Source organism: Acinetobacter sp. Ac_5812 (genome assembly GCF_013072695.1).
In the GTDB taxonomy this organism is placed as follows: domain Bacteria; phylum Pseudomonadota; class Gammaproteobacteria; order Pseudomonadales; family Moraxellaceae; genus Acinetobacter.
In genome coordinates, this window is sequence record NZ_LXUK01000005.1 from 288357 (window position 1) to 346027 (window position 57671).

The window sequence follows — 57671 nt, forward strand, 5'->3', positions numbered from 1 at the left end:
AACTGATATGCAGCAACTGGATCAAAAAATTGCCCAGCTTGCACAGTTGTTAAAGCGTTCCAAAATGTTGAAGGATGAACAGTTAAAGCTGGTCAAGCAGATCGATACTTTTTATCAGCAACATGCCCAGCAATCGCTTAAAAAGAATAAAAAACTACAGTCAGCCAAGTTTGAATCTGATGAAAATTCTGAGCAAAGTTCAGAATTAGATCAAGATGACTTTGAACAGTACGCTGCCGAGCAACAACAGGCACGAGAACAAGCCAAGCAACTTCGACAACAGCAGAAAAGAGAACAAGCTGAGCAAATGGCAGCGCAGTCGCTGAAAACGGTCTATTTAAAAATTGCTGCGATGATTCATCCTGACCGTGAACAAGACGAAACTAAGAAAGAAGAAAAAACCGAGTTGTTTCAGCAGGCAAGTCAGGCTTATGAACAGCAGGATTTATTTTATTTGCTCAAGCTTCAATTACAGCTTGAACAGAATAATAAAGGTGTCGGGACGAAAGAGTTATCGGCAGAGCAAGTGAAGTTTTATAAACTGGCTTTGGATGCACAAAGTCAGCAGTTGGAAAGTCAAATTGAGGAGATTTTGGATTCTTTTCAGTTGGCGAAAAAGGTAAAAGCGGAGTATGTGTATATTAGTGATGTGTATAAAGCCATAGATGCAGATTGTGCTGAGTTAAAGCAGCAATTGAAGTGGGAAAAGGAGCGTTTAAAGCATATGAAGAAGGTGAGTGGAGTGGAGATGTTGTTAGGGCATGGGGTGCTTTAATTTGTAAAAATACCTCTCCCCCTTGCACAGCAGCACTGCTCATCTCCTGAAAGGTGAGGGAACTTCATTGCGTATCGAATAACTATCAAATTCATAAAGGATGCTCCCTCTCCCTTAGGGATGAGGAACACTGTTCCGCAAGGGGGTGAGGGAAATTAAAAATAGGAGAAAAAATGAAACTAGACCCACAATTATTAGAATTCGCTAAAGCCATGCGCAGTAATGCGACAGATGCAGAACATCTGATGTGGCAACTACTTCGTGCTAAACGATTTATGAATCTTAAATTTCGAAGACAGCATGTGATTGCACCCTACATTGTCGACTTTTACTGCCATGAGTTGTGTTTGGTCATTGAACTGGATGGTAGTCAGCATGGGACTGAGGATGGGCGGGCTTATGATGCTGAACGAACCAAGTTTTTAGAGGCTTTGGATTTAAAAGTAGAACGGTATTGGAATCATGAGATTTTAAAAAATACTGAGAGAGTTTTGGATGATTTATGGAATGTTTGTTCTTATTTGAAAAACAAAAGCACCTCTCCCTAACCCTCTCCTACAAGGAGAGGGAATAATGCATATCAGGTATAGAGCAACATTTCGCAACTTGAAAGGAATCTAAGAACTTGAAATTTGGATTTATTTTTAATAAAAAGGGCTGAATAATCAGCCCTTTTTATTACATCATAATTTTAAGATTACAATACTTTACAGAGCAGCAATTTGCTCCATACTTTGCTTAATTTTCACTAACTGATCAGCAAACTCAGCCAATTTCACTTTTTCACCCTCAACCACGGCTGCTGGTGCTTTCGCTACGAAACCTTCATTCGAAAGTTTATTGGCAATTTGATCATGTTGCTTTTGAACTTTATCCAAGTCCTTCTGCAAACGACCCAATTCAGCTTTAGGATCAATCAAGCCTTTCATTGGTACAAATACCGATGCATGGCTAACAACGCTAGAACAAGACAACGGTGGTTCTTGCTCATTGCTCAAGAACTCAATGCTTTCAACTTTAGCGAGTGCTTTGAATAAAGCTTCGATACGGATGATTTGCTCACGCTCAGCATCAGAAATGTTCTTGAGTAATACAGGCAATAAACGTGCATTACCTAAGCCCATTTCACCACGAATATTACGTACTGCACCAATCAGGCCTTGTAACCACTGCATATCTGCTTCAGCTTGATCATTCACTTTTGCTTGATCAGGAACAGGGTATTGCGCAGTCATAATCGTTGCACCGCCTTTGCCTAACATCGGCGCAAGCGTTTGCCAGATTTCTTCTGTCAAATACGGCATCAAAGGATGTGCCAAACGTAAAGATGCTTCCATCACCGCAAGTAACACACGACGAACTTCTGCTTTACGCTCTTCAGAGACATTGGCATCGTTCAGAACTGGTTTAGTTAACTCAACATACCAGTCACAGTATTCATTCCAGATAAAGTCATAGATCGCTTGTGCAGCAAGGTCTAAACGATAGGTCGCGAATGCTTGATGTACCGCAGCTTCTGCTTTTTGCAGACGGCTCATGATCCATTTTTCTGGAAGTTCCCACAGTTCTGGGCGCGCTTCTTGAGCAACGGTTTGACCTTCAACATTCATCAACACGAAACGGGTTGCGTTCCAGATTTTGTTGGCAAAGTTACGGTAGCCTTCAACACGTTTCATATCGAACTTAATGTCACGACCCGTGTTCGCAAGTGCACAGAACGTGAAACGAACTGCGTCAGTACCGTAAGCTTGGATACCTTCTGGGAATTCTTTACGGGTTGATTTTTCAATCTTCGCCGCTTGTTTTGGATTCATCAGACCTGTCGTACGTTTTTGTACCAAAGTCTCAAGGTCAACACCATCAATCAAGTCTAGTGGGTCAAGCACGTTACCCTTAGACTTCGACATTTTTTGACCTTCGCCATCACGAACCAGACCGTGTACATAAACCGTTTTAAACGGGACTTGTGGCGTACCATCTTCATTCTTCATGAAGTGCATCGTAAACATGATCATACGAGCAACCCAGAAGAAGATGATGTCAAAACCTGTCACCAATACATCAGTTGGGTGGAATGTATTGAGGAAATAGTTTTCCGCATCTTTCTTGGCATCGCCCGTCCAACCTAAAGTTGAGAAGGTCCACAACGCAGAAGAGAACCACGTATCCAGTACGTCTTCATCTTGGTTTAAAGTAACATCCGCAGGGATGTTGTTTTTGGCACGGACTTCAGCTTCGTCACGACCCACATAGATGTTGCCTTCAGCATCGTACCAAGCTGGGATACGGTGACCCCACCAAAGCTGACGCGAGATACACCAGTCTTGGATATTGTTCATCCATGCCATGTACATGTTGCTGTACTGTTCAGGCACAAACTTAATACGACCGTCTTGAACCGCTTCAATCGCAGGTTGAGCCAATGGAGCAATTTTTACATACCATTGATCTGTCAATAACGGCTCAACGATTACACCTGAACGGTCGCCACGAGGTGGTTTAAGCGTATAAGGTTGGATTTGATCTAACCAGCCTTCAGCTTCGGCTTGTTCAACCAGTTTTTTACGTGCTTCAAAACGCTCTAAACCGATATATTCCGCAGGGGCAGGGATGGTTTTAGAAATTTGTTCGCCTGCTTTGGCGATGTATTCAAACTCAGCCAATACTTCTGCATTTTTATTGAAGATATTGATGATTGGCAATTCGCAACGCTTACCGACTTCATAGTCGTTAAAGTCGTGCGCAGGGGTGATTTTTACACAGCCTGTACCGAATTCTTTATCTACATATTCATCTTTAACGATTGGAACAGCACGACCTGTAATTGGCAGGATAATGTTCTGACCAACAAGGTGCGTATAACGTTCGTCATCCAGTGCGACAGCAACCGCAGTATCACCTAACAAGGTTTCAGGACGTGTTGTAGCGACAACGATGTGGTCTTTACCATCATGGGTACGAAGGTTTTTATCTTCAAAGAAATATTTGAAGTGCCATAATGAACCGGCTTCTTCTTTATCTGATTCAACTTCTAAGTCGGATAGCGCCGTTTGTAGTTTTGGATCCCAGTTGACTAGGCGTTTACCACGGTAGATCAAGCCATCTTCATGCAGTTTTACGAAAACTTCTTTTACTGCATTAGATAAACCTTCATCCATAGTGAAGCGTTCGCGCGACCAGTCTACTGAAGAACCTAGGCGACGGATCTGACGGGTGATGGTATCGCCTGATTGCTCTTTCCATTCCCAGATCTTTTCGATGAATTTTTCACGACCCAAGTCATGACGGCTGACACCTTGCGCACCCAATTGACGCTCGACCACCATCTGCGTTGCAATCCCCGCATGGTCAGTCCCAGGTTGCCATAATGTATTTTTACCCATCATACGGTTGTAACGCGTCAGTGCATCCATGATGGCATTGTTAAAGCCATGTCCCATGTGCAAGCTACCAGTGACGTTCGGTGGCGGAATCATGATACAGAATGATTCACCTTGACCTGAGGGTTTGAAATAACCTTGTTGTTCCCAGATTTGATACCATTTCTTTTCGATCTCGGTTGGATCGTAAGTGGTTGCAATATTTTGAGCAGATTGAGCGTCAGTCATAGTACAGAAGATTAAAATTGAATAAAAAATTAGATCTATTGTAGCAAAAAATCCTCGCTTCTGTAGGCATTTCAGCCTGACCTGATGTGAATGATAAAAGCCGCTTAAATAATGGCTAAATTGGTGTTTCTTGAGCTTTTATAGAGGAGATGTTTAGTACATCTTCATAAAGTGGTTTTTATGAGAGCGAATCGACCACTCAAGTACGATAACATCTTTATACACTTCAAATTTTTCTAAAAAAGTCGATGAAAGGCGTTGGATTTTTATACAAATAGGATTAGATTTGTGGAGTGCATCACATAACTTAAAAATATTGATGCTTAAAACAACAATATAAAACGCAAAATTAAAAAAAGGATGTTGCTCATGGCCTATTCAATCCTGTTGAAAATTAATGATGCCACGCATGGACAATTTGAAATCATCCGCCAGCAATTGAACGAGGGTACGCATCAAAGCCAATCTAGAGTTTTAGGTGAGGTGCTTTCAGAAATTGCCTGTGAGATTGTCGAGCAAGTGTTTTCAGTACTCTTGATTCAAAATCGTCAGCCGACACAACTCACCCAAAAAAACACCGCTGAATCTGAAAAAGTGATTCAACAGATTATTGCTGCGGTACGTAAATATATGCCGTGGTCGATTGCCTTATTTGGCAATGAGCGTCTTTGTCCCTTTGCCAATTATTTTTCCAATATGATCAAGTATCACGATGAGTTGGTATATGTGTCTTATCCAATTGATCGGCAATTGGTTCAGCAGGCACATAGTTTGGTCACGCAACTCAAGAATAATGAAATCAGTGATATGGTCGAGGTGTTTCAAACTTTGATTCAGATTGTTGATTTAGGCGTGACCAGTTTGATTCGTGAACCGAAAAAATGCCTGAATTTTAACACTGTGGTCGATAAAACCTTAAATGGGGTGATTAATATGACCGCGCATCTCAGTTATAAGCGTTTAGAGAAAATGGGTAACCAAGTCGATACTGGCGCTGCAACGGATTGCGTTAATCATTTTTTAGCATTTATGCATGTCGATACAGAATAGAGTGTGCTAAATTCGGCGAGTACAACGCAAAAAAGATAGAAAAATTGATCTGATTAAAGAGCTTGTATCACAAGCTCTTTTTTATGGAAGCTAACAATTAGGGTTATGAAAATGAACACCGCCGTTTTTTTAAATATTCATGCGGATACTTATGCACGATTTGCGCATATTCGAACGCAATTGTTGCAAGGAAATAAGGAAAGTCAGGCCAGTGCGCTCGGCGATGTTTTGTCAGAAATGGCATGTGAAGTGATTGAACAAGTGTTTATGGTGCTATTACAAGGTAATCAGCATTACTCTCAAACAGGTGAGTCTGAAAAAGTCATTCAGCAAATTTTGGAAGCGATTCGTAAATATATGCCTTGGTCAATTTCTTTTTTTGGTAATGATCGTCTCATTCCTTTGGTTGAATATCTCTCCAAGACCTTACAAATTGAAGATGAAACCATCTATATGACCTATCCCGTAGAGCAACAGCTGGCACAGCAGGTTAGGACCTCAGGTCAGAAATTGGCCGAAGGGGATAGCCGCGAAATTGCCAATGCATTAAAACTATTAACCGAAGTGATTGATGTTGGGGTAACTCACTTAATCCGTGAACCGAAAAAATGTCTCAAGTTTAATTTTGTGGTGGATAAGACTTTAAACGGGGTGATCAATATGACCACACATCTCGGTTATAAGCGCTTGGAAAAATTAGGCACGCAATTAGATCAGAATGTTGCGGCAACTTATGTAGATTACTTCCTCAAATTTATGCGTCAACAGGCATAACAGCAATAGGGCATGACAATGGCAAAACTTAAAACGCTTGAGAATAAGGTGGTCTGGATTACAGGGGCTTCATCTGGTTTAGGCAAAGCTTTGGCTCGTGAATGTGCCTTGCAAGGTGCACAAGTGGTGCTGACCTCACGTCGTTATGATGAATTAGAAGCAGTACGCGTTGGATTACTCAAGCCTGAACAGCATCTTTCAATTGCTGCGGATATTACTGACGAAGCTCAAGTCCGCCATGCGCATGAACAGGTCTTGGCCTGTAAAGGACGTATTGACTGGCTGATCAATAATGCGGGTTTGAGCCAGCGTGCTCTAATTCAAGATACCACCATGCACACTGAACGTGCCATCATGGAAGTCGATTATTTCTCGCAGGTGTTCTTTACCAAAACTGTATTACCGACCTTGCTGCAACAAAAGTCGGGTCGTGTGGTCTTTGTTTCCAGCGTTGCTGGTTTATTGGGGACACAGTATCGTGCCACTTACTCAGCAGCTAAGGCAGCAATTCATATGTGGGCCAATAGCCTACGTGCCGAAGTTGCACCAGCAGGGGTTGAAGTGTCAGTGGTGTTCCCTGGTTTTGTTAAAACCAATGTATCCTTCAATGCTTTAAATGGCGAAGGTAAACCACAAGGTCATCAGGATGAAGCGATTGAAAATGGTCTGGATGCTGATGTATTTGCGGAACGGGTGGTGGAATCCTTAATGGCAGGCGAGCAATATATTGTGGTTGGTGGGAAAAAAGAACAATTGGGTGTGTTGGTCTCTCGATTGTCACCCAACTTGTTGTATAAGATGATTCGCAAAATGAAAGTGAAATAAGTGTAAATGTTATTATTTTTAAAGGACGTATAGGTGGAAGATAGTCAAAATTTATCTCAACCATCTTCAAGCCATCGAGTATCAATTACATTGATTGTAAGTTATTTGTTGCTTAGTTTACCTGCTAGTTTTTTGATGGGTGGGCTAGTAAGTCAGGTATTTACAATCATGGCGCCTCTTTTCGGAAATACAAAGAGTGATGCTTGGATTGGCGTATTTATACTGTCTGTCCCATCAATCTTATTGGCTTGCCTCATTGCATTGCCGATTATTATCAAAAAAGCATGTCACATTTTATCGACTGTTGTTTGGATATTGGGTTGCTTAACTTTATTTTTGGTTTTATATCTTACAAGCGTTTTGCACTAGACTGAAATAATTGAAAATAGAGTAGAGTTTAGATGCTCTATTGAATGGTATGGTTAAATGACAATCAATAATCGCAAGAAAGCCGTTTTTAATTGGAGCGGTGGTAAAGACTCTTCATTGGCACTGTATAAAGTTTTACAGCAAAATGAATTTGAGGTGATTGCTTTATTAACCACAGTGAATGAAGAAACCGAATTGTCCTCCATGCATGCCATTCCGCATGCATTGCTTGAAAAGCAGGCCGAAAGTATTGGTATTCCACTCTATCCAGTATTTCTACCGAAAAATCTACCTATCTATGAACAGCGTATGTTGGATGCAGCCCATCATTTTAAGGCACAGGGGGTTGAGCACTTTATCTTTGGTGATATTTACCTCAGCGATGTACGCAAATATCGTGAAGACCGTTTACATCCTTTAGGCATTGAAGTGGTTGAGCCGATATGGAATCTGAACTCGCTTGAAGTGATGCAGGATTTTTTGGATTCAGGCATTCAAACCAAGATCATCGTGACCGATGCCAGTAAATTGGATGAGTCGTTTATTGGACAGGATATCGATACGGCTTTGCTTGAGCGAATGCCAAGTGAAGTCGATGTCTGTGGTGAAAACGGGGAATATCATACTTTTGCTTATGCAGGCGGTTTATTCAAACATCCTGTTGAATTTGAAATTGCTGAAACTCGTCAGATGTCATACGAGTTTAAGTTAGAAGATGGGGAACAAAAAACCTATCACTATTGGCAAGCGATTTTTGCCGAGTCCTAAGAAAAATCCTGTGCATGGCACAGGATTTTTTTAATGTCTATGGATGATTGCCGTGCCATAGGCAAATACTTCAACCATACCACCTTGCATCCCTAATTCAGTCGTGCTGAGTCGAACACCCATAATCTGATTGGCACCCATAGCATGTGCTTCTTGCTTAAGGCGAACAACAGCTTCACGACGCGCACGTTCTACCACACTTTCATAGCTGACCAAACGCCCACCAAAAAAGTTTCGAATGGTTGCCAGTACATATTTAAAATAATCGTGGGAGATCACCACATTGCTGCTGACCATTTGTCCATAGGCCGATGTTTCGACAAAACGATTGGTATCAATACGGATATGGGAAAATTGCTTTTCTTTCTGATCTAGCTCACGCAAGTGTTTTTGCTCGATATGACGACCAAAACCCCAACCGACTGAAAACAGAATCAGAAACAGGACAATCTGAAAAATTAATCCATCCATAATTTTGCCTATGCGCCGAATGGGTCGGGAAGTTTAGGCGCAATGGGTTGTACCACGACCGCTGTACCATAGACGAATAACTCGGATGCACCTTGGGCAATATTTGAAGTGGAGAAACGAATACCGACAATGGCATTGGCACCTAAACCTTTGGCCTTATCAATCATACGTTGGGTTGCTTCTTGGCGTGATTCTTCCAGCAACTCGGTATAGCCCGTCAATTCGCCACCAACAATATTCTTTAAACCTGCCATCAAATCCCGGCCAACATGTTTACTACGAACGGTGCTGCCATACACCACATCGAGCTGGCGTAAAATTTCATGGCCTGGTACAGACTCTAAACTGCTCAATAACATTGTATTTTCTAAATCATTAATATATTCAGTTTGAAGATAAGAAATATTGGCAATGGTTGCAATAAAAAGCTCACCGAAGTGAGCTTTTTTATCCGCAAAAGATGAAATTATTTTTTTGCGTAATGTTGTTCAGAGCTAGATGGCTGATGCGTTACTGCTTCACTGGTAGACGCTTTGAGGCCACCGCCTAAGGTTTTGTACAGTTCAACTTGGTTGTTGAGGTTGGCTTGTTGTAATAACAGCAAACCTTGTTCAGCTGAATAAGCAGAACGTTGCGCATCCAATACGGTTAAATAGCTGTCAATACCAGCACGGAAGCGGGCATTTGAAAGTTTATACGTGGTATTGGTGGCATCAACCAGACGGCGTTGAGCGGTTAAACGGTCGCCAATGTTGGCACGCGTCGCCAAAGCATCATTCACTTCACGGAAAGCTGACTGAACTGATTTTTCATAGTTAGCCAGTGCAATTTTCTGATCGGTTTCAGAGATTTTGATATTAGCTTTACGTGTACCCCAGTCAAAAATTGGGATATTCAGGCTTGGACCAATAGACCATACACCATTGCCAGCTTTGAACAGATCGCTCAAGTCAGTTGATGCATAACCCGCAGAACCGGTTAAGCTAATCGTTGGGAACAGTTGAGCTTTAGCAGCCCCAATATTCGCACCTGCAGCACTTAACTGGTATTCAGATGCTTTCACATCTGGGCGGTTGTTGAGCAAGTCACTTGGCAAACCAGCACTGAACACGCTTTGTTGCGTGATACGTGCCACTTGTTGTTGAGGCAGTAGGTTTTGTGGCACTTGCTGACCAACAAGCAAGTTCAACAAGTTTTGTGCTTGAGCAACTTGAGTCTTATAGTTCGCAACATCATTACGTGCTGTTTCAACCGAAATCTGAGCTTGACGCACAGGGATTTCGCTATCAATACCCACATCAAAACGTTTCTTGTTCAAGTTAAACGAGTCTTGTTGAGCTTTTAGCGTTTGATCCGCAAGTTTCAATTGTGCATTCGCGTATGAGTAGTTCAACCAGGCTTGAGTGACTTGGCTGATCAAGCTGATCTGCGTTGCATCGCGTGAGCTTTGCGTTGCAAGATAGCTATCCAAAGCCGCATCTTTCAAGCTACGTACACGACCCCAGAAATCCAACTCATATGACGTTAAGCCTAAGCCGACTTGATAGGTTGAATATGGGTTATTTGGATCACGGCTAGGGGTGACTTGACGAACCGCACTACCACTTGCGCCAATCGTTGGTAACTGATTGTTTTCCGAGATTTGGTATTGCTGTTGTGCTTTTTGAATATTCAAAGCCGCAGTACGTAAATCACGGTTATTGGCAAGCGCCAGATCAATCACTTGCAGTAAACGTTGGTCAGCAAAGAAGTCTTTGTAACCTTGTTCCGCGATTGATGTTCCAGAAGCATTGCCGTAAGACGCGAAGCTTTCAGGAACATCTGAGCTTACCACAGGCTCTGGCCCGCGCATGCTTTGGCAGGCAGCCAAAGACAGCGCGAGGGCAGAGATTGCAATGCCACGACTGGAAATAGACCATACAGTTTGCATCACGATCAATGCTCCTGAGTATTTAAAGTTTTAGGTTTGTACTTAAAGATACTACGAATCCACACGAAGAATACAGGGATGAAGAAAATACCTAAAAGTGTTGAAGAAATTACACCACCAAGTACACCATAACCAACTGAGTGTTGGCTACCCGCGCCAGCACCGCTTGCAAGGGCAAGTGGTAAAACACCAAAACCGAATGCAAGTGTGGTCATGATAATTGGGCGTAAACGCATTTTTGCAGCATGTAATGTTGCTTCAAAGAGTTCTTCGCCTTGTTCCTGTAATTCTTTCGCAAATTCGACGATCAAGATAGCATTCTTCGCTGAAAGACCAATTACGGCAACAATCGCAACCTGGAAGTAAATGTTAAAGGATAAGTTTGGATCACCTTTAATCAGCATACCTAACCATGTCAAGGTAAATGCACCGACGATACCTAAAGGTACAACCAGTAATACAGAAACAGGGACTGACCAGCTTTCATAGAGTGCAGCAAGACACAGGAATACGATTAATAATGAAAGAACAAGAAGAGGTGCTGTTTGGCTACCAGAATCACGTTCTTCTAAAGATAAACCTGTCCATTCATAGTCGAAACCGGTTAAGCCCATAGAAGGTAACTTACCAATGATTTCTTCCATTGCCAACATTGCATCACCAGAGCTGACACCCGGTGCAGGCGTACCTTGAATGTTAACAGATGATACGCCGTTATAACGCTCTAGACGTGGTGAACCATAGGTCCATTCACCTTTGGCAAAGCCAGAGAAAGGAACCATTTCGCCTTTGTTATTACGCACATACCACTTGTTCAAGTCTTCAGGCATCATGCGTGTATCCGCTTCACCTTGGACATAAACTTTCTTCACACGACCACGGTCGACGAAGTCATTGATATATGAACCACCCCAAGCCATGCTCATGGTGCTGTTAATATCGGCAATACTGACACCCATTGCACCTGCTTGCGCTTGATCAATGGTGATCTGGTACTGTGGTGTATCTTCTTGACCATTTGGACGTACACCCGCAAGACGTTTGTCTTGTGATGCCATACCTAAAATCGCATTACGAGCAGCAATGAGTTTTTCATGCCCTTGACCGCTGGCATCTTTTAACTGGATATCGAAACCAGAAGCGACACCCAATTCAGGCATTGCGGGTAACTGCAATGGCATGATGTAAGACGCATCTTTCACAATCATGTTCAATGCCATACCACGTTGAATAATGGCACCGATTTGTGATTCTGGTGTGGTACGCTCACTCCAGTCTTTTAATTTAATAAAGGCAAGACCCGCGTTCTGACCCACCCCTGTGAATGAGAAACCAGCAACTGTAAAGATTGACTCTACATTTTCTTTTTCCTTATTCAAGAAGTAACCCGTCATGGTATCAATGACTTTATCAGTACGTTCCAAGCTCGCGCTCGGTGGTAACTGAACTAAGGTCATCACCACACCTTGGTCTTCTTCTGGTAAGAACGAAGATGGCAAAACTTTGTAGATACCAACCAATGCTGCGATGACAACAATATAAAGCACACCAGAGAATAACTTGTGGTGGGTCATACGATTGACGCCGCCTTGGTATTTCTCTGAAAGTTTTTCAAAGCTACGGTTAAACCAGCGGAAGAAACGCGCGAAAATATTGTTGCTTTCCTGCTTGTTTGGATCGTGCTGTTTTAACAAGGTTGCACACAGGGCAGGGGTAAAGGTAAGTGCTACGATCAATGACAAGATCATCGCAGTAACTAGCGTGATCGAGAATTGACGATAAATTACCCCAGTGGTTCCACTAAAGAACGCCATCGGTACGAATACTGCTGTTAATACACTGGTAATACCGACTAAGGCACCCGAAATCTGGCTCATTGACTTTTCAGTCGCAGGGACAGGTTCGAGATGCTCTTCCTGCATCACCCGTTCAACGTTCTCGACCACAACGATGGCATCATCGACCAATAGACCGATGGCTAGTACCATTGCGAACATGGTGAGGGTGTTGATTGAGAAGCCGAAGATATTAATTACAGCAAATGTACCGAGTACCACCACAGGTACAGCCAATGTTGGAATAATCGTTGCGCGCCAGTTCTGTAAGAACAAGAACATTACGATGAATACCAAGACAACGGCTTCAATGAGTGTGTGTACAACACTTTCAATGGATAGACGAATAAATGGTGTGGTGTCATACGCAAGCTTGTCTTTTAAACCGCTTGGATAGTTATGACGTAATTCAGATAAACGCTTTTCAACTGCGGCAGCGGTATCCAGTGCATTGGCACCTGTTGCAAGTTTGATTGCAACACCACCTGCAGGACTACCATTAAATTTCGAGTCGAATTGGTAGTTATCAGAACCCAATTCTACACGTGCAACATCACCTAAACGAACTTGAGCACCACCTGAAGTATTTTTCAGGAAGATATTTTTAAACTGTTCAGGGGTTTGCAACATGGTTTGTGCATTTACGGTTGCATTGAGTACTTGACCCGCAGTCGATGGCGCACCACCGAGCTGACCAACTGCAACTTGGGAGTTTTGTGCACGAATGGCTGTTGCAACATCATTTGGCGTTAGGTTAAAGCTAGTCAGTTTTGCTGGATCTAACCAGATACGCATCGCATATGAACCACCAAATACTTGGAGTTCACCTACACCTGCCACACGACTCAGTGGCTCAGAAATATTTGAGTTCACATAGTCTTTAATGTCAGAAGCAGAAAGGCTGTTATCTGGCGAATAAAATGCAATAACTTGCAAGAAGCTTGCACCAGACTTAGTCACTTTTACACCTTGACGTTGTACGTCAGCAGGTAAAAGAGCTGTTGCTGATTGCAGTTTGTTTTGAACTTGAACCTGCGCGATATCTGGATCGATACCTTGTGCAAAGTTTAAGTTAATCGATGCTTGACCATTACCCGCACTGTTCGATGAAATGTAACGTAAGCCATCCAAACCATTCATTTGTTGTTCAATGATTTGGGTTACGGTATTTTCAACAGTTTGTGCAGAAGCCCCAGGATAAGTTGCAGAAATGGTTACCGTGGGGGGGGCAATTGTCGGATATTGTGCAACTGGCATTTTTGTAAGCGTGATAATACCCGCCAACATAATGACCAGTGCAATCACCCAAGCGAAAATTGGGCGATGGATAAAAAATTGAGCCATGCAATCTACCCCTTAAGCTTCTGAAGTTGCTTTTTGTTCAGCTTTTGGTGAATTGGCTTGCTTTTGTTGTTCAGCAGCTTTTGGTGCTGCATTTTGACCTTCAGCTGCTTTTGGTTGATAAGGTTTAGCAGACACTTCTTGTCCTTCTTTTACCTTGGCAACACCATCAACAACAACTTTATCACCAGCCTGTAAGCCTTCAGTTACAATCCAGTCTTGACCTTTGACACCCACAGTTTTAACTGGGCGTGTTTCGATCGCACCTTTTGCATTTACCACTAAAGCAATTGCTTGTCCTGTTGGTAAACGAGACACAGCTGCTTGAGGGATCAGATAAGCGTTTGGCAAAACTCCTTGCGAAATTTTAGCCGTTGCATACATACCTGGTAATAACAAATGGTTTGGATTTGAGAAGACTGCACGTAAAGTCACAGTACCTGTATCTGGATTCACACTTGCATCAGAGAAAGCAAGTTGACCTTCCACTGGGTACTCAGAACCATCTTCCAGCGTGATTTTGACACGGGTATTGTTGCTGTTATTCAAGCTGCCTTTGCTGAGTTGTTGGCGTAAACGCAATAATTCAGCACTCGATTGATTGATATCAACATAGATTGGATCTAGTTGTTGAATCGTGACCAATGGATCAGCTTGGTTTGCAGTCACCAATGCACCTGGTGTCACCGAAGAACGGCTAGATTGACCAGAAATTGGTGCGCGAACAGTTGAGTAACCCAATGTAATTTCAGCATTTTTTAATGAAGCCTCAGATGCAGCTACATCAGCTTCAGCTAATTTTACTTGAGCATTGATATCATCATATTCTTGTTTAGAAACCGCATTGGTTCCGACAAGTTGACGATAACGACCTTCTTTCACGCGTAAGGCATTTAGGTTCGCTTGTTGACGCAATAACGTTGCACGTGCACTGTCTGCAGTTGCACGGTTCGTATTGGCATCAATTTGATAAAGTGCTTGACCTGCTTGAACGTAGCTTCCTTCAGCAAATAATCGTTTTAAGATTACGCCACCTGTTTGAGGGCGTACTTCCGAAACTTGATATGCAGAGGTTCGTCCTGACAGTTCGACGTTTTGTTCAACGCTTTGTGGTTGCGCAACAATGACACCAACTTCTGGAGGTGGCATTTTTTGAGCAGCAGCAGCTTGCTGTGCATCTTTAGGATCTTTGCTACAACCAACAAGCGCAATGCTTGTTGCTAATGCGCAAGCAGTTAGGGCTGGAGCCCAAAGCTTAGCCGACATCATTATTCCACCTCAATTTAGATTTTTTATCTAAAAACAAATTGTTGCTGAAAGTGCTTTGATACAGCCCAAACCAAAGCAACGAAGTCCAAATCAACCCAATTCCCCAACCGGCAAGTACGTCAGTTGGGTAGTGAACCCCTGCATAGACTCTAGATATCCCCATGAAGATAAACCATAAAGTAGATACTAAAATGACACTGGTGCGATATTTATGTTGTTGACACAACAACATAGCTAGACTCGCAAGGGTTGCAGCATAAAGGCTATGAGCACTTGGGAAGGATGCACCATAACTTTGAACCAAGTGATAAAACTCCATTGGTCTTGGCCGATCAATGCTCCATTTCAGAAGCCAACCAATCACAATGCTGCCACTGACACTTAAAGCGATAAACGTCACATTCTTATAATTTTTAATCCACGTTTGGTAAATACACAAAAATGTTGTTAAAAATAGTAAAAAAGGCATTCCACCGAGCCGAGAGAGCAGAACTGTCACATGATTAAGCGTAAATGAACGGTGTTCAAAAAAAGCTTGAACACTAAAAAGGTCTAAAGTTGATGCGTTGGAATTCATTAACCCAATCACACCGAGTCCTAAAAAAAAGCAACCAATACAAAGCAATAGGTATGGCATGCGCTACTCATTATTTGCTTAACCATTGTTCAGGGTTGTTGAGTGTTAGAAAGTGTACTCGCGAGTACACTTTTGGTCAAGTCTTGAAATTTTATGATAATTTCATTTTTGTGTTTTTTTAAGGTCTAGTAAAAAAACATAACAAAATTTGATGTATATCTCATTTTCAATTGATATCAGTATTTATTGAAAGAAGCTGTTTTTAACGTATTCGATTCATCATGAAAATCACAATATGCCATATAACATGATTCGACGAAAGTGAAAAAATAAACCACTTATTCAAAATACATCATAAAATTCTTACATAGTTAGTGATGTAGAAGCATTTTTTGATCTCTATCATTCCAAATCGAAATACGGACTCGTGTCATCGTATCTCCTTAGGGTAAAGGGGTACCATGGCTGAGAAGTGATCTATTGAATAATAGATGCTGGGAATACCAACCCATTTGAACTATTTTTGGTAGATGGATTATACGTAAAAATAGTTCAAATGTTAGACTTGTACTTCGCTGTTTTTTCTGTACAAAGTTAGTGATGTGAAGATGCGTTTTTGCTTTGCTCTTCAACTTCTACGGGTTGCTTAGGTGGCCAGAAAAAATCGCTTGGTCGGGTTAAGAAATGCGTTGTCACTAACTTAGCTAAAGGCTTCCATTGTGCAAAACGAACACGACGTGCACGTAGAGCAACAATAATGGTTAGGGTAAAGCTCACAAATAAGTTGGTTAAGCCGATTAGCATCACACCTAAAAATGACACTAAAATTAAACCAATGTCAGGACCACCAATGGTCATTAAACCTTGGATAAAGTTGGCAGAAGCAAAGGCAATATGACGGATATCTAAAGGCAAGCCTAAAATAAATCCAATCGTTCCCATACTACCCAGCATGATCCCGAACAAGAAGTTACCTGCCAATGCGCCGAGATTGGTCTCAATATAGTTGGCAAATTTATCCAACCGTTGTTGTCCCATCCAGCGTTTTAACCGTCGATGCTGCTTTAAGCGTGGACCGACTTTACGGTAAACTGCCAAGTTATCGAAATAACCAGCAATCAAGCCTGAGAAAAATAAACAAACACCTGCAATTGCAGCATGTGGGACCGCCAGCGAGGTAAAAGGGTTGAGACTATGTAGCAATGCGGCTGATTTGGCATGATTGAGTAGTGGTTCACCGAGATTGTATTGCCATAAAAAGGTAATCAGTGCTGCAGTTGGGATTGCAATCGAGATATTGCCTAGAATTGCAATGAACTGAGTTCGGATAATATTAATAATCAATGCGGCCAGTTCGGCAATTTGTGCGGTCTTGCTGCCTTTTTGCTGCTGTACGGTTGACGCCAATGCTGCTGCAGTCATGGCAGGTTGTTTGGTCGCCACGGTAAAATGCAATACATGGATCAGCATAAAACCAAGCGCATAGTTCATACTATATAAAAAGGCATGACCAAACGGGGCTAATACTAAACGTGCCGTTAAAATTTTCAGCGTTGCCATGGTGGCAATGATTGCACCTGCACCCGCAGCCGCCTTGTACATACCAAAGAAGCCAGCTTTGTCGGTACTTACATAGTGTTCGCCTGTTTTACTGGCGTTCTCAGTCACCTGTAAGGCAATCAACTCACTGGTTGAGGTTAATAAGTGACGAACACTTTTTTCATTGTAGTGTGCTTTGGTCAAATCGACGATCAGCTCACCCAATGCGGTATAACGTGCATCATTTTGACTGGCTAATAAGGTCAGCAGCAGTTCAATACGGTCAATTGCCTGTTCTAACAGCGACAATAAATAGGTCAGGCTGATGCTAACCCCAATCCGTTTGGTGGCGCGGCGAATTTTCAAGACCACTTCACGACACTGATCCAACATCACAAAGGCTTGCGAAGCATCAGGTGGCGGCAAAACGACAACAGCATCTTGATCATCAATCTGCTTTTTATATTTCTCGATGAACTCTACGATTTCTCGGTTTTGTACCAGAAAAGGTGATTCATATTCGGTAATTTCGGGTTGCGCATTAATAAATTCAGGATATAAACCGATACCACTAATTCGATAGGACAAGACCGTAATCGCTTTAATCAGCTCATTTTTCGAAATCTGTTTTTCGATGGTATTACTTTGACTTTCACCTAATAGATTAAATAGCGTAATCCAGTCCTGATTCTCAATCAGATCGAGCCATTCACTGTCATTTTCTTGGTGGAACACCTTCCCAATCAGGGTTTTCAGTTGTTGACCGTCTTCGACCAAAGGGAGGAAGTGCGCGCCTAAGCGTTGTCCCAACTGATTCCAGAAACCATCCAGCGATAAAATTCCGCTGTCAGCATATAAGCTTAACTGTTTATATTGGCTAATCAGCTTGAGTAAGAAATTTTGCAGCAGGATTGCAGAGGTTGGAGTCAGTAATAATATTTTGATCAGCGCATGAATACGCTGTTTGACTTCATCCGTATCATTTGGATTTTTGGGGCGAATCCGATTGACCAGTTCAATCAGCAGTTGTTCGTCAAGAATAGCTTGAGGTTGGTCAAGCTGTTCCTGCATTTTTAGAAAAAGATCAGATAAGGTTAAATGCATAGGCAGTCAGAAAATTATTGTAGTCGATGTAAAGCCATTAAGGTCAAATTGATCAGTGCTTGGCGATATTCATTATCTGGCAGCGCTTTTAACGCTTCTAAAGCGGCATCCGTTTCCTGTTGGGCACGTTTTTGACAGTAATCTAGGCCACCCGAGTGATGAACAATTTCAATCACTTTATCTAAATGCTCAACACCACCCGTTGCAATACTGCGACGAATGATCTCGTGATCCTCGCCAGTTGAATGGGCTAATGCCGAAATTAACGGTAAAGTTGGTTTTCCTTCCATTAAATCATCACCAATATTTTTACCTAATGTTTCAGCATCAGAGGTGTAATCTAAAATATCGTCGATAATTTGAAAGGCATTACCAAAATGACCTGCGAAGCGACGCAAAGGTTCACGGTATTCTTCTGTTCCCGCTAGAATAGCTGCACCTTCGGTGGCAAGTTCGAATAAACGAGAGGTTTTACCGTGGATAATTCTTAAATAGGTTTCTTCTGTGGTTTCTGGTTGGTGCTGCGATTGAAGTTGGAGTACTTCACCTTCTGCAATTTCACAGGTGCCGGTCGAGAAATCTTTTAATAAGGTCATATTGTTTAAGTCGACCAATAAATCAAAAGCTCGCGAGATTAGAAAGTCACCGACTAAAACCGCAGTTTGGTTATTCCAAGTGGCATTTGCTGTTGGGCGACCACGGCGCAAGTTCGATTCATCGACCACGTCATCATGAACCAAAGTTGCGGTGTGCAGCATTTCAATCACCGCAGCCAAATGCTGTGCCTGTTGCATATTGGCGAGTCCACAAGCACGCGCTGCCAATAAGCACATAATCGGACGCATGCGTTTGCCGCCTGCTTCCACCACGTGTTTGCTGACACTCATGACGAGGCCCACTTTTGAGCTAATTCCTTCATTAATCAGGCGATCCATCGCAGCAAAATCTGTCGCAACAGGGGAGAGAATGTCTTGCTTAAAATCGATAACCATATGAAGAAAAACCTCGTATAGATGGGTAGTGTTGCCAAGTGTATCAATTAATCTGTGACTAAACAGTTATACAGACTGCGTAATCTGTCATTTAAAACACGATGATGAGCTCTTTGGTCTTAAATTAGACAGAAAAAAGGGAAGTTCCCACCAAACGCCACTACTTTACTTATGGCATTGTAAAAACACAGTTTGTTATTGTCACAATTTGTTTTCAAAAATGTATTTCAAATTTTGATCAGAATCAATCAAAACAGTTCGCCATCAATCTAATTGATTTTGCTTAAAAATCCAAGCAAGTTATCGATATACATGTGTTTATGTAAAATCACTTGTCGTTTGATCAATTTTCACTTAAAATTTGTCCCCTTGTATAACCCCAGTGGCGTTCGTCTTAAGATCGGTATATCCCTTTATCGGCACGACGACACGGGCAAGTTGGAGTACATTATGTACGCAGTAATCCAAAGCGGTGGTAAACAGCACCGTGTTGTTGAGGGTGAAACCCTTAAAGTAGAATTATTGAAAGCTGAAACTGGCGCGACTATTACGTTTGATGACGTATTAATGGTTGTTAACGGTGACAACATTCAAATCGGTGCTCCAGTTGTTGCTGGCGCAAAAGTAACTGCAGAAGTAGTTGGCCATGGTCGTCACGACAAAATCCGCATCATCAAAATGCGTCGTCGTAAACACTACCGTAAGCAACAAGGTCACCGTCAATGGTTTACCGAGTTGAAAATTACTGGTATCGCAGGCTAATACGAGGAGTAAATAGACATGGCAACTAAAAAAGCCGGTGGATCGACGAAGAACGGTCGTGATTCGAATCCTAAGATGTTAGGTGTTAAAGTTTACGGTGGTCAAACTGTAACTGCTGGTAACATCATCGTTCGTCAACGTGGTACTGAGTTCCACGCTGGTGCAAATGTTGGTATGGGCCGTGACCATACTTTATTTGCTACTGCTGACGGCGTAGTAAAGTTTGAAGTGAAAGGTCAATTTGGCCGTCGCTATGTAACTGTTGAAGCTTAAGTTTTAATAGTTCGAGAAAACCCGCTTTGAGCGGGTTTTTTTATGTATATCAATTTTGAATTGTAGATTAGCTTGAAGCTTTTCCAAAGTTTCCTGTTTTTAAGTCCTCGTAGGCCTGTAAAATTTCTTCATAACTGTTCATCACAAAGAAACCATGTCCATTGATTGGTTCTTGTAAGGGCGGTGCGGATAAAAATAGCAGATCACAATCCTCTAAGGCAGTGATCACAACATCCGTATCAAAGCTCGACATCACCGCTAAGGCCTGTTCTTCCAATGTGTCTTCATGTTCAGTGAATTGAAGCTTGCCTTTACGTAAATAAATTAAAGTCGTGTCCCCATGTTGTGCAGGAAGTGTCAGTTGATGATCTTTATTTAGATGAACATCAAATACGTTCATTGGGCTAAATGTTTGGGCGATCCCCTGAATATTTTGAAACTGTCCAGCCACAATCCGGACATAGCCTGCATTCTGTTCGAGAGGCACTTTTGGGATCGTATTATTTAAGAGGCTTTGATAGCGAGGTGCTGACATTTTATTTTTTGCGGGAAGGTTGACCCACAATTGCAGCATTTCAAAGTATCCACCACGCTCACGAAAAGCAGGGCTAAAATGTTCGGTATGCTGAATGCCAGAAGCTGCTGTCATCCATTGCACATCACCTTGTCCGATGACTCCACCTTGCCCCGTAGAATCTTGGTGTTGTAATTCACCAGCAAAAACAAAGGTCACGGTTTCAAAGCCACGGTGTGGATGTTCATTGACACCTTTTTTTGTGCTTTTGGGTGACAAGCGTCCCGGTCCTAGATGATCTAACAATAAAAAGGGCGAGGTGGTATTACCCAGTTCCTGATAAGAAAAGACTGAAAGGGCTGGATAAAAATCGCCAATCGCAAATCGTGTGTCATTCCGGTGGATAAAGGCAAGACTTTTCATGAATGATGCTGGTTAAAATCATTAGCTTTAGCTTATCAAATGCTGGTGATTCGTCTAGATTCACGCTGAGCAATAATTTTCCCTGATCAGACATTGACGAATGCAGTCGGTGAATGGTCGAAATGTTAATTTTCGTTCTTACAATCTCTACATAAAGGCTGCAACTTCATACATAATGCAGAACTTTGCGACACGAATTACACAAAACCGTTGCTTTTCTTCATTTTTTTAATGATCAAAAACAGTAAGATGTCGTCATACCAGTAGAAATCTGATAGAAGGTTGTTTTTATGAATTTCGTAAAAAAAATGGCTTATGCTGCAACAATAAGTGCTATGACACTTGCTCCTGTTGTGAGTAGTCAGGTCTTCGCTGCACCCGTTGCTGCATCAGCTCAGCAAGCAACCACCAGTTTGGTTCAACAGTTATCTGGCTTGCAAAGATTCACCGCAGATTTTGAACAAACCACAAAAGTAGCAACAGGTAATAAAGCAGTACAAAAAAAAGGTTTAACTGCTCAGCACATGAATCAGGCTTTTAAAGGGACAATGAAAGTTGAACGTCCTGGGAAATTTTATTGGGAAACCACCAGCCCAGCCAAACAAACTATTGTGACCACGGGGAAAGTAGTATGGATTTATGATCCAGACTTGCAGCAAGCCGTGCGTCAAAGCTTAGATGATCAAATTGCCAATACCCCAGCATTATTGTTATCGGGCAATACCAACCAGATCATGCAGTCTTATCGTGTGACTCAACCAGACCGTACCAAACTGTATTACACCTTGTATCCAAAGCAGGAAGATGGCGCATTCCAAAGCTTAACCATTAGTTTTGGTGGCAATAAAGCACCGAATTTGATGGTATTACAAGACTCTTTAGGTCAAACCACTTATGTCCGTTTTAGTAATATTAAAGTGAATCAGGCGATTCCAGCATCAGTGTTTAATTTCACACCGCCTAAAGGCACCGATATTATTGATCAGTAACTCTCCGCTTGACTTGAAAAGCCGCACATGTTGCGGCTTTTTTGATATGAAGTTTGGATACATTTTTTAATTTCATCTTGGGGCAAGGCTTTGTATAGTGAAGAAAAACATCAGAGACTTGCATGACGATGAAACTTTCACAACTATCAAAAATTATTCCACTGCTCCCCATCCTGACGGTTGTTGCATTAGCAGGTTGCCAACCTAAAAAAGAGACTACTGCGACCACTGAAAAAGTCGATATTCCATTGATTCATGCAAAAGTGGTGGCGGTTAAAATTCCAAAGCAGAAAGTCTGTTTGGAGGATGGTTGTACCACGTATGATTTACAAACGGTTGAAACCAATCAGAAATGGATTGATGAATATTTTGTGAATCGAATGAAAAAAGCGGAGCCGAATGCATTTTCTAATATTGCGGATCAAAAAGTTAAAGTCCCTGCGGACGAACCATCTCAAAGTGAAAGCAGTACTTATGTACGTTTTATTGGGCAAAACTATAATTTAGCGACTTTTGCGATTCAGAGTTATTCTTACTCTGCAGGTGCTGCACATGGCATGTCACATCAAGAGTTTGTGAATTTTGACTTGAGCAATAAAAAACATATCACGGTCAGTGAATTGCTTAAACCTGATATGAATACCAAACTACGTGATGAGCTATATGCATCTAATCAAAACTGGCTCGAAGACCATAGTATTAAAAAAGAACAATTGCAGGTCAGTGATAACTATTACTATGGGGTAAATGGCATCGTATTTGTTTATCCACTGTATGAATTGGCATCTTATGCGGAAGGCATGAGTGAGTTGACCTTGCCGTACTATGCAGCCAAACAGTTTGTGAAGGCTGAATATTTACCAAGTTTGCCAAAAGATCCGAACTAGTTCTTCTCCAGCATCTATATCTCAGGTGTGGATGCTGAACTTTGTTGCCAATCGCTGTATTTTTTTAGGTTAAAGCCTTACACTATAGCCAGTTTTTTTCTCTATTCATGATTGATTATGATCGACCCAAAATTACTTAGAAATAATATCGAAGCAGTCAATGCTGCTTTGGCAAAACGTGGTATTCAGCTAAATGTGCAAGAGTGGGCTGACTTAGAAGCTCGCCGTAAAGATTTGCAATCCAAAGCTGAAAACTTACAAGCAGAGCGTAATGCTGGTGCGAAACAAGTCGGTCAAATCAAAAAATCGGGTGGAGATGCTTCTGAAATCATGGCGCGTATGGCGGCCATTGGTGATGAAATCAAAGCTGCGGAAGTGGCTTTGGCTGAGTTGCAAGCTGAGCTTGAGCAAAAATCATTGGCGATTCCAAACTTGCCAGATGAATCTGTTCCCTTTGGTAAAGATGAAAGCGATAACCTTGAAATCTTAAAGTGGGGTACACCACGTCAGTTTGATTTCGAGATCAAAGATCATACCGATCTTGGTGAAATGATGGGTGGTCTGGAGTTTGAAACGGCGACCAAATTAACAGGTTCACGTTTCAGCGTATTGAAAGGACCTTTGGCGCGTTTACAACGTGCTTTAGCCCAGTTCATGTTGGATACGCACACGCTTAAAAATGGCTATACCGAAGCTTATGTGCCGTATTTGGTCAATGCAGACAGCTTACGTGGTACAGGTCAACTGCCTAAGTTTGAAGAAGACTTATTCAAACTTCAGGGTGAAAAAGAGTATTACTTGATTCCAACTGCTGAAGTGCCAGTGACCAACTTCGTTCGTGACGAAATTATTGATGCGGATCGTTTACCACTGAAATATTCTGCACACACCCCATGTTTCCGTAGCGAAGCAGGTTCTTATGGTCGTGATACCCGTGGTTTGATTCGCCAACACCAATTCGACAAGGTCGAAATGGTGCAAATCGTAAAACCAGAGCACTCTATGCAGGCACTTGAAGAATTGACTGCACATGCAGAGGGCATTTTGCAGGCATTAGGCTTACCGTACCGTAAGATTTTGCTTTGTGGTGGTGACATGGGTTTTGGTGCAGTCAAAACGTATGACCTAGAAGTATGGGTACCAAGCCAAGATACTTATCGTGAAATCTCAAGCTGCTCAAATGTGGGCGATTTCCAAGCACGTCGTATGAAAGCACGCTACCGTGTCGATCAGAAGAAGATCGAATTGGTGCATACCTTGAATGGTTCAGGTTTGGCAGTTGGTCGTACCTTGCTTGCAGTGATGGAAAACTATCAACGCGCTGATGGTTCAATCGAGATTCCAGAAGTTTTACGTCCATATATGGGCGGTGTTAGCTACATCGACTAAACTGTGCATCGATTTTGTGCATAGTTTTTGCTTAAGCTCAATCAGATTGAAAATATAGAGGCGTCACGTGGAAATTTTCCCAATCTCTTTAAAGTTGCAGCAGCAACGTTGTCTGATTGTGGGTGGTGGGCATATTGCCTACCGCAAAGCAAATCTGCTCGTCAAAGCGGGTGCAATTGTTGATGTGATTGCACCTGAGATCCTTCCTGAATTACGTCAACTTGTTGAGCAATCGGCAGGGCAATATATTCAAGCCTCTTTTTCTGAAACTGTTCTGGCAACAGCTTATCGCTTGGTGATTGCTGCGACAGATCAGCCCGACGTCAATAAAGCAGTATTTGAACAGTGTGAACAGCGTAATCTGTTGGTCAACAGTGTTGATGATATTCCACACTGCCGCTTTATGGTGCCTGCGATTATTGATCGCTCACCATTGGTAATTTCGGTGGCTTCCAATGGTGCATCACCCGTTTTATCCAGACAGTTGCGTACTCAGATTGAAACCATCGTGCCGCATGGTATGGGTAAATTGGCTGAGTTTTCGGGGCAATGGCGTAAGCAAGTCAAAGCCAAAATTGCCAATCCAGATGAACGTCGTATCTTCTGGGAAAACTTGTACGCCAGTCCGCTGAAAGAACAGGTTTTCAATGACAATATTGATGTGGCCAATGATCTGATTGAGCAGGCTTTAACTGAATGGACTGCACCGAAAGGTGAGGTGTATTTGGTCGGGGCAGGTCCAGGTGATCCTGAGCTTTTGACCTTAAAAGCCTTACGTTTGATGCAGCAAGCCGATGTAGTGATTTACGATCGTCTCGTATCTGCGCCCATCTTGGAATTGTGTCGCCGTGATGCTGAAAAGATTTATGTCGGTAAAGCGCGTTCTAATCATTCGGTTCCACAAGATGGCATCAATGCTTTATTGGTTGAATATGCACAGCAAGGTAAACGTGTTTGCCGTTTAAAAGGCGGTGATCCCTTTATCTTTGGCCGTGGTGGAGAAGAGATTCAGGAATTGGTGCAAGCCAATGTGACTTTCCAAGTTGTTCCGGGTATTACCGCAGCTTCAGGTTGTTCTGCCTATGCAGGTATTCCACTGACGCATCGTGATTATGCGCAAAGTGTACGTTTCCTGACAGGTCATTTAAAAGAAGGCTCACCTGAGTTACCTTGGAATGAACTGGTCTATGAAAACCAAACTTTGGTGTTATACATGGGCTTGGTCGGTTTGGAACGCATTTGTGAGCAATTGATTACACATGGTCAGCGTCCAAACATGCCTGTGGCCTTAATTTCTAAAGGTACCACTCCTGATCAGAAAGTGGTGGTGGGTACATTGGCGGATATCGCGACCAAAGTATCTGAACATCAGATCGTAGCACCGACTTTAACCATCATTGGTGAAGTGGTCAGTCTACGTGAACAGTTAAAATGGTCTATGTAGGATCATGGCGTTCTATTTAGCTGGTTATCATCTCATTCAATTGAAATCAGCTAATCTATTTAAGGACGTGCCATCTAGAGTTTTTACATGTAGTTCTTGTATAAATGATCATCTTGCTGATCGTTGGTCATATTCTTGGGTATTAAAAACGCAAGATGAAATTCAGGAAATAAAATCCAAACTTAGTTTAACGAATGAACAATTCCATTTACTTGAAAATTGGGTAAATGACTTACATCAGAAGAACTTGCTGGGTTGGACTAATGTCTTTCAGGATATTCAGACCGCAACCAAATATAAAGAAAGATTTTTTAAAGATCATGCTGATATTTATTTGCTATCTCTTTATGTAGATGGTGATTATAGGAGTGATATTTTAGAGATTTTTGCTCCAAGCTCTGAACAAGTTAGCGAAATTGGTATCTATCAGTGTTTAAAAAAAGACATTAGAGAAAATTGCAACCCAAATGAAAAGCTTTTGGGTTATGACTATATTGGCTTGGAAGTAAGTGGTGATTTTCATAGTTTTCACTGCCATGATCTTTCTAAAAATTTAGTTGAAAGATTTGATTTAACTTTAAATGAATTTGGGTTGTTTGAAGAGCCCTCAAAAAGTGATCAAATTGAAGCATTTTTAAATGATGATTCGAATGGATTTGAGGCGATTCCGTGGGGTATTGCCAAAGTAAAATTGGTTAATTCTTGGTAAAATATTTAAGATTTATCTAGAAAAATTTAGTAGAGAAAATTTGTGATTCATGTCGTCCTATACGAGCCTGAGATTCCAGCGAATACAGGTAATATCATTCGTCTATGTGCTAATACGGGTGCGCAACTCCATTTGGTCAAACCTTTGGGTTTTGAGCTGGATGATAAAAAGTTGAAGCGTGCAGGTTTGGACTACCACGAATGGGCAAGAATGCAAATTTGGGACAATATCGAGCTTTGCCTTGCTGATTTAAAAGCCAAAGGGGTCGAGCATGTTTTTCCGCTCACTACCAAAGGCACAGCAACACCGCATACGGTTGATCTGAACCGTCCAGTTGCCTTGTTGATGGGACCTGAAACCCGTGGTCTGCCTGAGCAAGTGCGTTTAATGTTTCCGCAAGAGCAGTGGATTCGTTTACCGATGGCTGAAAATTCAAGAAGTTTAAACCTTTCCAATGCGACGGCCGTGATTGTCTATGAAGCGTGGAGACAACAGGGTTTTAAACAACTCTGATTTATCGTGCTTTAGATATCACCATATGGACTCGCCACAACCAGCGTGTAGCCATTTGGGTCTTTAAACCAAATTTCGCGATGATGCGCGTTGGGGTTATATTTAGGCCCTTCTAAAATTTCAACTTGATGGGTTTGTAGTTTTTGTACAATCTCATCAAAGCGATTGCTTTCAAACCACAATAAAACGCCATTCCCAATCACTCGTTTGGGGTCTCCGATATGTGAGTGGTCATGGGCTTGCCATTGGTGCAGTTGCAGCACCATGCGCTGTTCAAACAGCAATTGTTCATATTCTCTGCCGCCATGTCCACTTTCTAAGCCCAGTACCGTTTGATACCACTGACTGGTTTTCTCGACATCGGCCACTGCAATTAAAGGCTGTGGGTACATACACACCTCACGGAATTATTCGAATTGTTGTTCCTGTATCGTATCAAAACGTTGTTGAGCATAGATCACTTGTTCAATATTACTTTCAGCCCAATCTTTGAGTTGATACGCCATTTCTGCAACTTCCAGACCGAGTGGCGTGAGTGAATAATCCACCCGAATTGGTGCAGTATCTTGTACTTGTCTTTCAATAAAGCCATCACGTTCTAGCATTTTTAGTTTCTGTGACAATACTTTAGGTGAGATGCCTTGAATGCTCTTTTTGAGTAAATTGAAATGTTGGGTTTCTCGCGCAAGCACATTAATGATCATCAGTACCCATTTGTCTGCAATTTTTTCAAAAAATAACCGAGCAGGACAATGTTGTTGATAAATATCGTATTTTAATGCCTGATTCATAGCGACAACCCTCATTTTTTCAATTGAGTGGCAGTAGTTACCATCTGGTAACTAATTGACACCTAGTTTCTAAAATATATCATTAAATCGAACTTTTTAAAAATTTTGGATATTCTCATGACACACATTGCGGTTGTATATTTCTCTGGCTATGGCCATACCAAAGTGGTTGCTGAAACTTTTGCGGGTGCAATTGACGCAGCTTTAATTGAAATTGATCAGAATGGTGAGATCACAGAGCAAGACTGGCAGACTTTAAATGATGCACAAGGGATTGTGTTTGGCACACCAACTTACATGGCGGCAGCCCCTTGGCAATTTAAGAAATTTGCCGACGCTTCTTCAAAAGTTTGGTTTACTCGTGGTTGGCAAGATAAAGTGTTTGCGGGTTTTACCAATAGCGCGAGCCTGAATGGTGATAAGCAAGTGACCTTGATTCAGTTACAAACTTTGGCTTCACAGCATGGCGGTATTTGGGTGAGCTTAGGTTTGTTGCCTGCTAATACCAAAGCAGCGAAACGTGAAGATGTAAACAACTTGGGTGGTTCGGTTGGATTGTTGGTTCAGTCACCATCAGATGCAAGTACAGATGAGATTCCAACAGGGGATTTAGAAACAGCGAAACTTTATGCAAAACGCGTGAAAGCAACTGTTGAAAAGCTGCACGGTTAAATTTTCAAGCCATAAAAAAGGCGCATTTAGCGCCTTTTTTATGATTTCACTAGATTAATGTCTGTCATCAAATTCATTATGCTGTGGCGCATTGTATTTGAAGCCTTTAGTCTTATAAGCAAGATAACCGACACCGATTACTGCCCAAGCCAAACCAATCTGTAAAGCCAATTTATCAATTTCTAACCACATCATAAACACGCTGGCGAAACCGAGTGTAGGGATGATGATGTAACTGATAATGTCTTTTGGCGTCTTGTTCTTGCCATCTCTCAATGCATAACGAGAGATTACCGAGAAGTTAACAAAGCTAAATGCGGTTAATGCACCAAAGCTAATTAAGTTCACGATATGCTCAAGATCAAGGAAACCCGCAGATAAAGCCACAACACCCACGATCAAGATGTTGTAAGTTGGGGTATGCAAACGTGGGCTAATATGACCGAATAATTTCTTATTGATCACGCCATCACGACCCATCACATACATCAAACGCGATACACCTGCATGCGCCGAGATACCAGATGCCATCACTGCCACGACTGCAAAGTATAAAACCATGGTCTTAAATGCAAGGCTACCAATCGCAGCAACCATCACAGGTTGAGATTCATCCAGTGGATTGAAGTAGGTGCTCGGATTACTTGGGAAGTAAAGCTGAATAAAGTAGGTGCTGACAATGAAGATGATACCGGCAACCAATGCTGTGGTGAAAATTGCACGTGGCAAAGTCTTTTCAGCATCTTTGGTTTCTTCTGCAAGTGAAGATAGTGCATCAAAGCCCGTAAATGAGAAGCATAGCACCGTTGCACCTGCAATTAATGCCCCGACAGAGGTCATTTCATTCCAGAATGGCGCAAGCGACCATAACTCAGCTTTATCCGGATTCAGGGTGCCATCGGCATAGATCCCTTGTGTGAGCAGGATATAGACCTGATACACAAAGTAGAAAATAACACCGAGCTGGATCACCACAATGGTACTGTTAAAACGCGCGACAAAACGTGCCCCAAACAGGTTGATCACCGTCATCAGGACGGTTAAACCAATCACCCAAATCCAGTTATTTACTTCTGGGAAGAGTGCTCTCAAATAAATATCAGCAAGAATGATATTGACCAGAGGAGAGAGCAAATAATCTAACCACGAAGACCAACCCACCATAAAACCAACATTAGGGTGAATCGACTTTTGGGCGTAGGTATATGCAGAACCAGAAGACGGATAACGACGAATCATGTGACCATAACTGATCGACGTTAAAAGAATTGCAACTAAGGCAAATATGTAGGAAGTCGGTACATGACCACCACTTCTTTCAGATACTAAACCAAACGTATCAAATAAAGTTAATGGTTGAATATAAGCTAAGCCAATAATGATGATGTGCCAAAGCACAAGATTCTTTTGAAGCTTCGCTGTTGGTTGAGTCCCAGATAAATTTGTCAACGGCGTTATCCTCATAATCGTTGATCAAAGATCAGCCATAGTGTTAAGGATCATTTGAGACAAAAATGATCCCCCGTACAAAAAACGAAAGTGCGCCAATCTATCCTAAAACACTATAAATTGTCAGTACTTTTATGCTTTTTTTAGCAATTTTTTTGCCAATTGGGTAAAGAAATAGATGAATAAAGATTCACTTAAATATACAAAGCCCCGATATTCAATCAATATCGGGGCTTTTAAGCAGGAATACTTGATTTAACTCAATGTATTACCATGCTTTTTGCAAGATTGCACGAATGTCTTGTAAGTTTGCTTCTTTCGGGTTGTAAATGATAGAGCCGTCATTCAGTGCCTTCTCTGCCACTTCATCCAACTGAGCCTCAGTGATTTTAGCTGTTTCACGTAAAGTACGTGGTAGTTTGGTCAAGCTGAATAGACGATCACGCATCGCTAAAATCGTCTCAATCGCTTTATCTGCACGTAAGTTGGCAGGGGTTTGTGCATAAATATCTGCACCCGCAAGTGGCAGCAATAATTCACCAATCTTGTCACCATTGATTTCTTTGTTATATTCCAGCACGTATGGCAGGAATAAGTTCATGCATAAGCCGTGGGGCAGATGTGCAACTGCACCAAGCGCATGACCCAATGAGTGAACTAAGCCCACCATTGAATTCGAGAAAGCAATCCCTGCCATGGTAGATGCTTGTGCAAGCTCTAAACGGCCTTGTGCATCACTTGGATTGTCTAAAACCTTAAACAGGTTTTCACTGATCTTTTTAATCCCTGCGCTGGCATAGGCATCACTGAGCGGGTTAGCTGCTAGGCAAGTATAGGCTTCAACACAGTGTGTCAATGCATCCATGCCTGTCATGGCAGTAAGATGCGGTGGGAGTGTCTGTGTCATGCGTGGATCAAGAATTGCAGCATGCGGCATCAAGTAATAAGAGGCAAAAGCCAGTTTTACATTGCGTTGGGTATCTGAAACCACAGCAACCATGGTTGCTTCAGATCCTGTACCCGATGTAGTTGGAATTACGAAGAAAGGCTTCAGTGGTTTTGGCAGATTGTGCGCACCTGAATATTGCAACAGATCATCACCACCTTCAGACACCAAGATATTGGTCGCTTTTGAGGTATCGATGACTGAGCCACCACCAATTGCAATGATCGCATCGCATTTTTGCTTGCGATACAGTTCTGCCGCTAAGCGAACCACTTCCAAACTTGAATCAGGTGGAACATCATCAAAGATCGCACCAATCACCGCATCGGTGGTACTGAATGCTGCTTCGATTGGGCTAAGTAAACCATTGGCACGTACGCCTTTATCGGTAATGATCATTGGGCGTTTTGCACCCAGTGTCGCAAGTTCAAACGGGATATGCTCTAAGGCAGCGTTACCAGCAATGACTTTTACAGGACAGAAAAACTCGTAATAAGGCTTAGCCATGTTATGCGCTCCGTTTCAGATATGATTTTGCGACTTTAAGATAAATATTTTTTGCACCCGTGAATTTTTCTTTTAATGTTAATTCAGCAGGGTAGCGCTTGACTGCAAGTGAAGCGATTAGCTTTGGTAAGATAAGGGCTTCCATTTTGTTCAAGCAACGCACCAGACGGATGGCGCTTGAGACATCACCATCGGCAATCATGCGGTCATTGGCAAAGGCTTGTGCGGTACTTTCTTGGAAAGAAAATACCAAAAAGGCATGGGTTAAATGCTTGAAGGTAATGGTTAAATCAGGCTTGCCTTTGTAATTGGACAAGAGCTCTAATTGTTTTTCTTCGGTTACTCGAGCAACAAATGCAGGTCCATTTGGGAAAACATTCATTGAAAGGATAAAACCAACCGGAAACTTCGACACTTCCTGTTGTACTTCATCATCCACTTGGCTTGCCATCACGAGGCCACGACCCACAACATCCATCATGAGTTTGACGTAGGCAAATTGCAACGTGGGCTTCACTGCTTTGGTTGAAATCACTTGCGTATCCCTTGTTAAAATTATGCAAAAGCTAATTTAGAGTATTTACTCTAATTTATTTTATTAGAATTGAAAAGTAAATTATTCAGATTTGACTACAAGGTCATTAAAGAAATCGGTATTTTGCAGATAGTGGACAAAATCAGCGCAGAGCTGTTCAAAGCTTGGGTAATCTGTCAGTAAGTCTTGTAAGCGCACCATTTCCAAGCCAGCATAACCACAGGGATTGATGGTTTGAAAACCAGTGAGGTCACAGTCGATGTTCAGGGCCAAACCATGATAACTACGGCCACGACGAATTTTAAATCCTAAGGACCCGATTTTGCGTTCATCGACATAAACGCCTGGGGCATCAGCTTTGGCATAGGCATGGATGTTGTATTGTTTGAGTAGATCAATCATGGCTTGTTCTGCAAAACTGACCAAAGTACGTACATGCCATTTCAAGCGATTGAGGTCTAACAGGAAATAGGCAACCAATTGACCTTTGCCGTGCCAAGTGACTTGGCCACCGCGATCAGTGTGTACAATTGGAAGGTTGCTGTGCAGCAGAATATGTTCAGGCTTGCCTGCTTGTCCTTGGGTTAGGACATCTTGATGTTGAAGCAGCCAAACTTCATCGGGTGTGTTTTCATCACGATTGGTTGTGAAGTCTTTCATTGCTTCAAAACGAGTCGTGTAATCTTGTAGATCATTGAAACAACGAATGATTAAAATCGGTTTTGCAGCGCTCATTACAACAGGATTTCCTTGGCAAATTTGAATTGATTAGTCGTTGAATTATGTAATGATTTGAATCAGATCAATAGGGATTTATCAAAAAAGTCGGGTGTTATTTTTTGCGAAAAAAAATCCAAAACACTTTCGTATTTTGGAGTTTTTAATTAAAGCGCTGTCTTAATTAAAGGACAGGCTGCAAGGTCAGCGTATAAGGCATGAACTTGTTCCAACTCTTCAAAGCGCAGTTGAGCAGTTAAAGAGTGGTATTTACCTGTGCGTGACGGCTGAACTTTTACGGTGTCGCCATCAAATTCAGGGAAGTGCTTCTGCAAAATATCAACAACAGCCACTCGAAGTTCATCCCCTGCATTACCAATCAATTTGATTGGATAGTCCATCGGGAAAACCCAAAGATGTTCTTGCAATTCACGAGAAGGAGTGCGGTCTAACATGAGCAACCTCTTAATTTGAAACGCCTGCATCAGTGCAGGCGCTTTTGATCTAATACATAAATGGGGATGAAGTATTGAACTTCAAGTCCTGAGTGAGAGCCTTAACCATCACTCAGGATTTCCCAAAGATTAGTCGTTTTCCAAGAATGAACGTAAGTGTTCTGAACGAGAAGGGTGGCGAAGTTTACGCAATGCTTTCGCTTCAATCTGACGGATACGTTCACGGGTTACGTCAAACTGTTTACCTACTTCTTCTAAAGTATGGTCGGTTGGCATATCAATACCAAAACGCATTTTCAATACTTTTGCTTCACGTTCAGTCAAGTTTTCAAGTACTTCACGCGTCGCCTCTTTTAAGCCTTCTGAAGTTGCAGCATCAATTGGAGAAGTGATGTTGCCATCTTCAATGAAGTCACCAAGATGCGAATCTTCATCATCACCGATCGGTGTTTCCATCGAAATCGGTTCTTTTGCGATTTTAAGTACTTTACGAACTTTAACTTCGTCCATTTCCAGACGTTCGCCTAATTCTTCAGGAGTCGGTTCACGGCCCATTTCTTGAAGAAGTTGACGAGATACACGGTTGATCTTATTGATGGTCTCAATCATGTGTACTGGAATACGAATAGTACGTGCTTGGTCGGCAATCGAACGCGTAATCGCCTGACGAATCCACCACGTTGCATAAGTCGAGAATTTATAACCACGACGATATTCAAACTTGTCCACGGCTTTCATCAAACCGATGTTACCTTCTTGAATCAAGTCGAGGAACTGTAAGCCACGGTTGGTATATTTTTTCGCAATCGAAATAACCAAACGTAAGTTCGCTTCAACCATCTCTTTCTTGGCACGACGTGCTTTCGCTTCACCAACAGCCATACGTTTCGAGATATCTTTGATATCTTTAACGTTTAAACCAAGATCTTTCTCAATATCTGCAATTTTTTGCTGGAATGCCAATACGTCAGGACGTACTTTTTCTAAATGCGCTTTGGTTTCAGCCGGTGCTTTTGCAATTTGTTCGTCTAACCAAGCTGGATTTGATTCTTGCTCGGGGAAGGTCATACGGAACTGGGTACGATCCATACGACCACGACGTACTGCATAACGCATAATTTCACGTTCATTTGAACGAATTTGGTCATGTGTACCACGAATCATTTCTGAAATGATTTCGAATAAACGTGGTGTAAATTTGAACATCATGAACACAGCAGCAAGCGCTTCAAGCGCAGCTTTTGCTTCATCGCTATCACGACCGTGCTTCGCTACAACCGTTTTAGTTTCATTCCAAGCAGCTTCTAATTCAGAGAAACGAACTTTAGCAACGTCAGGGTCTGGACCTGACTCACCTTCAGAATCATCATCACCTTCAGACTCTTCTTCTTCGTCATCATCATCGAGTTTGACGTCTTTTGCTTTAGGTGAAGCATCTTCATCTTCTTCAAGTTCAGTTTCTTCTTCAAGAACTTCTGGAATATCTTCGTCAGTTTCTGGGTCTAAATAACCAGAGAGAATATCGGCAAGACGACGCTCGCCTGTTAAAAAGTCATTATATTCTTGTAAAACAACTTCAACCGCATTTGGCCAGTAAGCAATCGAATGTAAAACGTCACGAATACCTTCTTCGATGCGTTTTGCAATGCTAATTTCGCCTTCGCGTGTAAGAAGTTCAACCGTACCCATTTCACGCATATACATACGTACAGGGTCTGTGGTACGACCAGGCTCACTTTCAACCGATGCTAATACGGCAGCAGCTTCTTCTTCGGCAACTTCGTCAGCCGCTTCAGTTGATTCACCAAACATGGTGTCATCAGTTTCTGGTGCACGTTCATGCACTGGAATACCAACGTCTTGAAGCATCTGAATGATGTCTTCAATCTGCTCACTTTCCGTAATTGAGTCTGGTAGATGATCGTTAACCTCAGCGTAAGTTAAATAACCTTGCTCTTTGCCTCGGCTAATCAGAGCCGCTACTTGCGAAGTAGGGGAATTCATATCGCTCATCTTTGCTTACTCTTTTGTTGAATCTGGGGCGGTGAAAAACCGTGCATGATAGCACAATTCACGATGAATGTTCTGGATTCGATCCGTTAACTTTAAAATAAAAATAGCTGTGATTTCACGTTCGTTTCTTGAATATGGGGTTGAGTCATAAATTTTCAAGCAGTCAGTCCTGATTAAAGATGTTTTTAATTACAATTGTTCTTAGATTATAAATACACAAAAAAACTGACGAAAAAAAGTACAAAACATCGTTTTATCACAAAAAAAACAAATAAAACTTGACAAGGTTGGCTAAGACCGATAAATAGCGGCTAGACCCATTTATATTTTTTCATTAGAGGTACTTAGTGTCTTCTACAGATTTTGAATTAGATGATGATAACTATGGTGAAGATGATGCAGGTTTTGATGAGTCATCTGGAAAAATTACTGCCAAAGAATCATTAGAAAAGCGCCGTTTGATTGATGAGCTTCTGGCGCAACGTCGTTTAGAGCGAGAACTCAAAGATTTTGATTACGATTTCGACGACGATGATCTCGATGACGAAGACTAAGCAAAATTGCTAAGACTTTATGTCCGAAAATGTTATGCTGTTGACGATGTATTTTTAAAATTGGATTAAAGAATGAGCACGTTAGATTTAGACTTATTGAGTAACTATCTTGACGGCGATCAAAATGAATATGGTCTAGATTTTGCAGCGACTCATGGCTTTTTGTGTGCGATTGCAGTTGGTCCACAATTCGATCGTTGGTTAGATGAACTTTTCGAGAGTAATCAAAAGAAACTTCCTGCTGAAGTGCTTGAGCAGGTTAAGCTTTGGTTGGAATCTATTCGTCAAGATTTAGCCAATGAAAATGGAATCGAGTTTCCATTTGAAATCGAAGAAGCAGACGTTGAATCGAGCTTAGGTGATTGGAGTGTTGGTTTTGTTGATGCCATGTTCCTTAATGAAGATGCGTGGTTTGCGCCTGAGTTTGAAGAACAGCTTATCGATTTAACATTACCAATTATGGTGTTTAGCGGAATTGATGAAGAAGATCCACAAATGGAATCTTTCCGTCGCAATGGTCAGTTGATGGATGAATTAGCGGAAGAAATTCCAAATAATTTAAATGAACTCTATCTGATGTACCATACACCAGCATAAGGATACCTCCGATACTGCGATCATTGCGGTTGAAGAATGACAAACAAATAGAATATTAAAACGCCTCTAGAAGGCGTTTTTTTATTGCTGCTTGTGCTGCTCTATTGAACTCATCTCAAGACTAAGATTTAAAAATGAGCGAAAAATAGACTCAGCCCTAAAGCACTCAAGATACAACCAATCACTCGATTAATGCTGATTTGTCGCGCAAGGATTTTATTTCGAATGAAAGGGGTAGAACAAAACAGTGCAACAAGGCAAAACCAAGCAAAATGACTGCCAGAAATAAAAATACCATAGCCGATTAACTTGTGTAGGTTGTTGGTGGTGGTCATGACTTGTGCATAAATACTCATGACAAAAAGTGTGGTTTTGGGGTTGAGACTATTGGTGAGAAAACCATGCCTAAAGGCCTGCCAGCGTGTGATCTGATTGCTGTTTTCATTAAATAGAATTGGGGCTTGGGTAAAGGTTTTGTAGCCAATATAGATCAAATAAGCTGCACCAATATATTGAATTAGATGAATTAAACTGGGGAGGTGCTGCTGTAAAAAAGTGAGTCCAATCAAGCTGTAGCTAATATGGACCCAGACACCCATCGCAATGCCGTAGGCGGTACACATACCCAAATGGCGACCATAAAGATAGCTGTTTCGTGTCACAAGGGCGAAGTCAGCGCCAGGGCTCATGACTGCAAGCAGGGTGACGATGCTGACTGCAATGATTTCATTCACTCATCTATTCCTAAATTGATTGCTTAAAGATTTTTTATATTTTTCATATTCTTGCTATATTTAAAATTGAAGTTAATTCTTGTTATGCATGAGTTTTTGGAATGATTGAGCGCTTATCTTTGAATTCACTAAAGTTTTTTTATTATGTGGCTCGTTATGAAAGCGTGACGGTTGCTGCGGATAAGCTATTTGTGACGCAAAGTGCGGTGAGTAAGCAACTTAAGAACTTGGAAGAAAGTTTAGGCTTGCTGTTATTTATGCGTGAAGCCCGAAAATTAACTTTAACCTCAGAAGGTGAAGTCCTGTTTGATTGCTGTCAGCAGGTCTTTCAACACATCGAGCAGTGTGTATTACAACTACAGCAACACAACAAAGTGCAAAAGAACCTGATCCTTTCTTGTGAACCGACACTGGCCATGAAATGGCTGATTCCTCGTTTAGCGCAATTTAAGCAGCGTTATCCAGAATTTGAGGTGAGCTTGTTAACCGGTGGTGGGGCGGTGGACTTTACTGCACAGCATATTGATGTGGCGCTAAGAAGAGATGATTTTGATTGGGGAGCAGCCCTGTATAGTGAGAAAATTGCAGATGAGCAGATGCTTGCTGTGCGGGCGAAGCATGATCATGCGGCAATGACACAACTGTTTATTTCCAAGTCCAGACCTCAGCTATGGCAACAGTTTAAAAGGCGGCATCCAGAACAACTCAGTGATTTAAAACGATCTTCGCTTGAGCACTTTTATCTCTGTATTGAGGCTTGCTTGGCGGGATTAGGCGCAACAGTGGTTTCTGCCTATATGGTTGAGCGAGAAATGAAATATCAGATGCTGGAGCAACTCACCGCGACTTATGTTGATGGTTCGGCCTATCATTTATTGTCTGCCCAGCCTTTTGAAGCGGATATTCGTAAACTATTGCTGAGAGATTGGTTGAGAGATGAAATGCATAAAAGCCAATTGGGATTTAACACAGTTTCATCTCTGGCCTAAGCTTTGTTGGTATTATTGGTTATGATTTGATTTAGATCGGTAAAACTTTTTAATTGCCCACCAGATAATATATAGAGCGATCAGGGCGAAGATCAGATAGCTGATGCGTTGTAGAATTGCCAGCATGAGTGCCTGATTTTCACTAAAATGATAGCCCAGATAGGCAAGGAAACTGGTCCAAATGAGGGTTCCAGCGCTACTATAGAGCATAAATTTACTAAAAGGCATTCGGCTGATCCCAGCGGGGATACTAATCAAGGAGCGGACTGCAGGAATCATTCGCCCGAAGAACACAATGCGATGGCCATGTTTGTTAAACCATGTCAGTGCTTTTTCTAGATCAGCGACCTGAATGCGTAAATATTTGCCATAACGTTCGATAAACTGAAACAGTCGTTGTTGTGGTACTTTTCGACCGATCCAATAGAACAACATCGCAGCTAAAATTGAACCAGCACTTCCTGCGATAATGACACCAATCAGGGTGAGTTCACCTTTTGAAGCGGTATAGCCAGCCGATGGCATAATGATTTCTGAGGGAATAGGTGGGAAGATATTATCTAGGAACATTAAAAATGCGATGCCTAAATACCCAAGTTTTTCCATGATCGATAAGACCCACTCTTCAAGTCCCATAATGCCCTTATATAGTTCATTTGATTATTGTTTTTAGCATAGAGAGGTGCAGGGCAATGCTCAAGGGTTGAATCGTTACATGATTTTTATCAAGGCAATAAAAAAGCCATAGTTGAACTATGGCTTTTAATCGAATTGTTAAACTTACAGACGTTTGCGTTTTGCAGCAGCAATCTGTGATTGGCGCATACGGAAGCCCGCTTTTTGCTTGTCCGTGGTTTTATCAATACAGTAAACACAAGAGACACCATGTTCATAACTGGTTAGTTCAGCTTCAACTTTGGTCAGTGGCCAACCGCAAGCATGACACTTGATGTTTTCGCCTTCTTCAACACCATGGGTGACTGCCGTACGTCCATCAAACACGAAGCATTCACCTTCCCACATGCTTTCTTCGGCAGGGGTTTCTTCTAGGTATTTAAGAATGCCGCCTTTCAGGTGATAGACCTCATTGAAACCTTCTTGAAGCAGGAGGGAGGTTGATTTTTCACAACGGATACCACCCGTACAGAACATCGCAATTTTTTTGTCTTTATGCTGTTCGAGATTCTGTTTTACGTATTCTGGAAATTCACGGAATGATTCTGTTTTAGGATCAATTGCCCCTTTGAATGTACCTGCTTTATATTCATAATCATTACGAGTGTCGATCAGGATCACATCATCACGGTTAATCAGTTCATTCCATTCTTTAGGATCAAGGTAGTGACCGACTAAATCACGTGGCTTGACTTCTACACCTAAAGTTACAATTTCATTTTTAAGTTTAATTTTCATTTTACGGAATGGCTTTTCAGAGCTTTCAGACTCTTTATATTCCATTGCGTTAAAACCTTCGTTGAGAAGGAATTGATGAACTGCATCAATCGCGGCACGGTCGCCAGCAACAGTTCCGTTAATCCCTTCAGACGCTACAATTAGAGTTCCACATAAATTGATGCTATTCACTAAGTCCAAAAGACGTTGTTGCAGATCCGCTGCATCTGAAACTTCTTTAAATTGATATAGTGCTGCAACAACCCAATTATTGGTCGCTTGCTGTTCTACAGGTGCAAGCTGTTCTACAGTAGCGTTCATGGATAACTCCAAATGTATTAAGATAGAAAAATAAGGCGCACATTTTAGCGCGAAATCTGAAAATAAGCGAGAAAACCATAAAATAAATATGGTTTTAGAGGAGTTGGTTTTGAGTAATGATCGTCGAATCCCATCATTGACCCCATGTGCAGGGCGTTGTTCAACGGTATTTGGTGATCTGGTCTGCCGTGGCTGTCGCCGTTTTAATCATGAAGTGATTCAGTGGAATACCTATACGCCAGAGCAGCGTTTGATGGTGTGGAAGCGCTTAGATGCGCAACTGGATCAAATTTTGGTGCCATTGCTGCCTCATGCCAATCTACAGCATATCGAGGGCTTTATTCAGAATAAGCGTACGCGCGTATTAGAAAGTGCCAGTAAAGGGCGCAAGCTGTACCACGCCTTGAAGATTTGTGAAAAAAACAAACATTTGGCCCATGATAGTGGGTTGGGGATTAGCGATGCGCAAGTTAAACCGATCTGGGATGAATTTGAGCGTCGTGTACTGGCTTTGGCAAAGGCCAGTTATGAATTGGCTTGGTTACGTGCGGATGGCATCAGCAATACCTTGTTGCGTGCATTAGAGCTAGAAGAAGATGAGATTTAAGAATCACATGTTGTAGAGAATCTTGTCGATTACGCAAGGTGTTGATCGACATCCAGCTTATCTTGTTCATATTTTTAGATTAGTTGATCTCCCTGTCATGAAGCAGGTTGGATAGTTTTAGGGCGCTTGGATTGCGGGAAAAATATTGAGCGATGATCTGTTGATCTTGTTCACGAATCAGACTGATTTTGAAACCATGCGTGGTTGTTCCAGAAGAGCGCCCTTTGGATCGGTAGATCTTTTCGGTGATGATGTACATATTTTTTCCATCGCTAAAGCGTCGATCCTCCAGAGCCTGTAACTGTATTGGTTGGGGAAATTGATACAGCACTTTTAATCGTTGATAAAATTCATCATAGATATAAATGTTTTGCAGATCTGCAAAAATATAACTGAAATTTCCTGGGTAGGGCTCATTACTTTGGCTACCAATGAGTTGCAGGTGTGATAAATCAACACGCGTTGTTCCCCAAAATTTCTGCTCAGCAATATGTGGTAATGGATGTTCATTTAAATAAAAAGATTGGCCATCGGTTGCTAAATTCAGATCTCGGCTAAATCGATTGCTACCACTAAAAATCTGCGTCTGTTGCGCATTTAACTTGCCTAGCCTTTTATCTTGATAATAGACCACCTGTTGATCGTGAATATATTGGCTGCTATTTGGAAATGCTTGGCTCTGTTGTGGATCTAAATCTGTTAATGCTTTTGTTTTATAATAGACCTGTTGATCATCTTTGGCATAAAAATAGCCAAGTGTATTGAATCTTGGATGTAAGATTGCCGAAAAATGAGCGGCATTCACGTTGGTTAAACGTATATTGCGAAAGTAAACTTGTTGACCGTCTTTGGTGAAATCATTGCCTAAATAGCTTGATTGTGCTGGATTTAATTGAGACAGGATGTGGTCTTGCCAGTAAACTTGATGTGGTGTTTTACCAACATTGCTATACAGCTCAGGTGCACGATGGGGGAGATTGCTTAAAGCTAAACCTGTAAATTGATCAGCCTTGACTTGAGGCAGTAAAAAAGTACCTTGGCCTTGTTTAAAAATATAGACCTGATTCTGAAATGTTTTGAAATTTGTCCCTGAGATTGACTGGGTTTGTTGATGGGGGAGTTTGACACTGCCATCGTTAAATTTATCCCAGAGTAGATAGCTCATAAAAAGGCTAAAACTGACTAAAATAAAAAGGATCAATCCAACTGTAAGCCATTTTTGTTTTCTTTGAAAAGAATCTAGCGCATGCTGATCTGCAATTATGCTAATGGTGTCAATATGGGTTTTCTTGTGGGTACTTGTGTTGCTGATCCGTTGCAACTGTTGCTGTTTTGCTAGCGCCTCCAGTTTTTTCCAGAACGGTAAAAACTCACAATGTTGCTGGGTTAATGTGGCAGGCCACATCCATGAATTAAAATAAAAATACTGCTGATAAGGTTGGGTTTTACTGAGTAGATTGAGACTGTGGATTTGCGCCTGCTGTTGTCGAAGTTGTATCTGGATCAAATCTTGCCAAGAGAAAAAAGTAGATTGTTTGGAATCTTCCAATGCGATGCCTTGCCGATATAACTTAAAGGTGGTAGGACGGCTAAAGTATTTCTGATAAAGCTGGTTATACAGGTAAAGCGTTGCTATCAATAAAGCAAACATCAAAGCAATGCTGAGCAGTTGGGCAAAAAAAGGCAGGAATTGATAAAGATAGTACAGGCTTAAATCATAACTAAAGTAAACCAGTAGCAGCCAAGTTAGTATGATCATTAATAGAAATAATACGAAAGACGCCATTTTTATTTGAAAGACGGGCAGTGTGACTTGCATCAAAACAGTGGTTTTTTTGATCATTGGCTCGATAAAATGAGTTCTGCAAAATGAAAGTTGTTTAAGTTTTATTTCAAGAGCATAACCGATAAAAACAAAAAAAGGATGCAGAAGCATCCTTTTTTATTAACGCTAATCGAGATTAACGTTTGATGTCGCGCTGAGTCGAGCCTGTGTAAAGCTGACGTGGACGACCGATCTTGTAAGGGCCACTGTGCATTTCTAACCAGTGGCTGATCCAACCAACTGTACGTGCAAGCGCGAAGATCACCGTAAACATACCTGTAGGGATACCAATCGCTTTTAAGATGATACCTGAGTAGAAGTCTACGTTCGGGTAAAGCTTACGTTCAACGAAGTACGGGTCGTTAAGCGCAATGCGCTCAAGTTCCATTGCAAGTTGCAATTGTGGATCGTTGATCCCTAATGCAGCAAGAACTTCGTCACACGTTTCTTTCATGACTTTCGCACGTGGGTCGAAGTTTTTATAAACACGGTGACCGAAGCCCATGAGTTTAACTTCTTTGCGTTTTACTTTTTCCATGAATTCAGCAACGTTTTCTACGCTACCAATTTCATCTAACATTTTAAGTACAGCTTCGTTTGCACCGCCGTGAGCAGGTCCCCAAAGTGCAGAGATACCCGCAGAGATACATGCATATGGATTCGCGCCAGTAGAACCAGCAAGACGAACTGTAGATGTAGACGCATTTTGTTCGTGGTCAGCATGAAGCGTGAAGATACGATCCATTGCACGAGCAAGAACAGGGTTTACTTTGTAATCACGGTCAGCAGGAGTTGCAAACATCATGTGTAAGAAGTTTTCTGCATAACCAAGGTCATTACGTGGGTAAATGAATGGTTGACCTACAGTGTACTTGTAGCTCCACGCTGCAAGTGTAGGAATTTTCGCGATTAAACGAATTGCAGTAATTTCACGGTGGTTAACATCTTCGATGTCTAAACCGTTGTGATAGAACGCAGATAATGCACCAACAACACCAACCATGATTGCCATAGGGTGAGCATCACGACGGAAACCATTGAAGAAGCGGCTTACTTGATCGTGAACCATCGTATGGTTACGTACTTTCGCATCAAATTCTGCTTTCTGTTCAGCATTTGGAAGCTCGCCATTAAGTAATAAGTAGCAAGTTTCTAAGTAGTCTGCTTGAGTCGCTAATTGATCAATTGGATAGCCACGGTGTAATAACACACCTTTGTCACCATCAATGAATGTGATCTTAGATTCGCAAGCCGCTGTCGCCATAAAACCAGGATCGAAAGTAAAGTGACCTGATGCCAATACATCTTTAACGTCAATTACATCTGGGCCTAATGTGCCGCTGTAAATTGGTAATTCAATTTCTTTGCCATCAAGCTGTAATACGGCTTTTTTGCCAGTTGCTGCAGACATTCAATAGATCTCCTGTCCTGGTGAATGATTATCTGACTCGAAATACTAATCTTGTCATGTGCGAATCAGACGGTGTCAAAATTTGCTATAAGATTAGTGGTTACTAAAATTTTGTCAATTATACTTAGGGATAAAAAATGACGTTGCTACAGTCAATTAGTCATTCAGTATCGAAGAAAAAACTGAGTAAAATCACAGCACCGGTCGAGTATAATATGTCAAATCAAGTTTCAGGTGCATAAAAAAAATGAAGCATCAGTCCAATTGTAAGTAAATTTTTATTTGGGTCAGATGTTGCTGCTTATAAAATAAATACTTATCACGCTTGTAATCCCTCTATCTAGTGAGGTTTGAGGTGAACTGTTCATTCAAAAACCATCTAAAAGCGCTCTATGTGGAGTAATAATTGATTCATTATGGTGCGATTAATTGTATAAAAAATAACTAATTAATTTTAGTTAAGCGATTGATGAAAATATATTATTAATTGATTATATTTAATATATAAATGAGGGGTATTATTTTTAACTATATATAAAGCTGAAAAATTCGGCTGCTTTAAAGCCGAAAAGGGGACTTTTTGTGAAATAACAAGAAAAGAATTTATAAAATTAAAAAGTATCTATAAAAAATAGTATTTTATTTTTATCATTACAAAACAATTAGATAGTTGTTTTTAGGAAAACTTGATGTATTTGTCGCCGTTATTATGCGTGTGAATGATTCTTATTTAAAGTTTTTTTCGACTAAAGCGAAAGTTGATTGTTTGTATTTTGATATTTCACGTTTTATAATTCGGTGTCGTTATATAGGTTAGGCATGTGCTGTGCTTGCCTAACAATGCCAGCTTTCCTTTGAATTAAGTCAAACAAACTCCAGATGGAGTTTCTACCTACAGGATGCCCGCTGTGAAAAGCAACAGACCTGTCAATTTGTCCATGGGTCAGGTATTAGCGGTAAATTTACGCTCACCCGTGGCTATTGCCTCAATTCTACACCGTCTATCAGGTGTAATCGTTTTCGTATTAGTTGCAGTTCTTTTATGGATTTTGGATAAGTCTTTATCTTCTCCAGAAGGATTTGACTACGTTAAAAATGTCGTTTTCGGAAATATCATTGTACGTTTCATCGTATGGGTATTTGTAGCTGGCTTGATTTTCCACTTTATCGCAGGTGTGAAGCATTTACTTGCTGACCTCGGTTTTGCTGAAGAACTTCAAAGCGGTCGTATCGCTGCTACAGTTTCATTGATCTTGTCTGCGGTTGGTATTGTCGCAGCATTCGTATGGATTATGTTCTGATGAAAAGTGCTACAGGTTTAACAGGTTCAGGTTCTCGCGACTGGTATATCCAACGTGTCAGTGCTGTAGTGTTAGCTGCATACACTGTAGTTTTGTTTGGCTGGATCCTTTGCAATAGCGGATTTGGTTATGAACAGTGGGCTGGCTTTATGCTGACTTTGCCAATGAAGATTTTTTCTTTATTAGCAGTGTTATCGCTCGTTGCACACGCTTGGATTGGTATGTGGCAAGTCTTTACTGATTATGTAACGACTCGTCAAATGGGCCCTTCAGCTTCAGGTTTACGCCTTGTACTCACTTCTGCTGTCATTATTTCAGTGTTCGTGTACGCAATCTGGGGTATCCAGATTTTCTGGGCAAATTGATAGGAAGAGATCATGGGCGCAATTAACCCTAAAGAAGATTATTCAAATATTCAAAACCTCACTTTCGACGCAGTTATCGTTGGTGGTGGTGGTTCTGGTATGCGTGCTGCTTACCAACTTGCTCAAGCGGGTTTAAAAGTTGCTGTATTGACCAAAGTATTCCCAACACGTTCGCATACAGTTGCCGCTCAAGGTGGTATTGGTGCGTCGTTAGGTAACATGCAAGAAGATAATTGGCATTATCACTTCTATGACACGGTTAAAGGTTCTGACTGGTTAGGCGATCAGGACGCAATCGAGTTCATGACCCGTGAAGCGCCAAAAGTTGTGTATGAGCTTGAACACTTGGGTATGCCGTTTGACCGTAACGAAGATGGTACGATCTATCAGCGTCCATTTGGTGGTCACTCTGCAAACTATGGTGAAAAAGCAGTTCCACGTGCGTGTGCTGCTGCTGACCGTACAGGCCATGCGTTATTGCATACCTTGTATCAAAGCAACGTAAAAATGGGTACTCAGTTCTACGTTGAATGGATTGCATTAGACTTAATCCGTAACGAAGCAGGTGATGTACTTGGTGTAACGGCGATTGACCAAGAAACAGGTAACATTGCTGTATTCCAAGCGAAAGCAACCTTGTTCGCTACAGGTGGTGCGGGTCGTGTTTATCGCGCATCAACCAATGCTTATATCAATACTGGTGACGGTCTTGGTATGGCTGCTCGTGCAGGTATTCCATTGCAAGATATGGAATTCTGGCAATTCCACCCAACGGGTGTTGCTGGCGCAGGCGTATTGTTGACTGAAGGTTGTCGTGGCGAAGGTGGTATCCTTCGTAACAAAGACGGCGAACCATTCATGGAACGTTATGCGCCAACGTTAAAAGACTTGGCGCCACGTGACTTCGTATCACGTTCTATGGACCAAGAAATTAAAGAAGGTCGTGGTTGTGGTCCTAAAGCGGATTATATCTTATTGGATATGACTCACTTAGGCGCTGAAACCATTATGAAACGTCTTCCGTCTGTATTTGAGATTGGTAAGAAGTTTGCAAACGTTGACTGTACCAAAGAGCCAATTCCAGTGGTACCAACAATCCATTATCAAATGGGTGGTATTCCGACCAATATTCATGGCCAAGTGGTTGTACCACATGGCGTAGAAGAAGGTGAATTCTCTGCAAGCTACAACAAAGACACCAAAGAGTATCATTATGTCGGTACTCGTGATTACGTAAAACCTGTGAAAGGGTTCTATGCAATTGGTGAATGTTCTTGCGTATCAGTACATGGTGCAAACCGTTTAGGTACAAACTCATTGCTTGACCTTGTGGTATTTGGTAAAGCAGCGGGTGAACACATCATTGACTACGTGACTAAACATCATGGCGATGATTATCAACCACTTCCGACTGATGTATTGGTAAATACATTAGAGCGTATTCGTAAGTTGGATGATTCAACGACGGGTGAAAATGCGCAAGAAGTTGCTGATGCAATCCGTGACATCGTACAAGATCACGCAGGTGTATTCCGTACTCAAGCATTGCTTGATAAGGGTGTAAAAGAAATTCTTGCGATTGAACCGCGTGTTCGTAACATTCATTTAAAAGACAAATCTAAAGTATTTAACACTGCGCGTGTTGAAGCATTAGAAGTTGAAAACTTATATGAAGTTGCGAAGGCGACTCTGATTTCTGCTGCTGCACGTAAAGAATGTCGTGGTGCGCATACAGTTGTTGACTATGAGTTGGCACCTGATCACCCAACTTATTCTTACGGTCGCCGTGATGATGAGTGGATGAAACATACTTTGTGGTATTCATCAGACAACCGTCTTGAATATAAGCCAGTACGTTTCAGCCCATTAACGGTTGAAGCAATTGAACCTAAACCACGTACATTCTAATCGGGAGAACAAAGATGAGTAGAGGTACTCGTACATTCGAAATCTACCGCTACGATCCTGATAAGGATAAAGCGCCGTACATGCAAACTTTCAAACTTGAGTTAACCGACAAGCATCGTATGTTGCTTGATGCGTTACTTGCGTTGAAAGTGCAAGATGAGTCATTAACATTCCGTCGCTCTTGCCGTGAAGGTATTTGTGGTTCGGATGGTGTGAACATCAATGGTAAAAATGGTTTAGCGTGCTTGTGGAACTTGAACGATTTACCAGAGAAGATTGTGATCCGTCCTTTACCTGGTTTACCAGTGGTAAAAGATTTGGTTGTAGACATGAACCAGTTCTATGATCAATATGACAAGATCCAACCATTCTTGATTAATAATCAACCTGCACCAGCAAAAGAACGTTTACAGTCTCAAGCAGAACGTGAACACTTAGATGGTCTGTATGAATGTATTCTTTGTGCATGTTGTTCAACATCATGCCCATCATTCTGGTGGAACCCTGATAAGTTCCTTGGACCATCTGCATTGCTAAATGCATACCGCTTTATCATCGACTCTCGTGATACGGCAACACAAGAGCGTTTGGCGCGTTTAGACGATCCATTCTCTTTGTTCCGTTGTAAAGGGATCATGAACTGTGTGTCTGTATGTCCTAAAGGTTTGAACCCAACAAAGGCAATTGGTCACATTCGTAATATGTTGTTAGATCAAGCGGGTTAATCTGCTTTTTCTAGCGTAAAAAAGAGAAGCTCCGAAAGGGGCTTCTCTTTTTTATGGTTGCTGTAATTGTTGGCTGCTTAAAAATATCTATTTGCAAAAGTTGGGCTTGAATTTTAGAAATGAGGCCTTAAATATTTATAGATTTTGTTGTTAAGACAAATCATAAGAATCAATATGCTGAAGGTGTTGATCTATTTTTCATCAAACTGAATAAGGTTTGTGCAATATTTGTAGAGAATGTTTATTTTTGATCGATTGGAGTGCAACTTTTATCAAAAGGGCGGTATATTAGAATATAATTTGATGTGTGTATTTCGCTGCTTTATGGATGGTATGTGTCAAAAAAATCAATCCCTGCTTGAGAACATGTTAGGATTTCTGCCACAAATGAAATCAAAAAATAAACAGATTCTTGATGTTATCGATCGATAATGTCTTAGAGATTTGTACAGATTTCATCAAAAAAGTCAATTTAGAAAAGTTAAAAACGCATTTAATTTTTCTAAAATGATTTGCAAAAAATTGCTCGATTTCATCGAGTATGAAAAATGAGTTATGTGCCTTGAATTGAAGGTGCGTAGCTCATTTGTTACATCAAAGGGAATACTCCTGATGTGTAGTAATAATGTCTCAAGGTTGGATGATCTTGAGTAGTAGTGTCGTGTTTACCAATTTGACACTATGAATCATGGGTATGCTTAAAAGGCAGCCTGTATTATTTTTTGCAATAGGAAATGGGTCCAAAAATGCAAGAAGTTGCTGACGCATTGCGTCTTGACACTGAACTTTCCGCTGATAGTGCAGCGTATATTGAAGAGCTATACGAGCAGTACCTAACTTCTCCAACCTCAGTGTCAGAGGATTGGCGTGAATATTTCGATAAATTCCCTAAAGGTGATCAACCACACGGCAGTGTGCGCGAGCAATTCCTCCTTTTGGGACGTAATGCCAGCCGAGTTCAACCTGTCGTACAAAGCACTGTAAGTACAGAACATGAGCGTCGTCAAATTGGTGTATTACAACTCATCGCTGCTTACCGTAACCGTGGTCATCAAAAAGCTAAACTCGATCCATTAGGTCTTGCGAAACGCGAAGACGTTCCTGACCTCGATTTATCTGCTCACGGTTTAACCAAATCAGATCTCGATACTGTATTTAATACAGGCAACCTCGCAATTGGAAAAGCAGAAGCAACATTGTCTGAAATGGTTGAGGCAATGGAAGCGACTTACTGTAGTTCAGTTGGCGTGGAATATATGCATATCGTTGACACCAAAGAAAAGCGTTGGATTCAACAACGTTTGGAAAGTGTTCGCGGTAAATTTAACTATACTAGTGATCAGAAGAAAGGCTTCCTTGAGCGTTTAACCGCTGCAGAAGGCTTAGAAAAGTATCTCGGTAATAAATTCGTTGGTGCGAAACGTTTTGGTGTGGAAGGCGGTGAGTCTTTTATTCCTATGATGAACGAAATCATCCAGCGTGCAGGTAGTGTTGGTTGTAAAGAAGTTGTGATTGGTATGCCACACCGTGGCCGTCTCAACCTTCTTGTTAATATTATGGGTAAAAACCCAGCTGACCTTTTTGGTGAGTTTGAAGGTAAGAGCCTGCATAAGAAAGGTTCTGGTGATGTTAAGTATCACCAAGGTTTTTCTTCAAACGTAATGACACCAGGTGGCGAAGTTCACTTGGCATTAGCGTTTAACCCATCACACTTAGAAATCGTTGGACCTGTTGTTGAAGGTTCGGTTCGTGCACGTCAAGTTCGTCGTAAAGATATTGGCGGTGATGACGTTCTACCAGTGATTGTACATGGTGATGCTGCATTTGCGGGTCAAGGTGTAAACCAAGAAACCTTCCAAATGTCACAAACACGTGGTTATACAGTGGGCGGTACAGTCCATATCGTGATTAACAACCAAGTTGGTTTCACGACATCTGATCCACGTGATACGCGTTCTACAGAATACTGTACTGACGTTGCAAAAATGATCCAATCACCGATTTTCCATGTCAATGGTGATGATCCTGAAGCTGTGATTTTCGTAACTCAGCTTGCTCATGATTTCCGTCATACTTTCCGTAAAGATGTCATTTTAGACTTGTTCTGCTACCGTCGTCGCGGTCATAACGAGGCAGATGAACCGTCTGCAACTCAGCCATTGATGTATCAAGTGATCAACAAGAAAGCGACTACGCGTACCTTGTATGCTGATCAATTGGTTCAAGAGAAAGTACTCGATCGCGCAAGCGCAGATGCAATGGTTGAAGGTTACCGTTCTGATTTGGAAGCGGGTAACCATGTTGCCAATGCTTTAGTTCGTGAACCAAACAAAAAAATGTTTGTCGATTGGACACCATATTTGGGTCATGAATATACAGACCTTTGGGACACAACATTCAGCATCGATCGTTTGAAAGAACTTGGTTTAACAATGAATACATTACCAGAAGGTTTTGTATTACAGCGTCAAGTTCAAAAAGTCATTGATGATCGCGTGAAAATGCAAACAGGTGAAATGCCACTCAACTGGGGTGCTGCAGAAACCTTAGCGTATGCGACTTTACTTGATGATGGTTTCTTGGTTCGTATTACGGGTGAAGACGTGGGTCGTGGTACATTCTCACACCGTCACGCCAAATTACATAACCAGGTCGATGGTTCTGTTTATATCCCACTTTGCCATATCAAAGAAAATCAGCCACGTACTGCGGTTTATGACTCTTTACTGTCAGAAGAAGCAGTGCTTGCATTTGAATACGGCTATTCAACGACATTGCCAAAAAGCTTGATCGTTTGGGAAGCTCAATTTGGTGACTTCGCTAACTGTGCACAAGTTGTAATTGACCAGTTTATCGCTTCGGGTGAAACCAAGTGGGAGCGTGTTTGTGGTCTAACCATGTTGTTACCACACGGTTATGAAGGTCAAGGTCCAGAGCATTCATCTGCACGTTTAGAGCGTTTCTTACAGCTATGTGCTGAAGACAACATGCAAGTGATGACACCTACGACACCTGCACAGATTTTCCATGCATTACGTCGTCAGGCAGTTCGTCCGATTCGTAAGCCAATGATCGTGATGTCACCAAAATCGTTATTGCGTCATAAACTTGCAACTTCAACTTTAGATGAATTAGCAAACGGTTCATTCCAAACTGTGATCGATGAAATTGATCAAATCAACAAAGCTGACGTAACTCGCTTAGTGCTTTGTGGTGGTAAGGTTTATTACGATTTACTCGAAAAACGTCGTGAGCTTGGTCTAAACCATGTTGCGATTGTGCGTATCGAGCAATTATATCCATACCCAGAACAACGCTTGGCTGAAGTTATGGCTGAGTATCCAAACATTCAAGAACTTGTTTGGGCACAAGAAGAGCCGAAGAACCAAGGCGCTTGGTTATTCATCGTTCCTCGTTTGTATGAAGACGTTCTTAAATCTGGTAAACAAATCCGTATTAGCTATGCTGGTCGTGAAGCATCTGCCGCACCTGCTTGTGGCTCGCCATACTTGCATGCAAAACAACAAGCTCAGCTTATCAATGACGCACTTGCGATTGAAGTTGAACAATCAGGAGATTCTAAATAATGGCAACCGAAATTAAAGCACCGGTATTTCCAGAGTCAGTTGCTGACGGTACGATCGCAACTTGGCACAAGAAAGTAGGTGAACCTGTATCACGTGATGAAGTGATCTGTGACATTGAAACCGATAAAGTTGTTTTAGAAGTGGTTGCTCCAGCTGATGGTAGCTTAGTTGCAATCATTAAAGGTGAAGGCGATACAGTTCTTTCTGACGAAGTGATTGCTCAATTCGAAGCTGGTGCTGTTGCTGCAGCTGCTCCTGAAGCTGCTGCTCCAGCCGCGGCGGCTCCTGCTGCATCTGCGCCTGCGGCTGCATCAACTCAAGCGGTTGATTCAAACCAAGCGCCTGCGGTTCGTAAAGCATTATCTGAAACTGGTATCAATGCTGCTGACGTACAAGGTACAGGCCGTGGTGGTCGCATCACTAAAGAAGATGTTGCTAGCCATCAAGCTAAACCTGCTGCATCAGTTCAGCCATTAAGCGTTGCTGTAGGCGAGCGTATCGAGAAACGTGTTCCGATGACACGTTTACGTAAACGTGTTGCTGAGCGTTTATTGGCGGCTACACAACAAACTGCAATGTTAACAACGTTCAACGAAGTTAACATGAAGCCAATCATGGAAATGCGTAAGCAATATAAAGATGCTTTCGAAAAACGTCATGGTGCGCGTTTAGGCTTTATGTCTTTCTTTGTTAAAGCAGCGACTGAAGCATTAAAACGCTACCCAGCAGTGAACGGTTCTATTGATGGTGATGATATTGTTTATCACGGTTTCTATGACATCGGTGTTGCTGTATCGAGTGAGCGTGGCTTAGTTGTACCAGTCCTTCGTGATACTGACCGTATGAACTATGCAGAAGTGGAAAACGGTATCCGTGATTACGCTTTCAAAGCACGTGACGGTAAATTAGGTATCGAAGACATGACTGGCGGGACATTCACGATTACCAATGGTGGTACTTTCGGTTCATTATTATCTACGCCAATTTTGAATACGCCGCAAACAGCGATCTTGGGTATGCATAAAATCCAAGAACGTCCTATGGCGGTAAATGGTCAAGTTGAAATCTTGCCAATGATGTACTTAGCGCTTTCTTATGACCACCGTTTAATCGATGGTAAAGAAGCTGTAGGTTTCTTGGTAACAATCAAAGAATTGTTAGAAGAACCAGCTAAACTCATTCTTGATCTTTAATACTACAAATATTGCCTCCCATATAAAGTGATCCTTTATATGGGATTTTGGAGATAAAAATGTCTCAACAGTTTGATCTTGTTGTCATTGGCGGTGGACCTGGTGGTTATGAAGCGGCGATTCGTGCAGCTCAACTTGGTTTTAAAGTCGCTTGTATCGAAAAACGTATCCACAACGGTAAACCATCTTTAGGTGGTACCTGTTTAAACGTTGGTTGTATCCCTTCTAAAGCATTGCTTGACTCTTCTCACCGTTACGAAGCAACTGTTCATGAGCTTGCTGAACACGGTATCACCACGGGTGAAGTTAAATTTGATTTAGACACTTTGTTGGCGCGTAAAGACAAAGTTGTTGATCAATTGACGGGTGGTGTTGCTCAATTACTAAAAGGTAATGGTATCGAGTGGTTACAAGGTACTGGTAAATTACTTGCAGGTAAAAAAGTAGAATTCACACCGTTTGAAGGTGAAGTACAGGTTTTAGAACCAAAGTACGTGATTCTTGCGACGGGTTCTGTACCTGTAAATATTCCAGTCGCACCTGTTGATGAAGACTTAATTGTTGATTCGACTGGCGCATTGAAATTCTCAGAAGTTCCTAAGCGTCTTGGTGTAATTGGTGCTGGTGTTATCGGTCTAGAACTTGGCTCTGTATGGCGTCGTCTTGGTTCAGAAGTTGTTGTGTTTGAAGCATTAGATGCATTCTTACCAATGGCAGACAAAGCATTGGCGAAGGAATATCAAAAAATCTTGAAGAAACAAGGTTTGGATATCCGTATTGGCGCGAAAGTATCTGGCGCTGAAACCAATGGTCAAGAAGTAACGGTTAAATATAACCAAGCTGGCGAAGACAAAGAACAAGTTTTTGACAAGCTGATCGTTTGTGTAGGCCGTAAAGCATATGCAGAAGGTTTATTGGCTGAAGATTCAGGCATTAAGTTGACTGAACGTGGTTTGGTTGATGTAAATGACCAATGTCAAACATCTGTAGAAGGTGTTTACGCGATTGGTGACTTGGTACGCGGTCCAATGCTTGCACATAAAGCAATGGAAGAGGGCGTAATGGCTGTAGAGCGTATTCACGGTCACGCAGCTCAAGTGAACTATGACACGATCATTAGCGTTATTTACACACACCCAGAAGCAGCTTGGGTCGGTTTAACTGAAGAACAAGCCGCTGAAAAAGGTCACGAAGTTAAAGCAGGTCAATTCCCATTTGCGGTGAATGGTCGTGCGTTGGCTGCTGGTGATACTGCAGGTTTTGTGAAATTCGTTGCTGATGCGAAAACAGATCGTCTTTTAGGTATGCACGTTGTGGGTCCTAATGCATCTGATATCGTACACCAAGGTATGATCGCGCTTGAATTTGTTTCTTCTGTTGAAGATTTACAATTGATGACTTTCGGTCACCCGACTTTCTCTGAAGTTGTACATGAAGCAGCGCTTTCTGTTGACGGTCGTGCAATCCACGCGATTCAACGTAAGCGTAAATAAATATAAAGTGTGGTTCGCCACACTTTTTTTGAATGATGATGGTTGTCTTATTTAGACAATCATTGATTCAATATGTAGCAGTCTGATTTTAAGAAGATCAAGGCTGTATCACTACAAACAACATAGTAGGTAACTAAATGAACTTACATGAGTATCAAGCTAAAGCGTTATTGAAAGAATATGGCATGCCAGTACAAGAAGGTATCTTGGCAACAAATGCAGACGAAGCAGTTGCTGCATTTGAACAGCTTGGTGGTAAATTCGCTGTAATGAAAGCGCAAGTTCATGCTGGTGGTCGTGGTAAGGCTGGTGGCGTTAAAGTTGCAAAATCTAAAGAAGATGTTATCGAATTTGCAAACAATATCATTGGTACTCGTCTTGTAACGTATCAAACAGATGCAAACGGTCAACCAGTTAACAGCATTATCGTTGCTGAAGACGTTTACCCAGTTGAGCGTGAGCTTTACTTGGGCGCGGTTGTAGACCGTTCTAGCCGTCGTATTACTTTCATGGCTTCTACAGAAGGTGGTGTAGAAATCGAGAAAGTTGCAGAAGAAACGCCTGAAAAAATTATCAAAGTTGAAGTTGATCCATTAGTTGGTTTACAACCATTCCAAGCGCGTGAAGTTGCGTTTGCTTTAGGTTTGAAAGACAAGCAAATCAGCCAATTTGTAAAAATTATGGCTGCTGCTTACCAAGCATTTGTTGAAAATGACTTTGCATTATTCGAAATTAACCCACTTTCAGTTCGTGAAAATGGCGATATTTTATGTGTAGATGCGAAAGTAGGTATCGATTCTAACGCGCTTTACCGTTTACCTAAAGTTGCTGCTTTACGTGACAAGTCTCAAGAGAATGAGCGTGAATTGAAAGCATCTGAATTTGATCTTAACTATGTTGCTTTAGAAGGTAACATCGGTTGTATGGTGAACGGTGCTGGTCTTGCAATGGCAACCATGGACATCATCAAACTTTATGGTGGCCAGCCTGCAAACTTCCTTGACGTTGGTGGCGGTGCTACGAAAGAGCGCGTAATCGAAGCGTTCAAAATCATCCTTGCTGATACGTCTGTACAAGGTGTTTTAATTAACATCTTCGGTGGTATCGTACGTTGTGACATGATTGCTGAAGCAATTATTGCAGCGGTTCAAGAAGTAAATGTAACTGTACCAGTTGTTGTTCGTTTAGAAGGTAACAACGCTGAGTTAGGTGCTAAATTACTTGATGAATCAGGTTTGAAATTAATTTCTGCGAACGGTTTATCTGATGCCGCAGAAAAAGTTGTAGCTGCAGTTAAAGCGTAAGGAGTATCAATCATGAGCGTATTAATTAATAAAGACACTAAAGTATTGGTACAAGGTTTTACTGGTAAAAACGGTACTTTCCACTCTGCACAAGCTTTAGACTACGGTACAAAAGTTGTTGGTGGTGTTACTCCAGGTAAAGGTGGTACAACTCACCTTGACCTACCAGTATTCAACACAATGAAAGAAGCTGTACGTGAAACAAATGCAGATGCATCTGTTATCTATGTACCAGCTCCATTCGTTTTAGACTCAATCGTTGAAGCGGTTGATTCAGGTGTTGGCCTGATCGTTGTGATCACTGAAGGTGTTCCAACTATCGACATGCTTAAAGCTAAACGCTACTTAGAAACTAACGGTAACGGTACTCGTTTAGTTGGTCCTAACTGCCCAGGCGTGATCACTCCAGGTGAATGTAAGATCGGTATTATGCCTGGTCACATCCACCAACCAGGTCGTATTGGTATCATCTCACGTTCAGGTACATTGACTTATGAAGCTGTTGCTCAAACAACTAAGCTTGGTTTAGGTCAGTCTACTTGTATCGGTATCGGTGGTGACCCAATCCCAGGTATGAACCAGATTGAAGCACTTCAATTGTTCCAAGACGATCCAGATACTGATGCAATCATCATGATCGGTGAGATAGGTGGTACAGCGGAAGAAGAAGCTGCTGAATTCATCAAATCTAACGTGACTAAGCCTGTAGTCGGTTACATCGCTGGTGTAACTGCACCTAAAGGTAAACGTATGGGTCACGCTGGTGCGATCATTTCTGGTGGTCAAGGTACTGCTGAAGAGAAATTTGCTGCATTTGAACGTGCGGGAATGGCTTACACGCGTAGCCCAGCTGAGCTTGGTTCTACTATGTTGCAAGTTTTAAAAGAGAAAGGTTTAGCGTAATACGTTAGATTTTAATCTTTAAAAAACCCCAATGGAGACATTGGGGTTTTTTATAACCATGGCTTTGATCAGCTGATTAAGGTTTACGGTTATAAATTAACTCAGCTCTGCTGGTAGTTCAATATTGTATTGAGATATTCCATTTAAATCAAAAAACTCGACCTTAAAAGATTTGTTGTTAGGATCAATATTTACTTCACCAAAGAATTGATAACCATCCAAAGGCGATAGGTTGGCTTTGCCTTTAGGTGGTGTTTTTGCGAAGACGACTTGACCGCCAAAAGTTGCATCCATCTCATTTGGGCCAAATGTTCCTGCATTTAAAGGGCCTGCAACGAACTCCCAGAATGGCGAAAAATCTGTGAATTTCGCATGAGTATTATCATAATAATGTGCAGCACAATAATGTACATCTGCTGTTAACCATACAATATTTTTCACTGTTTTAATGCGGCTGAGTAAATCAGCAATTTCCAGCTCACGGCCGAGTGGTGCCCCATTGTTACCATTCGCGATAGCTTCCCAAGTTTTAGCAATGCCATCTGGCGCGCCAAAATTATCTTGTACATTTAAGCCAATTGGCATATCGGCAGCAATCACTTTCCATACGGCTTTTGACATCGACAATTCATTGACTAACCAGTTGACTTGTTCTGCCCCCATAAAAGCGGTGTCCGCACCCAGTGAGCTTTGTAAATTGGTGCTGTTTGCACCTCGATATGAGCGCATGTCTAGCACAAAGACATCTAGCAATGGACCATAACTGATTTTACGATAAATACGTTGTTCATCCTGTGCTTCAGTTGTCCAGCGCATAGGGGAGTATTCTAAAAATGCTTGTTTGCCACGCTTGAGCAATGTGTTGATATTTTTTTCGGTATATGCAGGATTGGCACTTAGATCTTTGCTGGCAGACCAATTATTGGTGATCTCATGATCATCCCATTGCCACATTTGTGGAACTTCAGCGGCAAATCTACGTAAGTTTTCATCCATAAAATTATAACGGTAACGCCCTCGAAACTCTTTGAGGCTTTCAGCAACCTTGCTGACTTCTTCCGTGACGATATTATTCCAAACCCGTAGTTCATCTGGTTTTAAAGATTGTTCTGGTTTTAAAGTAACAGATGGGGAAACAGGGCTATCAGCATAAATAGTGTCACCGCTATGAATAAAAAAATTGGGTTGACGTTGGCGCATTGTTTCCCAAATTTTCATTCCACCAATATCTGGATTAATTCCCCAAC

53 protein-coding genes (2 of these 53 cut by a window edge) are annotated in these 57671 nt (G+C 41.7%); 29 read left to right on the forward strand and 24 right to left on the reverse strand.

Annotation, left to right across the window (positions count from 1 at the left end; all coding sequences use genetic code 11):
• Together A7P55_RS04780 and A7P55_RS04785 are read left to right on the forward strand one after the other, a co-directional pair.
• Positions 1-775: the 3' portion of a molecular chaperone DnaJ gene (locus A7P55_RS04780; RefSeq protein WP_171551283.1), read on the forward strand. The gene continues 248 nt to the left of window position 1, outside the view; 775 of the gene's 1023 nt are visible here — the last part of the coding sequence; the start codon falls outside the window, past its left edge; its stop codon occupies positions 773-775.
• Between the two features lie 173 nt (positions 776-948).
• Positions 949-1323 carry a DUF559 domain-containing protein gene (locus tag A7P55_RS04785; RefSeq protein ID WP_171551284.1) on the forward strand — a complete coding sequence of 125 codons (375 nt, stop codon included), beginning with the start codon at positions 949-951 and terminating at the stop codon, positions 1321-1323.
• A gap of 159 nt (positions 1324-1482) precedes the next feature.
• On the opposite strand, the gene A7P55_RS04790 is transcribed toward A7P55_RS04785, so the two are convergent.
• Positions 1483-4383 (reverse strand): valine--tRNA ligase, encoded by a 2901-nt coding sequence (locus A7P55_RS04790; RefSeq protein WP_171551285.1) that lies wholly within the window; start codon positions 4381-4383, stop codon positions 1483-1485.
• Between the two features lie 369 nt (positions 4384-4752).
• Here A7P55_RS04790 and A7P55_RS04795 point away from each other — a divergent pair, with 369 nt between their 5' ends.
• The 5 genes from A7P55_RS04795 (at position 4753) to A7P55_RS04815 (ending at position 8169) form a co-directional block, all read left to right on the forward strand.
• Positions 4753-5433, forward strand: coding sequence for a hypothetical protein (locus A7P55_RS04795; protein ID WP_171551286.1), 681 nt, complete (start codon positions 4753-4755; stop codon positions 5431-5433).
• A gap of 111 nt (positions 5434-5544) precedes the next feature.
• Positions 5545-6207, forward strand: coding sequence for a hypothetical protein (locus A7P55_RS04800; RefSeq protein ID WP_171551287.1), 663 nt, complete (start codon positions 5545-5547; stop codon positions 6205-6207).
• An 18-nt stretch (positions 6208-6225) separates the two neighbouring features.
• Complete coding sequence (locus tag A7P55_RS04805; RefSeq protein WP_171551288.1) at positions 6226-7032, forward strand: SDR family NAD(P)-dependent oxidoreductase; 807 nt, start codon at positions 6226-6228, stop codon at positions 7030-7032.
• A gap of 33 nt (positions 7033-7065) precedes the next feature.
• Positions 7066-7401: a hypothetical protein gene (locus A7P55_RS04810; protein WP_171551289.1), complete on the forward strand. Its 336-nt coding sequence runs from the start codon at positions 7066-7068 to the stop codon at positions 7399-7401.
• A 57-nt stretch (positions 7402-7458) separates the two neighbouring features.
• Positions 7459-8169: a diphthine--ammonia ligase gene (locus A7P55_RS04815; RefSeq protein WP_171551290.1), complete on the forward strand. Its 711-nt coding sequence runs from the start codon at positions 7459-7461 to the stop codon at positions 8167-8169.
• Positions 8170-8199: 30 nt separating this feature from the next.
• On the opposite strand, the gene A7P55_RS04820 is transcribed toward A7P55_RS04815, so the two are convergent.
• From A7P55_RS04820 to sdsA, 8 genes are all read right to left on the reverse strand, one after another.
• Entirely contained in the window at positions 8200-8640 is a 441-nt protein-coding gene (locus A7P55_RS04820; RefSeq protein ID WP_171551291.1) for a YbjQ family protein, read from the reverse strand.
• 8 nt (positions 8641-8648) lie between these two features.
• Positions 8649-8999 carry a YbjQ family protein gene (locus A7P55_RS04825; protein ID WP_171551292.1) on the reverse strand — a complete coding sequence of 117 codons (351 nt, stop codon included), beginning with the start codon at positions 8997-8999 and terminating at the stop codon, positions 8649-8651.
• A 107-nt stretch (positions 9000-9106) separates the two neighbouring features.
• Positions 9107-10570, reverse strand: coding sequence for a multidrug efflux RND transporter AdeIJK outer membrane channel subunit AdeK (gene adeK, locus A7P55_RS04830; protein WP_171551350.1), 1464 nt, complete (start codon positions 10568-10570; stop codon positions 9107-9109).
• Positions 10571-10575: 5 nt separating this feature from the next.
• Positions 10576-13749, reverse strand: a complete 3174-nt coding sequence (gene adeJ / locus A7P55_RS04835) for a multidrug efflux RND transporter permease subunit AdeJ (RefSeq protein WP_171551293.1) — start codon at positions 13747-13749, stop codon at positions 10576-10578.
• Positions 13750-13761: 12 nt separating this feature from the next.
• Positions 13762-15015 (reverse strand): efflux RND transporter periplasmic adaptor subunit, encoded by a 1254-nt coding sequence (locus A7P55_RS04840; RefSeq protein WP_171551294.1) that lies wholly within the window; start codon positions 15013-15015, stop codon positions 13762-13764.
• Positions 15002-15652 carry a phosphatase PAP2 family protein gene (locus tag A7P55_RS04845; protein ID WP_171551295.1) on the reverse strand — a complete coding sequence of 217 codons (651 nt, stop codon included), beginning with the start codon at positions 15650-15652 and terminating at the stop codon, positions 15002-15004. The genes A7P55_RS04840 and A7P55_RS04845 overlap by 14 nt, the downstream gene beginning before the upstream one ends.
• Before the next feature lie 534 nt (positions 15653-16186).
• A complete protein-coding gene (locus tag A7P55_RS04850) occupies positions 16187-18235 on the reverse strand; it encodes a site-specific recombinase (RefSeq protein ID WP_171551296.1) in 2049 nt (682 codons plus the stop codon).
• Between the two features lie 14 nt (positions 18236-18249).
• Positions 18250-19227 carry an All-trans-nonaprenyl-diphosphate synthase gene (gene sdsA, locus A7P55_RS04855; protein WP_171551297.1) on the reverse strand — a complete coding sequence of 326 codons (978 nt, stop codon included), beginning with the start codon at positions 19225-19227 and terminating at the stop codon, positions 18250-18252.
• Between the two features lie 450 nt (positions 19228-19677).
• On the opposite strand from sdsA, the gene rplU reads away from it, so the two are divergent.
• Both rplU and rpmA read left to right on the forward strand, forming a co-directional pair.
• The gene (gene rplU / locus A7P55_RS04860; RefSeq protein ID WP_004652230.1) at positions 19678-19989 is read left to right on the forward strand and encodes a 50S ribosomal protein L21; all 312 of its coding nucleotides are present in this window, start codon (positions 19678-19680) and stop codon (positions 19987-19989) included.
• 18 nt (positions 19990-20007) lie between these two features.
• Positions 20008-20262, forward strand: coding sequence for a 50S ribosomal protein L27 (gene rpmA, locus A7P55_RS04865; protein WP_004640422.1), 255 nt, complete (start codon positions 20008-20010; stop codon positions 20260-20262).
• 67 nt (positions 20263-20329) lie between these two features.
• On the opposite strand, the gene A7P55_RS04870 is transcribed toward rpmA, so the two are convergent.
• On the reverse strand, positions 20330-21199 hold the full coding sequence (locus A7P55_RS04870; protein WP_171551298.1) for a pirin family protein: 870 nt from the start codon (positions 21197-21199) through the stop codon (positions 20330-20332).
• A gap of 290 nt (positions 21200-21489) precedes the next feature.
• Between A7P55_RS04870 and lolA the strand changes: the two genes are divergently transcribed.
• From lolA to A7P55_RS04900, 6 genes are all read left to right on the forward strand, one after another.
• On the forward strand, positions 21490-22188 hold the full coding sequence (gene lolA, locus A7P55_RS04875; protein ID WP_171551299.1) for an outer membrane lipoprotein chaperone LolA: 699 nt from the start codon (positions 21490-21492) through the stop codon (positions 22186-22188).
• A gap of 122 nt (positions 22189-22310) precedes the next feature.
• Positions 22311-23075 carry an RsiV family protein gene (locus A7P55_RS04880; RefSeq protein WP_171551300.1) on the forward strand — a complete coding sequence of 255 codons (765 nt, stop codon included), beginning with the start codon at positions 22311-22313 and terminating at the stop codon, positions 23073-23075.
• A 117-nt stretch (positions 23076-23192) separates the two neighbouring features.
• Complete coding sequence (gene serS / locus A7P55_RS04885) at positions 23193-24464, forward strand: serine--tRNA ligase (protein ID WP_005205904.1); 1272 nt, start codon at positions 23193-23195, stop codon at positions 24462-24464.
• Positions 24465-24531: 67 nt separating this feature from the next.
• On the forward strand, positions 24532-25908 hold the full coding sequence (cysG, locus tag A7P55_RS04890; protein ID WP_171551301.1) for a siroheme synthase CysG: 1377 nt from the start codon (positions 24532-24534) through the stop codon (positions 25906-25908).
• Positions 25909-25912: 4 nt separating this feature from the next.
• The gene (locus A7P55_RS04895) at positions 25913-26617 is read left to right on the forward strand and encodes a hypothetical protein (protein ID WP_171551302.1); all 705 of its coding nucleotides are present in this window, start codon (positions 25913-25915) and stop codon (positions 26615-26617) included.
• A 42-nt stretch (positions 26618-26659) separates the two neighbouring features.
• Positions 26660-27130 carry a tRNA (cytidine(34)-2'-O)-methyltransferase gene (locus A7P55_RS04900; protein WP_004803126.1) on the forward strand — a complete coding sequence of 157 codons (471 nt, stop codon included), beginning with the start codon at positions 26660-26662 and terminating at the stop codon, positions 27128-27130.
• Between the two features lie 11 nt (positions 27131-27141).
• Here the strand turns inward: A7P55_RS04900 and A7P55_RS04905 are convergent, their stop codons facing one another.
• Both A7P55_RS04905 and A7P55_RS04910 read right to left on the reverse strand, forming a co-directional pair.
• A complete protein-coding gene (locus A7P55_RS04905) occupies positions 27142-27522 on the reverse strand; it encodes a VOC family protein (RefSeq protein WP_171551303.1) in 381 nt (126 codons plus the stop codon).
• Positions 27523-27537: 15 nt separating this feature from the next.
• Positions 27538-27921: a helix-turn-helix domain-containing protein gene (locus tag A7P55_RS04910; RefSeq protein WP_016541353.1), complete on the reverse strand. Its 384-nt coding sequence runs from the start codon at positions 27919-27921 to the stop codon at positions 27538-27540.
• A 111-nt stretch (positions 27922-28032) separates the two neighbouring features.
• On the opposite strand from A7P55_RS04910, the gene A7P55_RS04915 reads away from it, so the two are divergent.
• A complete protein-coding gene (locus A7P55_RS04915; RefSeq protein WP_171551351.1) occupies positions 28033-28593 on the forward strand; it encodes an NAD(P)H-dependent oxidoreductase in 561 nt (186 codons plus the stop codon).
• Positions 28594-28647: 54 nt separating this feature from the next.
• On the opposite strand, the gene A7P55_RS04920 is transcribed toward A7P55_RS04915, so the two are convergent.
• The 6 genes from A7P55_RS04920 to rpoD form a co-directional block, all read right to left on the reverse strand.
• Complete coding sequence (locus tag A7P55_RS04920) at positions 28648-30042, reverse strand: APC family permease (protein WP_171551304.1); 1395 nt, start codon at positions 30040-30042, stop codon at positions 28648-28650.
• A 268-nt stretch (positions 30043-30310) separates the two neighbouring features.
• Positions 30311-31495 (reverse strand): iron-containing alcohol dehydrogenase, encoded by a 1185-nt coding sequence (locus tag A7P55_RS04925; RefSeq protein ID WP_171551305.1) that lies wholly within the window; start codon positions 31493-31495, stop codon positions 30311-30313.
• Position 31496: 1 nt separating this feature from the next.
• A complete protein-coding gene (locus A7P55_RS04930) occupies positions 31497-32030 on the reverse strand; it encodes a hypothetical protein (RefSeq protein ID WP_004652214.1) in 534 nt (177 codons plus the stop codon).
• An 81-nt stretch (positions 32031-32111) separates the two neighbouring features.
• Positions 32112-32765, reverse strand: a complete 654-nt coding sequence (gene lipB, locus A7P55_RS04935; RefSeq protein WP_171551306.1) for a lipoyl(octanoyl) transferase LipB — start codon at positions 32763-32765, stop codon at positions 32112-32114.
• Positions 32766-32914: 149 nt separating this feature from the next.
• Positions 32915-33202: a DUF493 domain-containing protein gene (locus A7P55_RS04940; RefSeq protein WP_004652212.1), complete on the reverse strand. Its 288-nt coding sequence runs from the start codon at positions 33200-33202 to the stop codon at positions 32915-32917.
• Between the two features lie 129 nt (positions 33203-33331).
• Entirely contained in the window at positions 33332-35215 is a 1884-nt protein-coding gene (gene rpoD / locus A7P55_RS04945) for an RNA polymerase sigma factor RpoD (protein ID WP_171551307.1), read from the reverse strand.
• A gap of 347 nt (positions 35216-35562) precedes the next feature.
• On the opposite strand from rpoD, the gene A7P55_RS04950 reads away from it, so the two are divergent.
• On the forward strand, positions 35563-35769 hold the full coding sequence (locus tag A7P55_RS04950) for a PA3496 family putative envelope integrity protein (protein ID WP_004803146.1): 207 nt from the start codon (positions 35563-35565) through the stop codon (positions 35767-35769).
• A gap of 72 nt (positions 35770-35841) precedes the next feature.
• Complete coding sequence (locus A7P55_RS04955; RefSeq protein WP_004803148.1) at positions 35842-36366, forward strand: YecA family protein; 525 nt, start codon at positions 35842-35844, stop codon at positions 36364-36366.
• Between the two features lie 128 nt (positions 36367-36494).
• On the opposite strand, the gene A7P55_RS04960 is transcribed toward A7P55_RS04955, so the two are convergent.
• Positions 36495-37100, reverse strand: coding sequence for a LysE family transporter (locus A7P55_RS04960; RefSeq protein WP_171551308.1), 606 nt, complete (start codon positions 37098-37100; stop codon positions 36495-36497).
• A 101-nt stretch (positions 37101-37201) separates the two neighbouring features.
• Between A7P55_RS04960 and A7P55_RS04965 the strand changes: the two genes are divergently transcribed.
• Positions 37202-38089 carry a LysR family transcriptional regulator gene (locus A7P55_RS04965; RefSeq protein ID WP_171551309.1) on the forward strand — a complete coding sequence of 296 codons (888 nt, stop codon included), beginning with the start codon at positions 37202-37204 and terminating at the stop codon, positions 38087-38089.
• 12 nt (positions 38090-38101) lie between these two features.
• Here the strand turns inward: A7P55_RS04965 and A7P55_RS04970 are convergent, their stop codons facing one another.
• Together A7P55_RS04970 and A7P55_RS04975 are read right to left on the reverse strand one after the other, a co-directional pair.
• Positions 38102-38725, reverse strand: coding sequence for a DedA family protein (locus A7P55_RS04970; RefSeq protein ID WP_171551310.1), 624 nt, complete (start codon positions 38723-38725; stop codon positions 38102-38104).
• A gap of 144 nt (positions 38726-38869) precedes the next feature.
• A complete protein-coding gene (locus A7P55_RS04975; protein WP_171551311.1) occupies positions 38870-39802 on the reverse strand; it encodes a rhodanese-related sulfurtransferase in 933 nt (310 codons plus the stop codon).
• Positions 39803-39911: 109 nt separating this feature from the next.
• On the opposite strand from A7P55_RS04975, the gene A7P55_RS04980 reads away from it, so the two are divergent.
• Positions 39912-40409 carry a DUF1289 domain-containing protein gene (locus A7P55_RS04980; RefSeq protein ID WP_171551312.1) on the forward strand — a complete coding sequence of 166 codons (498 nt, stop codon included), beginning with the start codon at positions 39912-39914 and terminating at the stop codon, positions 40407-40409.
• Positions 40410-40488: 79 nt separating this feature from the next.
• Here the strand turns inward: A7P55_RS04980 and A7P55_RS04985 are convergent, their stop codons facing one another.
• Both A7P55_RS04985 and gltA read right to left on the reverse strand, forming a co-directional pair.
• Positions 40489-42252, reverse strand: coding sequence for a DKNYY domain-containing protein (locus A7P55_RS04985; RefSeq protein ID WP_171551313.1), 1764 nt, complete (start codon positions 42250-42252; stop codon positions 40489-40491).
• A gap of 118 nt (positions 42253-42370) precedes the next feature.
• On the reverse strand, positions 42371-43645 hold the full coding sequence (gltA, locus tag A7P55_RS04990) for a citrate synthase (protein ID WP_004652200.1): 1275 nt from the start codon (positions 43643-43645) through the stop codon (positions 42371-42373).
• 899 nt (positions 43646-44544) lie between these two features.
• Here gltA and sdhC point away from each other — a divergent pair.
• The 9 genes from sdhC to sucD all read left to right on the forward strand — a co-directional run bounded on the left by sdhC (position 44545) and on the right by sucD (position 56424).
• Positions 44545-44946 carry a succinate dehydrogenase, cytochrome b556 subunit gene (gene sdhC / locus A7P55_RS04995; protein WP_050559707.1) on the forward strand — a complete coding sequence of 134 codons (402 nt, stop codon included), beginning with the start codon at positions 44545-44547 and terminating at the stop codon, positions 44944-44946.
• Entirely contained in the window at positions 44946-45311 is a 366-nt protein-coding gene (gene sdhD / locus A7P55_RS05000) for a succinate dehydrogenase, hydrophobic membrane anchor protein (protein ID WP_004652198.1), read from the forward strand. The genes sdhC and sdhD overlap by 1 nt, the downstream gene beginning before the upstream one ends.
• Positions 45312-45323: 12 nt before the next feature.
• A complete protein-coding gene (locus A7P55_RS05005) occupies positions 45324-47219 on the forward strand; it encodes an FAD-dependent oxidoreductase (RefSeq protein WP_005150339.1) in 1896 nt (631 codons plus the stop codon).
• A gap of 14 nt (positions 47220-47233) precedes the next feature.
• A complete protein-coding gene (locus A7P55_RS05010) occupies positions 47234-47944 on the forward strand; it encodes a succinate dehydrogenase iron-sulfur subunit (RefSeq protein ID WP_004664446.1) in 711 nt (236 codons plus the stop codon).
• Positions 47945-48690: 746 nt separating this feature from the next.
• Complete coding sequence (locus tag A7P55_RS05015) at positions 48691-51531, forward strand: 2-oxoglutarate dehydrogenase E1 component (RefSeq protein ID WP_216077969.1); 2841 nt, start codon at positions 48691-48693, stop codon at positions 51529-51531.
• Complete coding sequence (gene odhB / locus A7P55_RS05020; RefSeq protein ID WP_171551315.1) at positions 51531-52724, forward strand: 2-oxoglutarate dehydrogenase complex dihydrolipoyllysine-residue succinyltransferase; 1194 nt, start codon at positions 51531-51533, stop codon at positions 52722-52724. The genes A7P55_RS05015 and odhB overlap by 1 nt, the downstream gene beginning before the upstream one ends.
• 59 nt (positions 52725-52783) lie before the next feature.
• On the forward strand, positions 52784-54217 hold the full coding sequence (gene lpdA / locus A7P55_RS05025; protein ID WP_004803172.1) for a dihydrolipoyl dehydrogenase: 1434 nt from the start codon (positions 52784-52786) through the stop codon (positions 54215-54217).
• A 137-nt stretch (positions 54218-54354) separates the two neighbouring features.
• Entirely contained in the window at positions 54355-55521 is a 1167-nt protein-coding gene (gene sucC / locus A7P55_RS05030) for an ADP-forming succinate--CoA ligase subunit beta (protein WP_003655470.1), read from the forward strand.
• A gap of 12 nt (positions 55522-55533) precedes the next feature.
• A complete protein-coding gene (sucD, locus tag A7P55_RS05035) occupies positions 55534-56424 on the forward strand; it encodes a succinate--CoA ligase subunit alpha (protein ID WP_003655479.1) in 891 nt (296 codons plus the stop codon).
• A gap of 96 nt (positions 56425-56520) precedes the next feature.
• Here the strand turns inward: sucD and A7P55_RS05040 are convergent, their stop codons facing one another.
• Positions 56521-57671, reverse strand: the 3' portion of a protein-coding gene (locus A7P55_RS05040) for an alkaline phosphatase D family protein (protein ID WP_171551316.1). Its footprint extends 490 nt past the window's final position; the window shows 1151 of its 1641 coding nt (coding positions 491-1641); its start codon lies beyond the right edge, outside the window; its stop codon occupies positions 56521-56523.

Bases quoted from the DNA above. Each gene is read 5' to 3' on its own strand.
- sdsA (WP_171551297.1), bottom strand. From the start codon at position 19,227: ATGGTTATCGATTTTAAGCAAGACATTCTCTCCCCTGTTGCGACAGAT.
- adeK (WP_171551350.1), bottom strand. From the start codon at position 10,570: ATGCAAACTGTATGGTCTATTTCCAGTCGTGGCATTGCAATCTCTGCC.
- A7P55_RS04800 (WP_171551287.1), top strand. From the start codon at position 5,545: ATGAACACCGCCGTTTTTTTAAATATTCATGCGGATACTTATGCACGA.
- serS (WP_005205904.1), top strand. From the start codon at position 23,193: ATGATCGACCCAAAATTACTTAGAAATAATATCGAAGCAGTCAATGCT.
- rpoD (WP_171551307.1), bottom strand. From the start codon at position 35,215: ATGAGCGATATGAATTCCCCTACTTCGCAAGTAGCGGCTCTGATTAGC.
- A7P55_RS04965 (WP_171551309.1), top strand. From the start codon at position 37,202: ATGATTGAGCGCTTATCTTTGAATTCACTAAAGTTTTTTTATTATGTG.
- A7P55_RS04845 (WP_171551295.1), bottom strand. From the start codon at position 15,652: ATGCCATACCTATTGCTTTGTATTGGTTGCTTTTTTTTAGGACTCGGT.
- A7P55_RS04905 (WP_171551303.1), bottom strand. From the start codon at position 27,522: ATGTACCCACAGCCTTTAATTGCAGTGGCCGATGTCGAGAAAACCAGT.
- lipB (WP_171551306.1), bottom strand. From the start codon at position 32,765: ATGAGCGCTGCAAAACCGATTTTAATCATTCGTTGTTTCAATGATCTA.
- odhB (WP_171551315.1), top strand. From the start codon at position 51,531: ATGGCAACCGAAATTAAAGCACCGGTATTTCCAGAGTCAGTTGCTGAC.
- lpdA (WP_004803172.1), top strand. From the start codon at position 52,784: ATGTCTCAACAGTTTGATCTTGTTGTCATTGGCGGTGGACCTGGTGGT.
- sdhC (WP_050559707.1), top strand. From the start codon at position 44,545: ATGCCCGCTGTGAAAAGCAACAGACCTGTCAATTTGTCCATGGGTCAG.
- sucC (WP_003655470.1), top strand. From the start codon at position 54,355: ATGAACTTACATGAGTATCAAGCTAAAGCGTTATTGAAAGAATATGGC.
- A7P55_RS04985 (WP_171551313.1), bottom strand. From the start codon at position 42,252: ATGATCAAAAAAACCACTGTTTTGATGCAAGTCACACTGCCCGTCTTT.
- A7P55_RS04880 (WP_171551300.1), top strand. From the start codon at position 22,311: ATGACGATGAAACTTTCACAACTATCAAAAATTATTCCACTGCTCCCC.
- sucD (WP_003655479.1), top strand. From the start codon at position 55,534: ATGAGCGTATTAATTAATAAAGACACTAAAGTATTGGTACAAGGTTTT.
- A7P55_RS05010 (WP_004664446.1), top strand. From the start codon at position 47,234: ATGAGTAGAGGTACTCGTACATTCGAAATCTACCGCTACGATCCTGAT.
- A7P55_RS04790 (WP_171551285.1), bottom strand. From the start codon at position 4,383: ATGACTGACGCTCAATCTGCTCAAAATATTGCAACCACTTACGATCCA.
- A7P55_RS04820 (WP_171551291.1), bottom strand. From the start codon at position 8,640: ATGGATGGATTAATTTTTCAGATTGTCCTGTTTCTGATTCTGTTTTCA.
- A7P55_RS04925 (WP_171551305.1), bottom strand. From the start codon at position 31,495: ATGGCTAAGCCTTATTACGAGTTTTTCTGTCCTGTAAAAGTCATTGCT.
- A7P55_RS04975 (WP_171551311.1), bottom strand. From the start codon at position 39,802: ATGAACGCTACTGTAGAACAGCTTGCACCTGTAGAACAGCAAGCGACC.
- A7P55_RS04940 (WP_004652212.1), bottom strand. From the start codon at position 33,202: ATGTTAGACCGCACTCCTTCTCGTGAATTGCAAGAACATCTTTGGGTT.
- A7P55_RS05005 (WP_005150339.1), top strand. From the start codon at position 45,324: ATGGGCGCAATTAACCCTAAAGAAGATTATTCAAATATTCAAAACCTC.
- lolA (WP_171551299.1), top strand. From the start codon at position 21,490: ATGAATTTCGTAAAAAAAATGGCTTATGCTGCAACAATAAGTGCTATG.
- A7P55_RS04955 (WP_004803148.1), top strand. From the start codon at position 35,842: ATGAGCACGTTAGATTTAGACTTATTGAGTAACTATCTTGACGGCGAT.
- A7P55_RS05015 (WP_216077969.1), top strand. From the start codon at position 48,691: ATGCAAGAAGTTGCTGACGCATTGCGTCTTGACACTGAACTTTCCGCT.
- A7P55_RS04970 (WP_171551310.1), bottom strand. From the start codon at position 38,725: ATGGGACTTGAAGAGTGGGTCTTATCGATCATGGAAAAACTTGGGTAT.
- gltA (WP_004652200.1), bottom strand. From the start codon at position 43,645: ATGTCTGCAGCAACTGGCAAAAAAGCCGTATTACAGCTTGATGGCAAA.
- A7P55_RS04910 (WP_016541353.1), bottom strand. From the start codon at position 27,921: ATGAATCAGGCATTAAAATACGATATTTATCAACAACATTGTCCTGCT.
- A7P55_RS04795 (WP_171551286.1), top strand. From the start codon at position 4,753: ATGGCCTATTCAATCCTGTTGAAAATTAATGATGCCACGCATGGACAA.
- A7P55_RS04895 (WP_171551302.1), top strand. From the start codon at position 25,913: ATGGCGTTCTATTTAGCTGGTTATCATCTCATTCAATTGAAATCAGCT.
- A7P55_RS04850 (WP_171551296.1), bottom strand. From the start codon at position 18,235: ATGCATTTAACCTTATCTGATCTTTTTCTAAAAATGCAGGAACAGCTT.
- A7P55_RS04840 (WP_171551294.1), bottom strand. From the start codon at position 15,015: ATGATGTCGGCTAAGCTTTGGGCTCCAGCCCTAACTGCTTGCGCATTA.
- sdhD (WP_004652198.1), top strand. From the start codon at position 44,946: ATGAAAAGTGCTACAGGTTTAACAGGTTCAGGTTCTCGCGACTGGTAT.
- A7P55_RS04785 (WP_171551284.1), top strand. From the start codon at position 949: ATGAAACTAGACCCACAATTATTAGAATTCGCTAAAGCCATGCGCAGT.
- rpmA (WP_004640422.1), top strand. From the start codon at position 20,008: ATGGCAACTAAAAAAGCCGGTGGATCGACGAAGAACGGTCGTGATTCG.
- A7P55_RS04805 (WP_171551288.1), top strand. From the start codon at position 6,226: ATGGCAAAACTTAAAACGCTTGAGAATAAGGTGGTCTGGATTACAGGG.
- A7P55_RS04870 (WP_171551298.1), bottom strand. From the start codon at position 21,199: ATGAAAAGTCTTGCCTTTATCCACCGGAATGACACACGATTTGCGATT.
- A7P55_RS04815 (WP_171551290.1), top strand. From the start codon at position 7,459: ATGACAATCAATAATCGCAAGAAAGCCGTTTTTAATTGGAGCGGTGGT.
- rplU (WP_004652230.1), top strand. From the start codon at position 19,678: ATGTACGCAGTAATCCAAAGCGGTGGTAAACAGCACCGTGTTGTTGAG.
- A7P55_RS04825 (WP_171551292.1), bottom strand. From the start codon at position 8,999: ATGTTATTGAGCAGTTTAGAGTCTGTACCAGGCCATGAAATTTTACGC.
- adeJ (WP_171551293.1), bottom strand. From the start codon at position 13,749: ATGGCTCAATTTTTTATCCATCGCCCAATTTTCGCTTGGGTGATTGCA.